The sequence below is a fragment of the Methylobacter sp. BlB1 genome (assembly GCF_015476545.1).
In the GTDB taxonomy this organism is placed as follows: Bacteria; Pseudomonadota; Gammaproteobacteria; order Methylococcales; family Methylomonadaceae; genus Methylobacter.
In genome coordinates this window covers 1-57,671 of record NZ_JADMKV010000017.1, presented here as the reverse complement: position 1 = coordinate 57,671, position 57,671 = coordinate 1, and the positions used below count along the sequence as shown (strand labels likewise).

At 51.8% G+C, this 57,671-nt stretch carries 49 protein-coding genes (1 of these 49 running past the window's edge); 16 read left to right on the top strand and 33 right to left on the bottom strand.

Annotated features, from left to right (window positions below; all coding sequences use genetic code 11):
* The 3 genes in view from galK to IT781_RS08875 are tightly spaced (at most 2 nt apart) and all read right to left on the bottom strand, a layout consistent with a single transcriptional unit that may run on beyond the window.
* Positions 1-993 carry the 5' portion of a galactokinase gene (gene galK, locus IT781_RS08885; protein ID WP_194969797.1) on the bottom strand. 81 nt of this gene lie to the left of the window's left edge, so only the first 993 of its 1,074 coding nucleotides appear in the window; it begins with the start codon at positions 991-993; its stop codon lies off the left edge, out of view.
* Positions 990-2,090 (bottom strand): galactose-1-phosphate uridylyltransferase, encoded by a 1,101-nt coding sequence (gene galT / locus IT781_RS08880; protein ID WP_194969796.1) that lies wholly within the window; start codon positions 2,088-2,090, stop codon positions 990-992. Before galT ends, galK begins: the two co-directional genes overlap by 4 nt.
* 2 nt (positions 2,091-2,092) lie before the next feature.
* Entirely contained in the window at positions 2,093-3,829 is a 1,737-nt protein-coding gene (locus IT781_RS08875; protein WP_194969795.1) for a glycoside hydrolase family 2 protein, read from the bottom strand.
* 512 nt (positions 3,830-4,341) lie between these two features.
* Between IT781_RS08875 and cobO the strand changes: the two genes are divergently transcribed.
* On the top strand, positions 4,342-4,878 hold the full coding sequence (gene cobO / locus IT781_RS08870) for a cob(I)yrinic acid a,c-diamide adenosyltransferase (RefSeq protein ID WP_194969794.1): 537 nt from the start codon (positions 4,342-4,344) through the stop codon (positions 4,876-4,878).
* A 130-nt stretch (positions 4,879-5,008) separates the two neighbouring features.
* A complete protein-coding gene (locus IT781_RS08865) occupies positions 5,009-5,371 on the top strand; it encodes a hypothetical protein (RefSeq protein WP_194969793.1) in 363 nt (120 codons plus the stop codon).
* A gap of 168 nt (positions 5,372-5,539) precedes the next feature.
* Here the strand turns inward: IT781_RS08865 and IT781_RS08860 are convergent, their stop codons facing one another.
* Positions 5,540-8,197, bottom strand: a complete 2,658-nt coding sequence (locus tag IT781_RS08860; RefSeq protein ID WP_228779025.1) for an FAD-dependent oxidoreductase — start codon at positions 8,195-8,197, stop codon at positions 5,540-5,542.
* Between the two features lie 8 nt (positions 8,198-8,205).
* The gene (locus IT781_RS22270; RefSeq protein WP_228779024.1) at positions 8,206-9,420 is read right to left on the bottom strand and encodes a beta-galactosidase; all 1,215 of its coding nucleotides are present in this window, start codon (positions 9,418-9,420) and stop codon (positions 8,206-8,208) included.
* Between the two features lie 421 nt (positions 9,421-9,841).
* Here IT781_RS22270 and IT781_RS08855 point away from each other — a divergent pair, with 421 nt between their 5' ends.
* Complete coding sequence (locus IT781_RS08855; protein WP_194969792.1) at positions 9,842-10,897, top strand: AI-2E family transporter; 1,056 nt, start codon at positions 9,842-9,844, stop codon at positions 10,895-10,897.
* A 160-nt stretch (positions 10,898-11,057) separates the two neighbouring features.
* On the opposite strand, the gene purM is transcribed toward IT781_RS08855, so the two are convergent.
* Positions 11,058-12,101 carry a phosphoribosylformylglycinamidine cyclo-ligase gene (gene purM, locus IT781_RS08850; protein ID WP_194969791.1) on the bottom strand — a complete coding sequence of 348 codons (1,044 nt, stop codon included), beginning with the start codon at positions 12,099-12,101 and terminating at the stop codon, positions 11,058-11,060.
* A 282-nt stretch (positions 12,102-12,383) separates the two neighbouring features.
* On the opposite strand from purM, the gene IT781_RS08845 reads away from it, so the two are divergent.
* Positions 12,384-12,791, top strand: coding sequence for a hypothetical protein (locus IT781_RS08845; protein WP_194969790.1), 408 nt, complete (start codon positions 12,384-12,386; stop codon positions 12,789-12,791).
* A gap of 62 nt (positions 12,792-12,853) precedes the next feature.
* Here the strand turns inward: IT781_RS08845 and IT781_RS08840 are convergent, their stop codons facing one another.
* Genes IT781_RS08840 through IT781_RS08825 form a run of 4 tightly spaced genes read right to left on the bottom strand, consistent with a single transcriptional unit; the run spans position 12,854 to position 15,565 of the window.
* A complete protein-coding gene (locus IT781_RS08840) occupies positions 12,854-13,321 on the bottom strand; it encodes a nucleoside deaminase (RefSeq protein WP_194969789.1) in 468 nt (155 codons plus the stop codon).
* Complete coding sequence (locus IT781_RS08835) at positions 13,322-14,386, bottom strand: homoserine O-succinyltransferase (protein WP_194969788.1); 1,065 nt, start codon at positions 14,384-14,386, stop codon at positions 13,322-13,324. It abuts the gene before it with no gap.
* A 12-nt stretch (positions 14,387-14,398) separates the two neighbouring features.
* A complete protein-coding gene (locus tag IT781_RS08830) occupies positions 14,399-15,250 on the bottom strand; it encodes an ATPase (RefSeq protein WP_194969787.1) in 852 nt (283 codons plus the stop codon).
* A gap of 15 nt (positions 15,251-15,265) precedes the next feature.
* Positions 15,266-15,565: a DUF6763 family protein gene (locus IT781_RS08825; protein WP_194969786.1), complete on the bottom strand. Its 300-nt coding sequence runs from the start codon at positions 15,563-15,565 to the stop codon at positions 15,266-15,268.
* Between IT781_RS08825 and IT781_RS08820 the strand changes: the two genes are divergently transcribed.
* Positions 15,564-16,016 carry a hypothetical protein gene (locus tag IT781_RS08820; protein ID WP_194969785.1) on the top strand — a complete coding sequence of 151 codons (453 nt, stop codon included), beginning with the start codon at positions 15,564-15,566 and terminating at the stop codon, positions 16,014-16,016. The genes IT781_RS08825 and IT781_RS08820 overlap by 2 nt on opposite strands.
* 154 nt (positions 16,017-16,170) lie before the next feature.
* Complete coding sequence (locus tag IT781_RS08815; protein ID WP_194969784.1) at positions 16,171-16,590, top strand: GNAT family acetyltransferase; 420 nt, start codon at positions 16,171-16,173, stop codon at positions 16,588-16,590.
* 35 nt (positions 16,591-16,625) lie between these two features.
* Here the strand turns inward: IT781_RS08815 and IT781_RS08810 are convergent, their stop codons facing one another.
* Positions 16,626-18,680, bottom strand: a complete 2,055-nt coding sequence (locus IT781_RS08810; RefSeq protein WP_194969783.1) for a PAS domain S-box protein — start codon at positions 18,678-18,680, stop codon at positions 16,626-16,628.
* Between the two features lie 31 nt (positions 18,681-18,711).
* A complete protein-coding gene (locus tag IT781_RS22835) occupies positions 18,712-21,708 on the bottom strand; it encodes a chemotaxis protein CheB (RefSeq protein WP_370526976.1) in 2,997 nt (998 codons plus the stop codon).
* 738 nt (positions 21,709-22,446) lie between these two features.
* On the opposite strand from IT781_RS22835, the gene IT781_RS08800 reads away from it, so the two are divergent.
* Positions 22,447-23,448 carry a chemotaxis protein CheB gene (locus tag IT781_RS08800; protein WP_194969782.1) on the top strand — a complete coding sequence of 334 codons (1,002 nt, stop codon included), beginning with the start codon at positions 22,447-22,449 and terminating at the stop codon, positions 23,446-23,448.
* A 269-nt stretch (positions 23,449-23,717) separates the two neighbouring features.
* On the opposite strand, the gene rsmA is transcribed toward IT781_RS08800, so the two are convergent.
* Genes rsmA through IT781_RS08780 form a run of 4 tightly spaced genes read right to left on the bottom strand, consistent with a single transcriptional unit; the run spans position 23,718 to position 28,191 of the window.
* Positions 23,718-24,506: a 16S rRNA (adenine(1518)-N(6)/adenine(1519)-N(6))-dimethyltransferase RsmA gene (gene rsmA, locus IT781_RS08795; RefSeq protein WP_194969781.1), complete on the bottom strand. Its 789-nt coding sequence runs from the start codon at positions 24,504-24,506 to the stop codon at positions 23,718-23,720.
* A gap of 1 nt (position 24,507) precedes the next feature.
* Entirely contained in the window at positions 24,508-25,506 is a 999-nt protein-coding gene (gene pdxA / locus IT781_RS08790) for a 4-hydroxythreonine-4-phosphate dehydrogenase PdxA (protein WP_194969780.1), read from the bottom strand.
* A 51-nt stretch (positions 25,507-25,557) separates the two neighbouring features.
* Entirely contained in the window at positions 25,558-27,171 is a 1,614-nt protein-coding gene (locus tag IT781_RS08785; protein ID WP_370526975.1) for a DHA2 family efflux MFS transporter permease subunit, read from the bottom strand.
* 3 nt (positions 27,172-27,174) lie between these two features.
* The gene (locus IT781_RS08780) at positions 27,175-28,191 is read right to left on the bottom strand and encodes an HlyD family secretion protein (RefSeq protein WP_194969779.1); all 1,017 of its coding nucleotides are present in this window, start codon (positions 28,189-28,191) and stop codon (positions 27,175-27,177) included.
* 75 nt (positions 28,192-28,266) lie between these two features.
* Here IT781_RS08780 and IT781_RS08775 point away from each other — a divergent pair, with 75 nt between their 5' ends.
* Entirely contained in the window at positions 28,267-28,881 is a 615-nt protein-coding gene (locus tag IT781_RS08775; RefSeq protein WP_194969778.1) for a TetR/AcrR family transcriptional regulator, read from the top strand.
* Positions 28,868-30,154 (top strand): TolC family protein, encoded by a 1,287-nt coding sequence (locus tag IT781_RS08770; RefSeq protein WP_194969777.1) that lies wholly within the window; start codon positions 28,868-28,870, stop codon positions 30,152-30,154. The genes IT781_RS08775 and IT781_RS08770 overlap by 14 nt, the downstream gene beginning before the upstream one ends.
* Positions 30,155-30,304: 150 nt before the next feature.
* Here IT781_RS08770 and IT781_RS08765 read toward each other — a convergent pair whose 3' ends face one another.
* The 5 genes from IT781_RS08765 to IT781_RS08745 form a co-directional block, all read right to left on the bottom strand.
* Positions 30,305-31,846, bottom strand: a complete 1,542-nt coding sequence (locus IT781_RS08765) for a cytochrome-c peroxidase (protein WP_194969776.1) — start codon at positions 31,844-31,846, stop codon at positions 30,305-30,307.
* Positions 31,847-32,461: 615 nt separating this feature from the next.
* Positions 32,462-33,883, bottom strand: coding sequence for a nitrogen regulation protein NR(I) (ntrC, locus tag IT781_RS08760; RefSeq protein WP_194969775.1), 1,422 nt, complete (start codon positions 33,881-33,883; stop codon positions 32,462-32,464).
* On the bottom strand, positions 33,876-34,922 hold the full coding sequence (gene glnL / locus IT781_RS08755) for a nitrogen regulation protein NR(II) (RefSeq protein WP_194969774.1): 1,047 nt from the start codon (positions 34,920-34,922) through the stop codon (positions 33,876-33,878). The genes ntrC and glnL overlap by 8 nt, the downstream gene beginning before the upstream one ends.
* Before the next feature lie 238 nt (positions 34,923-35,160).
* On the bottom strand, positions 35,161-36,570 hold the full coding sequence (gene glnA / locus IT781_RS08750; RefSeq protein WP_194969773.1) for a glutamate--ammonia ligase: 1,410 nt from the start codon (positions 36,568-36,570) through the stop codon (positions 35,161-35,163).
* 171 nt (positions 36,571-36,741) lie between these two features.
* Positions 36,742-37,914, bottom strand: a complete 1,173-nt coding sequence (locus tag IT781_RS08745; protein ID WP_194969772.1) for a porin — start codon at positions 37,912-37,914, stop codon at positions 36,742-36,744.
* Between the two features lie 664 nt (positions 37,915-38,578).
* Here IT781_RS08745 and glnK point away from each other — a divergent pair.
* From glnK to IT781_RS08720, 5 genes are all read left to right on the top strand, one after another.
* Complete coding sequence (glnK, locus tag IT781_RS08740; protein WP_194969771.1) at positions 38,579-38,917, top strand: P-II family nitrogen regulator; 339 nt, start codon at positions 38,579-38,581, stop codon at positions 38,915-38,917.
* Positions 38,918-38,930: 13 nt separating this feature from the next.
* Positions 38,931-40,349 carry an ammonium transporter gene (locus tag IT781_RS08735; RefSeq protein ID WP_194969770.1) on the top strand — a complete coding sequence of 473 codons (1,419 nt, stop codon included), beginning with the start codon at positions 38,931-38,933 and terminating at the stop codon, positions 40,347-40,349.
* A 234-nt stretch (positions 40,350-40,583) separates the two neighbouring features.
* Positions 40,584-40,922 carry a P-II family nitrogen regulator gene (locus IT781_RS08730; RefSeq protein ID WP_194969769.1) on the top strand — a complete coding sequence of 113 codons (339 nt, stop codon included), beginning with the start codon at positions 40,584-40,586 and terminating at the stop codon, positions 40,920-40,922.
* Between the two features lie 16 nt (positions 40,923-40,938).
* Positions 40,939-42,228: an ammonium transporter gene (locus IT781_RS08725; protein ID WP_194969768.1), complete on the top strand. Its 1,290-nt coding sequence runs from the start codon at positions 40,939-40,941 to the stop codon at positions 42,226-42,228.
* A gap of 98 nt (positions 42,229-42,326) precedes the next feature.
* Positions 42,327-45,527 carry a DUF748 domain-containing protein gene (locus tag IT781_RS08720; protein WP_194969767.1) on the top strand — a complete coding sequence of 1,067 codons (3,201 nt, stop codon included), beginning with the start codon at positions 42,327-42,329 and terminating at the stop codon, positions 45,525-45,527.
* Positions 45,528-45,716: 189 nt separating this feature from the next.
* Here IT781_RS08720 and nirJ read toward each other — a convergent pair whose 3' ends face one another.
* The 12 genes from nirJ to gltA all read right to left on the bottom strand — a co-directional run bounded on the left by nirJ (position 45,717) and on the right by gltA (position 55,576).
* Entirely contained in the window at positions 45,717-46,868 is a 1,152-nt protein-coding gene (gene nirJ / locus IT781_RS08715; RefSeq protein WP_194969766.1) for a heme d1 biosynthesis radical SAM protein NirJ, read from the bottom strand.
* Position 46,869: 1 nt separating this feature from the next.
* Complete coding sequence (locus IT781_RS08710; RefSeq protein WP_194969765.1) at positions 46,870-47,364, bottom strand: AsnC family transcriptional regulator; 495 nt, start codon at positions 47,362-47,364, stop codon at positions 46,870-46,872.
* Positions 47,365-47,366: 2 nt separating this feature from the next.
* Positions 47,367-47,810: an Lrp/AsnC family transcriptional regulator gene (locus tag IT781_RS08705; RefSeq protein WP_194969764.1), complete on the bottom strand. Its 444-nt coding sequence runs from the start codon at positions 47,808-47,810 to the stop codon at positions 47,367-47,369.
* Entirely contained in the window at positions 47,803-48,312 is a 510-nt protein-coding gene (locus IT781_RS08700) for an AsnC family transcriptional regulator (protein WP_194969763.1), read from the bottom strand. The genes IT781_RS08705 and IT781_RS08700 overlap by 8 nt, the downstream gene beginning before the upstream one ends.
* Positions 48,305-48,763 (bottom strand): Lrp/AsnC family transcriptional regulator, encoded by a 459-nt coding sequence (locus tag IT781_RS08695; RefSeq protein ID WP_194969762.1) that lies wholly within the window; start codon positions 48,761-48,763, stop codon positions 48,305-48,307. Before IT781_RS08695 ends, IT781_RS08700 begins: the two co-directional genes overlap by 8 nt.
* A gap of 4 nt (positions 48,764-48,767) precedes the next feature.
* Positions 48,768-49,931: a cytochrome D1 domain-containing protein gene (locus IT781_RS08690; protein ID WP_194969761.1), complete on the bottom strand. Its 1,164-nt coding sequence runs from the start codon at positions 49,929-49,931 to the stop codon at positions 48,768-48,770.
* A gap of 81 nt (positions 49,932-50,012) precedes the next feature.
* Positions 50,013-50,318 (bottom strand): cytochrome c, encoded by a 306-nt coding sequence (locus tag IT781_RS08685; RefSeq protein ID WP_194969760.1) that lies wholly within the window; start codon positions 50,316-50,318, stop codon positions 50,013-50,015.
* Positions 50,319-50,324: 6 nt separating this feature from the next.
* Entirely contained in the window at positions 50,325-50,636 is a 312-nt protein-coding gene (locus tag IT781_RS08680; protein WP_194969759.1) for a cytochrome c, read from the bottom strand.
* Positions 50,636-52,216, bottom strand: coding sequence for a nitrite reductase (locus tag IT781_RS08675; RefSeq protein ID WP_194969758.1), 1,581 nt, complete (start codon positions 52,214-52,216; stop codon positions 50,636-50,638). The genes IT781_RS08680 and IT781_RS08675 overlap by 1 nt, the downstream gene beginning before the upstream one ends.
* Positions 52,217-52,271: 55 nt before the next feature.
* Positions 52,272-53,189, bottom strand: a complete 918-nt coding sequence (locus IT781_RS08670; protein ID WP_194969757.1) for a sulfite exporter TauE/SafE family protein — start codon at positions 53,187-53,189, stop codon at positions 52,272-52,274.
* A gap of 2 nt (positions 53,190-53,191) precedes the next feature.
* Complete coding sequence (locus tag IT781_RS08665) at positions 53,192-53,905, bottom strand: MBL fold metallo-hydrolase (protein WP_194969756.1); 714 nt, start codon at positions 53,903-53,905, stop codon at positions 53,192-53,194.
* A 372-nt stretch (positions 53,906-54,277) separates the two neighbouring features.
* Positions 54,278-55,576 (bottom strand): citrate synthase, encoded by a 1,299-nt coding sequence (gene gltA, locus IT781_RS08660; protein ID WP_194969755.1) that lies wholly within the window; start codon positions 55,574-55,576, stop codon positions 54,278-54,280.
* Positions 55,577-56,747: 1,171 nt separating this feature from the next.
* Here gltA and IT781_RS08655 point away from each other — a divergent pair.
* Both IT781_RS08655 and IT781_RS08650 read left to right on the top strand, forming a co-directional pair.
* Entirely contained in the window at positions 56,748-56,921 is a 174-nt protein-coding gene (locus IT781_RS08655) for a hypothetical protein (RefSeq protein WP_194969754.1), read from the top strand.
* 143 nt (positions 56,922-57,064) lie between these two features.
* Complete coding sequence (locus IT781_RS08650; protein ID WP_194969753.1) at positions 57,065-57,430, top strand: hypothetical protein; 366 nt, start codon at positions 57,065-57,067, stop codon at positions 57,428-57,430.
* Positions 57,431-57,671: the final 241 nt, after the last annotated feature.

The following is a 57,671-nucleotide window of genomic DNA, read 5'->3' as shown; positions in this document are numbered from 1 at the left end:
CTGCGCAGCGCCTTGCTCGCATAAAGCAACACAGGCGCCGCCGAAGCCGGCACCCGTGAGCCGTGCCCCATATACGCCATCCTGGGACCGCAGAATCGACACCAGCTCGTCGAGCTCGGGTATCGAAACTTCGTAATCGTCGCGCAAGCTTTCATGCGAATCATTCATTAGTTGCCCAAATTTCTCGGCACTGATGTTTTCACGCGCGCGCAGCACGCGGTTGTTCTCGTTGATGACATGGCGGGCCCGTCGGCATAACGGCTCTGGCAAGGGATCGGTCAGGCTCGGGTCCAGTACGTCGCGCAATGCGGGTACACCCAATAACCTTGCCGCCTCTTCGCATTCAGCGCGGCGTTCGTTGTATTTGCTGCCCGCCAACATGCGTATGATGCCTGAATCGAGGACCAGAATTTCCGCGCCAGCCGGTAGCGGCAGCTTTTGGCGCTCCAATGTGCGGATATCGAGGAATAGCATGTAGCCCACGCTGGCCAGGCTGGACGCCATCTGGTCCATCAGACCGCAATTGACGCCCGCATAGTCTATTTCGGCACGTTGAGCGAGTTGGGCAATCTGAACATCGTCCAGTGAAAGTGAAAGCAGCACGCGTAGAGCTCGTAGCATTGCCACCTCGAGAGCTGCACTAGAAGACAGACCCAGGCCGATAGGGACATTGGATGAGATATAAATATCCAATTTCGGTATATCGATCCCGAGCTCTTCGATTTGGCGCAGACAGCCGTAAATGTAATGGCCAAAATGCTCCTCCGGCATCGCAACCATGTTAAATTCTATAAACTGGTTCAAATTAGCCGCATAAACCCTGAAAATATTGCCTTCGTTAGGGCGCAGTAGGACGTGCGTGGATTGAGGGATCGCCGTCGGCAGCACATAACCATCGTTGTAATCAGTATGTTCACCGAGCAAATTGACGCGTCCCGGCGCTTCGGCGCTGGCCGTAGGATGTGTGCCAAATATGGCGGCGAATGTCTTCATGGTTGCATGCACTCAATATCGACGGCGATATTCTGAAGTTCGCGCGCTTTATCTTCAGGCAGGACATCCATGGCAAACAGACCGGCGGCCAATTCGGTACCGGCCAAGTATTTCAATCTATCCGCCGTGCGATAAGGGGGATAAAACTCGGCGTGCAGATGCGCTTCAGGGTGGGCTTGATCATCGGTCGGAGCCTGGTACCAGGCCATCATGTAAGGAAAAGGCCGATGCCATAAGGCGTCATATTTCATCAGTACGGTTTTCAATGCACGCGCGAGATCAGCACCTTGGACATCACTCAGCTTGGCAAAACTGGGCACAGGCTCGATCGGCGCAACCCAGACTTCATATGGGTAACGCGCGCAAACCGGTACGAAAGCGACCGCGTGCTCGCCTTGGTACAGGATGCGTCTCGCTTCATGCAGTTCCTGTTGGATCAACGAGAACAATAGGCTGCGGCCATGCAGCCGGTAGTGGCTGAGCTCTTCATGCAGCATGCGGGCAGGTACGGGAGGTACGATCGGATAGGCATAGATTTGTCCATGTGGATGATGCAGCGTGACCCCGACTTCGGCGCCTTTGTTCTCGAACGGCAGCACGTAAGCAATATCAGGATGTTGCCCCAATTGCTGTGTGCGCTCTGCCCAGACCTGAAACAACAGCTCAATATGCGCGAGCGGCAGCTTAGCCAGTGAGGAATGGGCGTCTTGCGTAAACACGACGACTTCACATTTGCCGGTTGCAGGGCGTGTCGGCACGACTAAGTCAGGCGCTGAATGCGCGTCTAGACTCAGGGATGGAAAGCGATTATCAAAGACGGCGATTTGCCATTTGCCTGGCGGCAGTTCAGTCGGGTTATCGGCCTTTACAGTGACGGCCAGCGGGTTATATTCAGGCGGCGGCAAGAACGTGCGCCCTTGCCGATAGGCGGCATAAGTCACCCATTCGCCGCGCAGCGGGTGCCAGCGCAGATGCGGATTAGCCTGCAGCGATTCCGGGAATGGGCTGGGAGCGCTTGGAGGCGGTTCATCCATCGGATGCTGGCTGTACAGCCAGAGATGCCGGCCATCCGGCTTAGTTAGTTCGTGCATATACATGATCAGACGCCTCCATGAACATGTGTGCTGGACATCCGTGTGATATCAGCAATAGTTTCCAGCGGCAGCTTAGGCGTGCGATCCGCGCACAGCAAACCATTCGCTTCCTGAAAGGTATCGGTAAATTGTGTGTAGCAGAAGCCGCTGAACAATGATGTCTCAGTAATGACTTCGATGAGACCTTTATACATTCGAATAAACTCCTCGTCGCTATGGGCGACCGAGTAGCCCCAGGTCTGCTCCACTCCGGGTTGAGGACATTTGGCATAGGCGACACCACCAAATTCAGTCAACATAATCGGCTGACCGCGATGCGGGTAGCCGTCCAGCGTCAGAATGCGTCCGCCAGGACGCCGACGGTCGAACAGCATTTCGGGGTTTGCTTCGACACCATAGCGCACTCTGAGATGATCCGGACGGAAATCATAATCGTGAATGCCGAGAATATCGGTCGCGCTGCTTTCCCAACCGTCATTACCGATAACCGGCCGGGTTACATCCAAGGTTTTGGTCAGATGATAAAGCGCGACGACGGCACTGCGATGTTCCTGTAGCGTAGTCAGTTCCGGCACGCCCCAGGATTCATTGAACGGGACCCATACGATGACACAGGGGTGGCTGAAGTCGCGTTCGATAACCTCAGTCCATTCCTGCACCAAACGCTTGATGGCCGTGCGCGTGAATTGATAAGCCGAAGGCATTTCTTCCCAGACCAGCAGGCCCAGCCTGTCGGCCCAGTAAAGATAGCGCGGGTCTTCGATCTTCTGGTGTTTGCGCACGCCATTGAAGCCCATTGCTTTGGCCAATTCGATATCGGCCCGTAAGGCATCGTCATTAGGTGCCGTCAGCAAAGTATCGGGCCAGTAGCCTTGGTCCAGCACCAGCCTTAAAAAGTATGGCCGTCCGTTCAACATGAAACGATCGCGCAGGATATTGACCGAGCGCAATGCCGTGTAGGAGGTAAATTCGTCCAGTACCTCGTTGCCACGCTTCAGGCGGATTTCGGCATCGAGCAGGGTTGGTCGCTCCGGACTCCACAGCAGCTCATTACGAAAATCATCAATACCGGGGTCAGACAGGACAATACGCCGATCCGCATCGCCATCTATGACATGATAACTATCCCAAGCCAGTATGCGGTCCTGATGCTGTAACTTGACCTCTACCGACAGGCCAGTCGTATTGCCACCTATGACGCGTGCTTCGAAGCCGATCGAGAATTCTTCCATGTGAGGCGTCCAGCGGATCTTGCTGACATAACTGCGGCCCACGCGCTCTAGCCATACGGTCTGCCAGATGCCGGTCGTGCGTGGATACCAGATGGAATGTGGCTCCAGTTGCCAATCCTGCTTGCCGCGCGGCTTAGCCAGCTCATGCGGGTCATCTTCTACAAAGACGGTCACCGTCTGGTCGCCGGATTCATTTAATGCAAACGTGATGTCGGCAAAAAAAGGCGTATGGCCGCCTTCATGGCTGACGACCAGGCATCCGTTGACCCACACTTTGGAGAAATAGTCGACAGCGCCGAAGTGTAGCAGAACGCGGCCGTCTTCGGTTTTGATATGGAAATCGCGTTGATACCAACAGGCGGGGTGAAAACCGCGATCACCAATACCGCTGGTTTTCGATTCCGGCGGGAACGGTACCAGAATCTCCAGCGGCCATTCGGAGATATCTGATGGTTGCCGGAATTTGCGCTCTTCATCAAATATAAATCGCCAAGGACCATTCAGTGACATCCAATGCTTACGTACCAATTGAGGGCGGGGGTAAGGGCAAGTCACAGCGATCTCCCTATTAAAATTAGAATAGTTGATCAACTTTGCATATACCTTCTAGACCGTCTGAGTAGAACACAGTTCGGCGAAATGTTCTTTATCGATGCCCTAAATGGTCAGTAAGTTCACTTGGAGCCCAGAAGATCAATCATTACAGTTGTCAAGGAATATGACGAACCGAGTCTGAATTACAAATTTCAAGGACAACTCGGTAAGGAGTAAACTATTAACCAGGAAAAATGTATAAAAACAGCAGCATATTGGCTGGAATGCATTCCTGCTGCGAAAAAACTGTAGCCGGAGGGTTCGACGGCATGAGTTTCATTTTCCCAGGCGCGAGCGGGATAATGCTCTTCGGAAATGTTTTGATTGCGCATCGGGTGAGCGGCGCGCCTTATAGAAATGTGCGGCTTCCTGACTTCGTATGTGTATGGTTTTTTTAAAATTAGTGATTAGATTATGGAATGGTTTTTATGAAAGCAAGAGACAGGCGGCACGGGCTGGTCGTGGTCAATACTGGCGAAGGCAAGGGCAAGTCATCCAGTGCGCTGGGCATGGTGTTTCGCGCCGCAGGCTGGGGCATGAAAGTCTGCGTGATCCAGTACATCAAAGGGCAATGGCAAACGGGCGAGCAAAAGGCCGCCGAGCGCTTCGACAACATCGAATGGCACGCCTTGGGAGACGGCTTTACCTGGGACACCAAAAATCCGGAGCAGGACATCAAAACCAGCCGGGAGATCTGGGAATTCAGCAAGCAGAAAATCGCTTCCGGCGAATACGATGTGGTCTTGCTCGATGAGGTCAATTACTGCTGCGGCTACGGCTGGATTTCGGGTCAGGAGATCGCCGACTTCATCCGTCAGCACAAGCCGGCCTGGATGCATTTGATCCTGACCGGCCGCAATGCCTCGCCTGAAGTCATCGCCTGTGCCGACACGGTCACGGAAATGATCAAGATCAAACACGCCTATGAACAAGGCATTAAAGCCGAGCAGGGGATTGAATTTTAAGGCGAAAACAGACCCCTTCAGCGTTTATTCTTTCCATTGCCGAGGAATGGCAATTCGCATAGAATCCGTATGGTAATACCCAGTAACGCCATTAATGGCGCGTCATTATTAAAACAGCAAGAGAACGCAAATGAGTGAAACAACTAAATTAATAGCAGCCGTAGTGGGCTTCTTCGTCATCGGCTTTATCATGGTCGGCGCCAATAAAAACCAGTCTCCGGAGCAAATGGAGGCCGCCTCACAGATCAGAACCTATGCCGCTATGCAGTCGATGGCGAATACCAAGTGCCCGCTGGCGATCAAACAGCATACCGGCGAACAGGTATTTTTCCCTTCCGAAACCGAGAGCGACAAAGACAGCTATATTACGCTGAAGTGGGTCGGCGAAAACAAGGATGGATTTAAAACGGCATCCTGCACATTGAGCCTGAATCTGGGCGGCATCTCAGAACTCATCATTGACGATAAAGTCATCATCAAGAAAAAAATCTAAGCCGCCTGTAGGCGCCATGATTGGCTGGCCAGATGCTCTGCTCAGCTTAAGCAGATTGACAGGCACGAAGAACACGAACAAAAAATAAGAAATTCGTGTTCTTCGTGGTTATACAAAATACTCATCAATTCCTCTTTCCTTAATGTAACACTGCGTACGTGCCAGTCATCATAGGTGCCGCTCACGCATGACTGAATCGCCGGCTTTCGCCCGCTTTTTTAACGCTGCCGAGGCAAGCTGTTTTTTCTGCACCGCTTCTGCCGCACGCTTGCCGGCCAGGAAGGCGTGGTCGGAATTGTAGTATTCCCACTCACTGTACCGTCCCGCCAACAAGATATCGTACGGCGTCAGCCATTCCCGAATAGTCGCCACCGCTTCGGCCCGGGCATGGTCATAGACGACATAGGCATACGGAATATCCACCTGATTGGCGACGATGACCGGGTCATCACGTTGGATCATGTCCACGGCAATGCAGTCTTCGATGCAGCGTTTGATCAGCTCATCGCCATCGCAAGGCAACGGCTTGCTGGGCGAATAGGTGATCTCGCAAGTAAGCCCGAAGCCGCCTTCGGGATTGCAATGCGGGCTGGCGTTGCCCTGGACGAAAATGCGATGGAACACCGTGTCCTCGGGATAATAGATCCAGTGCTTTTCAGTCAGTGCTTCGCGGCCTATCCCTAGGTTGACGCAACGGACCGAGACATGGCGCAGCCGTTTGGCGGCCGCCTTGATAGGGTCGGGCGCTTCATCGCCTATGGCACGGACCAGCGCCGGCAGCGGCATGGTGCTGATGAGCTGATCATAGCCGACGGTACGGCCATTGTTAAAGGTCACGGTCTTGCGCGAAGGCGACACTGCGGCGACCTGCGTATTCAACTGGAGTTTTCCCTTGAGATGCGGCAGAAAACCTTCCATGAGCGCCTGGAAGCCGCCGCGCAACGGATAGCCGAAGCGCGCATTAGGTCCCATGGGCTTGGCGACCGGCTGCAGCGCGCCTTCGATCATCTCTTCCAGATTCGGCAGCGGTACCCGTCCGCCCAGCCACGAGGTTTCCATTTCCTTGAGCGGCACCGCCCAGAGCTTGCGATTGTAGGGAATGGCAAAATGCTTGGCGATACCGGCGCCCCAGGTCTGATAGATAAAGTCCTCGAAATTTTGCGCGGCAGGTTGCGTTGATTTCAATGTAGGCACAAAGGCCAGCGGCGCTGTCGCTTCCTGGATGCCGTCCGCGCAGCAGTCATTCAGTTGCGTCGTCTTGCATGATGAGGCTTGTTTAGGAGGCGTATCGGCCGCGCTGGTATCGAGCTTGCCGAACCGGGCTTCAACGGCACCGATGATGCATTCCTTGATCACGTCGACGGGCAGCCCGTAAAGTGCGCCCTGAAACGGGTAACGGGTATGGACATTTTTGCTGTACACCCAGGCTTCTCGATTTTGCCAGTGCATGTTAGCGCCAAGCAGTTTGTCATAGAGTTCCAGCACCGTGTTGTCATTGGAGAACATGATGTGGCCGGCATGATCGAACGTGAATCCCGCTTCATTGATGGAACGGCAGCCGCCGCCGACATGCGCGTTTTTTTCTACCAGCAGTGTATTCTCTGGCAGATAATACGCGGCTGCGAGCCCGGTCGGCCCGGCGCCGAGAATGACATTGTCGAAGTGTTGGGGCTGGAGCTTGCTGGTCGACGGCGTTAGCATCAGGCGCGCCGTCTCATTCAGGCCCTGCCGACAGGCTGCCTCGAGATGGCGGGCGACCGTATCAGCAGTGCGATCCCAAGATGTCTCACCCAGCACTTTACGGTAGCCGGCCAGTCGTTCCTGCCGCCGATCAGGGCTTTCGTTAAGTGCTGTCTCGCATGCGGCGATGAAGGCTTCAGCGTCAGCAGCGATATGGACCAGATGGCCGTAAGGTTCTTCGACGTCCTTGATCGGCGTGCTGACGATGGGCAGCTCAGCCGCCATGTATTCCAGAGTTTTGGTCGGACTGATATAACGGGTCGCATCGTTCAGCGCGAAAGGCAACAGGCAGACATCCCAGCCGGCCAGGAAATGAGGCAGTTGCTCATAGGCCTGTTGCCCGAAATAATGAATATTAAGCCGCTGCGGCAGCGAACTTTCGGGGATTTTGACCACGGGGCCAACCATGGCAATCTGCCATTCGGGATGACTATCGGCAAGTGCGGCAATCAGGCTCAAATCGAGGCGCTCATCGATCACACCAAAAAAACCCAGGCGTGGACCGCCGAGATGTTGCTGCGCCGGATGGGTAATGTCGCGGTCAATGGCGCGCGAGAAATGCTCTGCATCAACGCTGCTCGGCAGACAGTGAATGGCCGGATGCTTGTCGCGGCGCGCATTGTAGAGGCTGATACCGCCTGTGAACACAACATTGGCCGCTTTAAGCAAGGCATGCTCACGCTGTACCAATTGCCGCGGCGCATTCAGGAAACCGGTCAGCTCATCCATGCAATCGTAGGCTATGGCTTTGGGCTGCAACTGATTAATCAAAGGTAGCGCCATAGGCGTATACAACCAGACAATGTAATCCTCGATTTTCAATTCAGAGATCAGTTCAGGTACCAATGGTGTCAATGCGGCGAGCTGGTCATCGTGAAAACCTGGCGACGATATCGGCGTATGCGGCTGTACGACCAGGATGTTCGGTGCCGCTTCGTAGTGAACACAGTGCGCTTTGCCTTTATGAAAGATAGGTTCTTCCAGAAACACAATCTGATATTTTTTGGCCAGCCTGCTCATGAGCTGCTGCGGGCGCTGAAATACGAAATCCCAGCGTAGATGCGAAAAAACAATAATTGTCGTCATGCTACCTCCTAGAGATTTTGACAGAAGATGTACTGATCATCATGAGGCTGAAACGCTTGATAATAAGGCGTTTTCGCGAGTTTCCATTGGGCTTCGATCAGGCTTTTGGCATAGGGCTTGTCCATAACGCGCACGAGGTTGCCTTTGGCATCGGGATGCACGTCCCACATACCGCTTCGATGCCAGTGATCAAGATTTTCCCAGCCGTGTCTGTCCAGTATCGGATAGAGGCAGATGCCCTGCAGAACTAAGCCTTCATGCGCGGCCTGTATGATTTCCTCGGTAATATCGGTAATCCATTCGCCGCGGCCCGATCCGACGTGGCTGGTTTCGGCTATGACCAGCGGCCGGCCGCGGCCGTAGCGCTCATTGATTTCCAGGAGCATATCCTTGAATCGCCGACGGCGCGGGTCTTTCAAATGCCAGAACAGAGTGTTGAACGTTTCCCACTCCCACTGATTGCTGTGGTAATAGTTGACGCCGATGATGTCGAGGTATTTGGATGCCCCGCCCAGTTCCGGTTCTATCGAGCCGGACAGCATATCCCAAGCCTGATACTGTGAAAGACGCACGGTTTCGGCTATCTCTACCAGGTCGGGGCGGCCCCGGGGCGCAATCACATGAATGAGCGGGTCCACATGCAGAAACCGGGCGCGCGGGTCGACTTTCCAGATGGCCTCCATGCCTGCAATCGCGGCACGTACGAGCTGGCGTTTGAATTCTACGCTGCGCGCGCGCAAGTGAGTCCCGTAAGGATAGATCAGCGTCGTTTCGCAGGTGGCATAAGCTAGGAACGAGATTTCGTTGATCGGCGTGTAAATCGGTTCACCCTTACTGAACGGTGCCAGAAATTCCGCGGCGGCGGCTGCGTAACGGGCATACCGCTCGACAAATTCGGGAGAAAAAATGTCTATATCCTGTGGCCAGCCATAATGGCACAGTGTCCACAAAATCTGTAGATCGAACTCCTGAGCGGCTTCGATCACGGGCTCCAGAAAGCTGAAATCGTAGTGATTGGGGGTCGGCTCAGCCAGGCGCCAGCCGATGCTCTCGCGTATGGTGCGAAGGCCGAAAGGCTGCAGCAGCATATAATCCTCGCGCACGTGCGTTCTGTGTTGATTGCTGGCATTCATATCGAGCGGATGCGCGCAACTGTTGATATGATCCGCGCCTTCATAGCCTCCCTGCCAAAAGCTGTAGAATAGGTTTTCGTTTTTATTCATGGTACTACGGCCTCACTCAAACTATTTTTCAGCATGAGCTTGAAAGACATGATGCGGATAGATGCCGCGCTAATGGCCTTTGAAGTTCTTGATATGGAGCGCGCAATAAGGATTCCTCTGCGAGGAAAAGAAGTCATGCATTCCAGACTATTCTTTATAATATTCATGTTCAGAGTCCTTCTTAAGATGCAAACTTGAGTGTTTATAGATCTCTATTGCCACCTCATATGATTACTGGAGATGCCTAAAAGTTAAGCTTTATATCTAGTAAAGTCTGTGCCCTATCGAACATAGGAAAGCCTGAACATGAGTCTGGTGCGGCGGCTGAAATCCTGTGCTTGCTTATGCTCATCCGTACTCTAAGCACAGCCGGATGACCAGTAATCGCAGCAAGCTGATAATTATATAAATGGAGTTCTTAATGACTGATTCACAAAAATGGCTGATTTTTGCTTTTATCGCGGTTGGCGCCTGGCTGATTTATTTGCTGGCGCCGGTATTGATGCCGTTTGCCTTTGCCGCGATGCTGGCCTATCTTGGCGATCCGTTGGCTGATAGGCTCGAAACCTACCACTTGTCGAGAACCAGCTCGGTCATTGTCGTATTTTCGGTCATGACTCTGATATTGGTTCTGATTTTGCTGCTATTGGTCCCCCAACTGGAATATCAGATCGCACGCTTCATCAGCAACCTGCCGGCTTACGCAGCCTGGCTGAATCAGACCGTTATTCCTTGGGCTCAACAGCAACTTGATCTGGATATCAAGCCAATCGAGATCAACGAGCTGATCGATGTATTCAAAAGCCATTGGCAGAAAGCCGGCGGTATTGCCGCTACGGTCATGAATTCGCTGTCGCGGTCCGGCGCAGTCATCGCGGCGTGGCTCATGAATTTGCTGTTGATTCCGGTTGTGACATTTTATCTGCTGCGCGATTGGGACAAGCTGGTCGCCAATATCTATGATTTGTTGCCACGCCGCATTGCGCCGACGGCAGTTAAACTGGCTACCGAAGTCAATTCAGTGCTGGCTGCGTTTGTGCGCGGCCAGTTTTATGTCATGCTGGCTCTGGGCGGAATCTACAGCATCGGGCTGTGGATAACAGGGCTGGATCTGGCTTTATTGATAGGCATGGTGGCAGGACTGGTCAGTTTTGTGCCCTATCTGGGGGCTATTGTCGGTATCGTCATGGCCTGCCTGGCCGCCTTAGTGCAATTTCAGGATGCGGTGTATCTGATTCCGGTCGCCATTGTGTTCATGGTTGGGCAGGCTCTGGAAGGCATGGTGCTGACGCCGCTGCTGGTCGGCGATAAAATCGGCCTGCATCCGGTGGCTGTTATTTTTGCGGTCTTGGCTGGCGGGCAGTTGTTCGGTTTCCTGGGAATACTGCTGGCCTTGCCCGTGGCCTCAGTGATTATGGTGCTGTTGCGGCATGCGCATGATATCTACAGAGATAGTGTTTTTTACAGCAAACAGTAAGGGGAATTACGGACCTCATTGCTCACGCTGTGCTCTGTAGGCAGCGGCAGGGATGACAGAGGCGATCGTCAGGCAAGTGATAATCGACTGGGCGGGGTTTTGGGCCGGATGAATCCGGCCCTGCAGGAACCATGGTTTTCTTCGGGGATGGTTCCGCGGTTTAGATATAGACGACTTTCGGCTTGCCTTCGGATGCCACCAGTTCCCCGATGGCGAAAACGGTTTCGCCCAGGCTGGTCAGCGTTTCCAGAGCCGCGTCTTCATCCTCCGGTGCGACGCAGACAATCATGCCGATGCCGCAGTTGAAGGTTGTCAGCATATCGGCTTGAGAGACGTTGCCCTGTGTTTGCAGCCATTGGAAGATGGCCGGGAATTGCCAGGCAGACAGGTCAATCCGCGCATCGAGCCCTTCCGGCAGCACGCGCGGCAGATTTTCGGTCAGGCCGCCGCCGGTAATGTGCGCAAGCGCATGGACATCAATCTTTTCCAGCAGCGACAGCAAGGACTTGACATAGATGCGGGTCGGTTCCAGCAGGGCCGTGCCCAGTGGTATGCCTTGGAAATCATCGGCCAATGAAGCCTGGCTGCGGTCGATGATTTTGCGGATCAGTGAGTAGCCGTTGGAATGCGGTCCGGACGAAGCAATGCCGATCAGTTTATCGCCGACTTTAACTTTACTGCCGTCCAGCACTTTGCTTTTCTCGACGATGCCGACGCAAAAACCGGCCAGGTCATATTCGCCGTCGGCATACATGCCGGGCATTTCGGCTGTCTCGCCGCCGACCAGCGCCGCGCCGGCCAGTTCGCAGCCTTTGCCGATGCCGGCGATGACCGCGGCGGCAGTGTCCACGTCGAGCTTGCCGGTTGCGAAATAATCGAGGAAGAACAATGGCTCGGCGCCCTGGACGATGATGTCGTTGACGCACATGGCGACCAGGTCGATGCCGACCGTATCATGGATGCCGGCTTCAATAGCCAGTTTCAGTTTGGTGCCGACGCCATCGGTACCGGAAACCAGGATCGGGTTTTTATAACGGTCCAGCGGCAGTTCGAACATTGAGCCGAAACCGCCCAGTCCCGCCAGCACGCCTGCAGTACGTGTTCGGGCTGCAATAGGCTTGATGCGTTCAACGAGTGCATTCCCGGCTTCGATATCGACGCCGGCACTTTTATAATTCAAGCTGTCTTGATTTTGTTCGCTCAATGTGATGTTCTCTTTAAAGTAATGATTGATGAGCAATATTGTACTAGACATCGCCGGTTTTGTGCGAAGGATATGAGGCGGCACAGCGCGATTATTTGAAATCGCTGACCAGGATCAAATTCGCATCGCGCTGATGATACAGGCGCAAATGGGCTGGAAATCAATTGTTACTGTAACGATAATTAAGCATTTAGCCGGTTGAATTTCAGTAAAAAAATAATTAAAGTGAATTCTGGTAAATATAAGATAATTAAAAATAAAAATTCGTGTTGAGGAAGATATATGAGAACAATAAAAGTATTAAAAGCGGGGTTATTGATAGCCGCGATTCTATCTAATGGTGCGGCATTCGCTTACAGCAGCGAGGGCGAAACCGAAGAAATCTGCAAAAAACCCAAGTTCATGAACTTTAGTCTGCCGGTATATAAGGCGCCTGAAAAGACTGAAGTCGCGCCTGAATCGGAACTCACTTTCATGATATCGCCATGGTCGGACCCAAAGACGCTCAAACTGACCGCCAAGAATCAAAAATTGCCATTCACTGTGGAGACCACTTCCAGTTTTCACCGTATAAAGGCCAAGCTCCCGGCGGCGTTCAATGGCAGCTTTGTCAGAATCAATGCCAGCGTCAAGGCTGTGCTGGGGTGTGATGATCAGATGGGCTGGCTGGTAAAAGTTGCTCAGAAATAGCTAAAGTAAAAGATAAGGGCGTCCGAGCCGGTCGTCCTTTCCAAACCTTTGTCCAAGAGTGCTTAATAAGGCACCTTGAGGTTGTTTTTCATCCAGATGTCAAACGGTTGCCGGGCATTGGGCAGGTCTAAATGCAGCATGGCGATTTTACGCTCGGACGGCGACACGGCAATCTCATCATAAATGAAGCTGTCGTCAAAATTGGCGGCAGCGGCTTCATGCCGCGTGCAGCCGAAATACACTCTTTCCATCCTGGCCCAGTAAATGGCGCCCAGACACATAGGGCAGGGCTCGCAGCTGGTGTACAGAATGCAGCCGCGCAACTGAAAGTCATTCAATTTTTTACAGGCCATGCGGATGGCCATGATCTCGGCATGCGCCGTCGGGTCCATTGTACGGGTAACGCCGTTGGCGCTGGCCGCAATCACCTGGTCGTCTTTTACGACGACCGCGCCGTAGGGACCGCCTGCGCCGGTAATCGCATTGTTGACGGCCAGATCGATGGCTTGCCGCAAAAATTCCTCGTGCATTTAAAGCCCTAAAGGATTTTCAGGATCGATGCCGTCCATAAAGGGTAGGCGCCGATCCTGGTTGGTCAATTGATAAACTTTTCCCAGCCAGTTGTTGAATACGGCTTTGGCCGTGTCGCGCCAGGTGTTGTCGATATGTTCCAGAACCAACGCTTCGGGAAAGACATCCAGCGATCGGCCGGTTTTTCTGGCGGATCTGACATGTTGTTCGTAGTCGGTAAATACCTGCCGGACATAAGTATTGAAATAATTCTCGGGGAAAGGCGGGTATTCATCGATTTCGGCCCGATAAAAACGCATGACTTCCCGTTTGTATTCTTTCAGCAGGCTGATGTCGTCGTATTCAGGATGGCCCTGAAAATAAACGATGCGGAAGCCGTCCGGGCTGACGGCCAAATGTGCGCCGGCTTCCTTGCTGACAACCAGGACCTTGAGCCCATGCTGTTCCATATCGCTCTGGAATATTTCGTTGAAACGGGAATGCGGCACGTCAAAGCGGGTATTGATTTCAGCCACTAACGGGTGCTTGCGATCGGTGACTTTATGCGCAAAGACGCCCCAACGCTTGGCCGGCAGGCGCGTACGCTCTATGCCATAACAGTATTGGATCAAGGCATGCGTGGCGAGGCAGGAGCAGAGCACCGAGGTTACGTTTTCCTTGGCCCAGGAAAACACCTCCGTTAGCGGCTGCCAGAAGTCCTCTTCAGGCAATCTCGGATGAGTCACGTTAGCGCCGCTGATGATCAATGCGTCCAGGCCATCCTGTTTGATTTTTTCAAATGGCTCATAATATTTGTCGATGTGGGCTTGCGCCTCGGGGCCTCTGGGCAGGCCATCGATCGTGAATGGATGAACATGGAATTGCGTGATCTGATTGCAAGCGCCGACTAACCGGAAAAATTGTCTTTCCGTGGCTTCCAGCGCAGCGTCGGGCATCATATTGAGCAGGCCGATATGCATCTCCCGTATGTCTTGATGACTGGCGCGGTCCGGCGCCAGGATTTCTTCGCCTTCTTCTCGAAGACGCTGGAAAGTCGGTAAGTCAGAGTGAGCGACTAATGGCATAGTTTTTCTTCGTTAATTGGATTGCTGCCTGGCAATCGCATCGGCAATCAATCTGATAAAGTCGTCTTCGTCTTTCACTTCGGCGACATCGCGCGCGTCGACGGTATAGCCATACTGTTCGGCGATCGCTTCATAGCGGGGCAGACGGGATTTGAACAATTCAGGGAAAACCCAGGTGACAAATTCATTGGGCGGTATGGCATTAGGATCAGCGTAGCCATGCAGCGACATGAATTCGGCCAGCTTTTCATCAAGAAACGCTTCCCGGTAATAGAGCGGCTTGGGATCGGTTTTGGCGCGCTCGATGATGATCTGCTCCATGGCCGGCGGAATTTTGATATAGATGATCAAGGTATTTTGGGCCAGGGTCTCCAGCACTTCCGGGCTGTCCAGTTCGCAAACGCTGCCGCCGGCGTCATTGATGAAGTGCTTGTAGCCGTAGATGTCTTCAGCCTTGTGAATAAACTCCGGCACATCATTCATGGCTGCGATTTCAGCCTGATGATGCAGTTTTTGCCGGCGCTTGAACTCCTGTAAGGATAAACCGCCCAGTTCGGGATTCCCAAGTTTGCCGAGAAAAGTCGATACAGGCGCGAGGTTGTCCACGGTTATCTTGTTGGCGATATAAATGGAATCGGACAGCAGCAACTCGCGCAGGAACGGCACACGCATGGCCTGGCGCTTGATATTGTCCAGGATCGGCTCTTCCAGGTATTTCGTGCCTATCCGATAGTCGCCGGAATAGTGAAACCATTTGGATTTCGGCAGCTTATTAGCCAGCGTGGTTTTCCCCGCACCGGACATTGCCAGCAGGGTAACTCTTTTCGTTTGCCAGTCCAGGAATTCCCGGGGACTCATTTTCATGTGATAAATTCCTAATTAATCCAGATAATCTTCGATATCCATATCGTCAGGGCTAGGCCGATGGTCGTCAGGGTCCGTATAACCCAGATCGTCGTTTTCGAGATCGTCAAACGGCGCGCTCCAGTCCTCTGGGTCCTCGATATAATCAAAGGTCGAGTTATACCAGCTGTCATGATCGTATTCGCCGATATCGCCGTTATAATATTGGACTTCGATTGAATCGTCGCTTTCTTCAATCGCAACGACTTTAAACATCAGATTGTTCTCTACGTCTTTATACCAGCTTCCAATAATAGGGTCTGCTACTGTTGTCATGGTGTTACCTCAATGCTTGTTGCGACGTTACAAGAAAATAATCGATATTATTAACAATGCCAGAAAAAATACCAAAATATTTTGTCTTGGCAAAAGGGCGCACGCGCCTTGCCGCATGGCAAAAATGCCGTCCAGAAGATCATGCCTGATCAGCGGTTATCAGGATAAACTTATTGGTAGAAAAAACGCAAGTAGGGGCTATGCCTTATTAAGTCAGGATAAACGCATCAGTAGGCGCGGACAGGCGGTTCAAGCTTACGGAGCAAAAACGGCAGGCAAAAAAAATGCGGCCGTTAAAGCCGCATTTGAAGAAGGATATAATTCTAAAGTCTCTATACGAGATCGCATCTCAAGAATTGAGAGTATATTAGCGGCAAATGATAAGTGCTGGAATGTGGCAGATTGTCGCGTGACAGATTGCCGCAGGGCTAAAGCACGTTTTTGTCCATGAATTTAACAGGCGGGTAAGCGTTCTTGGCGAGGCGCGCACTTTTCAGGTCGGCAATTTGTTGATCAAGGCAGGTGAATAATGAAACATTTTATTTTAGCGATAACGGGGCCAACGGGCCGGATGCGCCAGGTTAGCTGTCATCAGGAGTCAGTCTATGCAAATACGGACGTTTGAGGCGAAAGACCAAGATAGTGTTGTCAAGCTATGGCATGAGTGCAATCTGGTTGTGCCGTGGAACGATCCCTACAAGGACATCCAGAGAAAGTTGAAAGTGGACCCGGATCTGTTCATTGTCGGCGAGATAGCAGGCGGTATTATCGCAACGGTCATGGGCGGCTATGAAGGCCACCGGGGCTGGATCAACTATCTGGCTGTTGCGCCGGCGCATCAGCGAAAAGGCTACGGCCGTCAGCTCGTGGCGTTTGTTGAAGGGCTCATCAAGCAGAAAGGCTGCCCCAAAATAAATCTTCAGGTTCGCCAGACTAATACTGACGTGATCAAGTTCTACGAGGCGATAGGCTATAAAAATGATAATGTCGTTAGCCTTGGCAAGCGGCTTGAAAGCGATAACTAGAGGCGGCACAGTGATGCTTAATAACTGCCAAAAATTTAGGTTTGGTTCTTTAAAGTCGCCAACAAAGCAAATAAATTCGAGGGATCTACTGGTTTAAGCAGATGATGGTCGAAGCCGGCGGACTTTGACTGCTCGTGATCTTCAGGCTGTCCATATCCGCTGATGGCGACTAAGCACGCTTGTCGTGTTTCCGGCAACTCGCGCAACCGTCTGGCAACTTCATAACCACTAATATCAGGAAGGCCGATGTCCAGCAGGACAGCTTGAGGCCGGAAAGCCTGTGCTTTTTCTATGCCTTTTAAGCCGCAGTCTGCAGTATCGACCTCGTGCCCTTCTATCTGCAGCAGGAGGGCAAGACTTTCCGCGACATCGGCATTATCATCTATCAGTAAGATACGCAGCCTGTCTTTTAGCAGAGCAGTGTCGGTTTGTGTTGATTCGACAGCCGCAGACGCATCGGATAATGGCAGACGCATAATGAATTCACTACCCTGCTGACTGCCCGCACTGGATGCACTGATCGTTCCTCCATGCATTTCGACCAATCTGCGCGCCAGCGTAAGTCCGATGCCTAGACCGCCTTGGGATCGGGCCAAAGAAGAGTCGGCCTGAGTAAAAAGGTCAAAAATGTGAGGCAGTATCTCCGGCGGAATGCCTGATCCGTTGTCTTGTACTTTAATCACCAAGCCGCCATTTTCCTGCATCACCTTCAGGATGATCCTGCCTTTCTCATCAGTGTACTTGGTGGCGTTGTTCAACAGATTGGACAGCGCCTGAGTCAATCGGACACGATCACCTTCGATCCATATCGGTGTTTCCGGGCGGGAAACGACCAGCTCCTGTTGGCGGGACTGTATCAGCGGCAAGTTGATTTCTACGGCACTGTCTATAATCTCGTTGCAGTCGACAAGGTCAATCTTAAGCGTGATTTTGTCCCGCATGATGCGAGCTACGTCCAGCAAATCGTCGAGCAATAATGCCATATGATTGACCTGCCGGTCGATGATCTTGCCGCACCAGTCCAGCGTGGGGTTCACGGAACCTTGAGTTTTCAACACCTGCACGGCATTGCGGATAGGGGCCAGAGGATTTCTGAGTTCGTGTCCCAGCATGGCCAGAAATTCATTTTTCTGATGATCGGCTTGCCGAAGCGCTATTTCCATCTGCTTGCGTTCGGTGATGTCATGGATAGTGATAATGAAGTCACGGGATTTGCCATTGCCGATTTCACTGATGCCGATATCTACCGGAAACAGCGAACCGTCTTTTCTAAGGCCCTCCAGCTCTTGCCGGATGCCGGCAATCTGATCTTTGCAATCGTCTTTACGGCAAGCCAGTTGAGCTTCATATGCCTTCCAGTCGAGTTTGGGCATTAATCCGCTGATAGGGCTGTCGATCATTTCCGCAGTGGAAAAGCCGAAAATACTCTCGGCAGCGGCATTGGCCGATTCGATGAAGCCGCGCTCATTAACTCTGATAATACCAGCGATGACGCTATCGAAAATGGCGCGCAAATCCGCTTCATTTTCGCTCAGCAGTGCTTCCGTTTCCTTTAATTCATGGATGTCTGTGACTGCCAGCCTGAAATGATGCCCTCGCTGGGCTTTTTGAGACAAGCCAGACAGCTTAACCCATACCGTTTGGCCATCACTTCTGCGCAAACGCAATTCGCAGCTTTGGACGCTTTTATGGTTTAACAAGGCCTGACGATAGAAATATAAGACATCCTGGTCGAGGTCCAGCACAAAATCGGAAAAAGGCTTATTGATAATGGCTTTTTGTTCAATGCCGAACAGGCCGCGTAGCGTCATGTTGGCTTTAAGAATGATGCCTTCACTGTTGAGAGTGAGGTAGCCGACCGGGGAATAATGATAAAAATCGAGATATTCCTGCGTTGTTTCCTGAAGTTGTTGTTGGGTTTTGAGCAGCTCGTCGTTTTGTAATTCCAGTTCGATCCGGTGCGTATCCAATTCCTGCAACAGGTTAAGGAGTTCTTCCATTGAATAGGGAGCTGATGATGGATGATGTGCAGTTAATAGCTCTTTCGCCCGCCGCCTCAATTCATAGAATTTATCCACTTTGTTTAACATAAGCTTAACCCCGATACGTCGATATGTGCTGCTAACGTAAGCGTGGCAACGCGACAATCACGTTGTCGTAATTTAACCGGTCCTCATCCGTGGGGACCGCCCATTCCAGATTTAAAGTTAATGGATTTCCCTGCAGGTCTTCGCAATGGCATTCAAAGCTGAACTTGTCTTTTCTGTCCCAGATGGCCAGCAGCTGCGTTATAAAAGGCTGGATTGAACGCCGGGTAAGTAATCCCTGGATAGTTAATGCCAGCTTTTCCTTGTCGCCGGCTCTGAACAACACCATAGCCGCATTATTGACATGCGAAACCTGCACTTTTTTTAACAGTTCTTTCAGCTCCTGTGGATGTTTATCCAGATAAGCGGCAAGATCAGTTACGCCTTGATCATGAAGCGCGTGTAAAGTCTGTGCAACCTTGGAAAAATCGTTTTCCCACATCGGGACGGGGCAGAAATCAATCATGCGTTTATAGCGTTTCTCGTTATTGATGAGGGCTTGCTCGACTTCTTTCCTAACGGTAATGTCTTCAAAGGTAATGACTACGCCATCAATGACATTATTGGTAGTGCGATAGGGCAGGATGCGTACACAAAAACAGCGGCCTTGATCATCGCAGATTTCAGATTCATGCTTACTGAGCGTTCTCAGCACTTCACTGGCATGGCCCGTCAAATCCGGATTTTGCAGAGAGGAGGAAAAATGGGCAATCGGGCGCCCGACATCGCCGGCCTCCAAGTTGATGAGTTCCTTGACTTTGGGTGTAAAACGGCGGATACAGAATTTGGTGTCCAGAAACAGCGTGGCAACCTGCGTGCTGTCAAACAGGTTCTTCATATCGTCATTGGCGGTCTGCAATTCGTCGATACGGCTTTGCAGCTCCGCATTGACGGTCACGGCCTCTTCATTCAGCGACTGCAATTCTTCTTTTGACGTTTCCAGTTCTTCATTCGTGCTCTGCAATTCCTCATTGGTGGACTGGAGCTCTTCGTTGGTCGATTTGAGTTCTTCATTTGAGGTTTCCAGTTCTTCGATGGTGGTTTGCAGGCTTTCTTTAGTGAAATCCAATTGCTGCTGCAGCTTTGCGACTTCTTCCGCCGTGGTCGGCAAGAGCTTTGCTGTTTCCGTTTTTATCAGATTTTCCATCGACACATCTTCGAAAGTCACCATGATAAGTCCAGGGATGGGCGAGAACTCCATAATGGGGCTGATCGTCATATCTACACTGATCTGGCTGCCATCCTGCTGGATGGCATAGACTTTTTTCTGTACTTTTTTTCGGCTCTGGGAGGCCTGACGAATCCCGGCCGCCAGTTCCGTTTTTAGTCCGAAACGAGCCATGTCGACAATATTGACGCTGATTTTACCCTCCGCAGGTTCCAGATATTTGCCCAGCCTGCCATGCACATAGATGATGTTGCTCTTGGCGTCGATAATCGCGCAGGGCGGCACCGAGCTATGCCTGAGGATAGCTTCAACCAGTTGCATGATACTTAATTCTTCTGCTTTCTGCATAGAGTCGGGCATTTTCATATCGTCGTTGATCATCGAATGAGACGGTGATTCAAGGAGATGCAGGGATCTGGGAATCGTTTCGGCAACAGGGGTTCGACGGAAAACTTTCCATTTTTTGTCCAGTACGGAGAAAAAACGATCGGATTGCCCCGTTGTTTCTGAAGGGCCCAGAAACATGATGCCATCTTCTTTTAAGCTGTAATGGAATGTTTGCAGGACTTTTCTTTGCAATTCCGATCTGAAATAAATCAGCAGATTTCTGCAACTGATAATGTCCAGCTTGGTAAAAGGCGGATCGCTAATGATATTTTGGGGCGCGAAGACCACCATTTCCCGAATGGATTTCTTAATCCGGTAGCTATTGTCTTCCTTGATAAAAAAGCGTTTGAGGCGCTCAGGGCTGATATCGACGTTTTCAATGCCGGACAGGTAAATCCCTCTGCGCGCTTTTTCAATGGCATTTTCATTAATATCGGTGCCGAAAATCTGCACGTTGATGGCATGTTTTATATTATCGAGGCATTCCTGAATAATGATCGCGATGGAATAGGCTTCTTCGCCTGTGCTGCAGCCGGGAACCCAGACACGCAGGGTATAATTGTTGGGCTTTTGGTTGAGGAATGCCGGCAGAATCTTGCTCTGGAGCACATCATAGGCTTCAGTATCCCGGAAAAAACTGGTCACGCCGATGAATAGTTCGTTGGCCAGGATGCCAATCTCCTGCTCGTTTTTCTGCAAGAAAGTGACATAGTCTGCCATATTGCTTATTTGCCGCAATTGCATGCGTCGTTCGATGCGCCGGCAGATCGTGTTTTTTTTATACATCGAGAAATCGTGGCCGGTCTGATTGTGAATCAGAAAAAATATTTTTTGCAGAAAAACGTCGATATTCTGTAATTGGACGATGTGGCGATCATTGATACCCTCCCGGTACTGAGAATATTGGATGAGTTGGGCCGGCATTTTGTCGGGCGACAGTATGAAATCGGCAACGCCTGTATTGATGGCGCTTTTCGGCATACCGGTATATTGAGCGGACGCTTCATCCTGCACGATCACGAGCCCGTTTGCCGCCTTGATTTCCATCAAACCCAGACTGCCATCGGAGCCGGTGCCCGATAGAACAATGCCGATCGCCTTGTCGCCCTGGTCCTGAGCCAGCGAACGGAAGAAAATATCGATGGGCAAATGGCTGAAGCGGGGAGACCCCAGCTCCGCCAGATGCAGTTTTCCGTTGAAAATAGTCAGGCTTTTATTGGGCGGAATAATGTAGATGTTGTTCGGCTTAACCTGCAGGCCGTCAGTAATCTGGGCGATTTTGATTGTCGTGTGTTTTTGCAACAGGTTGGGCAACAGACTGACGTGATTGGGGTCTAAGTGCACAACGATGACAAAAGCGAGTTCTTTATCGGCCGGCATGGCTCCAAAAAACTCTTGCAGGGCTTCCAGGCCGCCTGCCGAGGCGCCTATGCCCACAATAGGGAATGTATGATCAACTGACGAACTTTTTTTCACTGATATATAAACGATTAATTACTGGGTAAAAATAAACAATCGCCCTCGATGTTTTGGGTTTATAAGTTCGGACCGAATCTGATAATTGCCGATTTTTTAGGCGAATTGTGGCTGAATTCAGCCAATTTGGCACAAAGTCAAACCGATCCATCCGCTTTTGTAGTCTACGAATGACATATAGACAGTAGAGAGGATGAGGACGTTCGGGTTTATAAAAATATCTCGAACTATTTGAATATAACCTGCCTGGAATCAGTTTGGCTCGTTAAAGTTGATAACGAACAGGATATGAAAGAAATTTATGAGATGACCTTTTATATTCTAAGTAAACCCTTCCTAATTGTTGCCATTTTCGGCTTATTATTCGGCCAGCGATTATTTACCGAATAAAAAATTCGGTAGCAAGGCTGAAGTATAACCAGCCTTACGATTTATGAATATAAGTGATTTCACTGAGTAAGGCTGCACTTACAACAGAAATTATTAACTGATGTTACGCCGTTGTAGGGTCGAATTCATTCGACCCGAAACGCTTATTCAAATAGGGCATCATCGGGATGTGCGATGTCTGCCAGTTTGGAAGTTGAATCCTTAAATATAATTTTTGTCTTTAGTTATTTGGATGGCGGGACAGTCCGAGTCGGATAATTTTTGCAGGACCGCTTCCGCTACGCATATCATGCAAAAGGCCTGATGTACAGGCGGTCGCATTGACAGGCGTTTTAACCCGGAGGATTTATGGCTCACCGAGATATTATTGTCGTAGGGGCATCGGCTGGCGGCATTCCTGCTCTGGAGAGTCTCGTTGCGGGCTTGCCTGCAACATTGCCGGCCGCAGTCCTGGTGGTGCTCCATCTGTCTCCGCATATTCCAAGCTATCTCGATGCCATACTTGCACGCGCCGGGGCGCTTTCTGTGACACCTGCCATTGACGGTGAACCGATCGTTCCGGGCCGCGTATACGTAGCCCTGACGGACCGCCATCTGATGTTGGAGGAAGGTCGTCTCCGGGTGACGCACGGGCCCAAGGAAAACCGGGTGCGTCCTGCCATCGATGTGCTGTTCCGCTCGGCGGCGTATGCATTTGGGCCGCGCGTGATCGGGGTTGTGCTTAGCGGCTTGCTTGACGACGGAACTGCGGGGGCATGGGCGATCAAGGATCGCGGCGGCGTTGTGCTGGTGCAATCGCCCGAGGAAGCCAAACACGCCTCGATGCCGGAAAGTGTGCTTCGGCATGTGGACGTTGATTACACGCTCCCCGTTGCTCATATGCCGCGAGTCATCGCCCAATTGATCAATAAACCCATCATCGATATTGGAGATGCCGTAATTGCTGACACACCCCGAATTGAAAACCGTGTTACGTTGGAGGCCAGAGTCAGACCGGGGGAAATCATGCAGTTAGGATCGATTTCACCCAACACCTGTCCGGAGTGCAAAGGCGTGTTGACCAAAATCGAGGAAGGGCCAATTACCCGTTACCGCTGTCATACAGGCCATGCCTATTCGCTCCAGACATTGATGGCGGATGTTAACGAAGAGGTTGAAATGGCGTTGTGGAGTGCAGTACGGGTCGCCAACGAGCGCATGCTGCTGCTGGGAGAGATGGAGAAGATGGCACGCGCGCGCGGCGACGAGGCGACAGCACAGCAATGTGCGGAACAGGTACAGACCACAAAATCGCATCTAAAGCACATTCAAGAAGCGGCTCTCGATCATAAGATGTTTGATCACCTCTGATATCTCTCGCACGTCCATAGTTTGGTCAATATTCTATAGAGTGGACCGGTCTTGTCTGGGGCAGCGTCATACACGAGACAAGGCTCTCGTGTGCATGAATAAAACGGAAATGGCAGGTAAAAAAAATGCGGCCACGAAGGCCGCATTACATTAGGAGGATAATTCTAAAGTCTCTAAAAAGAGAGTGCATCTCAAGAATTGAGATTATATTAGCAATAAATAATATTCTTTAGAATGTGGCAGATTGTCGCGTGGCGGATTGTCGCAGCTCAGGCGGCATCGTTTTGCAACAGATTGCTCAGTTTGGCGAAATCGCTCAGCGAAATCATTTCGGCCCGTAGCGTCGGATCTATGTTCAGGGCTTCTATATCTTCCTCGGCAATCAATGTTTTCAGGGAATTGCGTAGCGTCTTGCGCCGTTGCGAAAAGGCTTGCGTGACGACTTTGTTGAGTTTGGCGACATCATGCACTTCGACAGGCGGCTGCTGATGCGGAATCAAGCGCACGATCGCCGACATGACTTGGGGCGGCGGATCGAAGCTTTCGGGCGGGACATCAAATAAAAGTTCGGTTGCGCAGTGATACTGCATCATGACGCTGAGCCTGCCGTATTTCTTGCTGCCGGGCGCGGCGCAAATCCGGTCGACGACTTCCTTCTGCAGCATGAAATGCATGTCCTGTATGCAGGCCGCATTATCCAGCAGATGGAACATCAGCGGCGTGGAGATGTTGTAGGGCAGGTTGCCGACGACGCGCAGTTTCCGGCTGTCGTCGGCCAGCGTCGCGAAATCGAATTTCAGGGCGTCGGCGCTGTGGATGCGCAAGTTGTCGCGCTGCTTGAATTTTTCCCTGAGCAGCGCGACCAGGTCCCTGTCGAGTTCGACCACATCAAGGTGCACGCCCTCTTTCAGCAGCGGTTCGGTCAGTGCGCCCTGGCCCGGGCCGATTTCGACCCAATGGTCGCCGGGCCGGGCCTGCAGGCTGGAAATAATGTCGTAAATAATCCGGTAATCGTGCAGAAAGTTCTGACCGAAGCGTTTGCGTGGTATATGGGCCATGTTATCGGGGTGTGTTGGTTGCCATGAGTAATGCGGTTTCTATGGCGCTGAGCAGGCTGCCGATTTCGGCTTTGCCGGTGCCGGCCAGATCCAGGGCCGTGCCGTGGTCCACGGACGTGCGGATGATCGGCAGGCCCAGTGTGATGTTGACGGCCTGCCCGAAGCCCATGTGCTTGAGCACGGGCAGTCCCTGATCGTGGTACATCGCCAATACGGCATCGGCCGATGCCAGATATTTCGGCGTGAACAGCGTATCGGCCGGCAGCGGGCCTTGCAGATTCAGGCCCTGCTTGCGCAGACTGTCGAGTACCGGCTCGATGACTTCGATTTCCTCGCGGCCGAGGTGGCCGCTCTCGCCGGCGTGAGGATTCAGGCCGCAGACCAGGATGCGGGGATTGTCCAGCTTGAAGCGCGAGCGCAGGTCCTGATCCAGTATGCACAGCACGGCTCTTAACCGCGAATGGGTAATGGCCGCACTGACTTCCGACAAAGGCAGGTGAGTCGTGACCAGCGCCACGCGCAGGCCGGGCGTGGCCAGCATCATGACCGGATGGCCGCCGGTAATATCAGCGATATATTCGGTATGACCGCTGAACGTGAAACCGGCGTCATTGATGATGCCTTTGTGCACGGGACCCGTCACCAACGCATCGAATAAACCCTCCATGCAGCCTTTGGTGGCTTTCGTAATCGTTTTCAACACATAGCGGCTGTTGGCCGGGTTTAAGCGGCCGCATTGGGCCGGTTCCGCCAGTTCAACGGGCAGCACGGTCAGGCTGCCGGCTTGCTGGGGGCTGGGCGGCAGCGTGCTGTCAAAGGTTTTTATCCTGATTTTCAGACCCAATTGCTGGGCACGCTGCTCCAATAAATCCGGGCTGGCGATGGCGACGATTTCACAGGGCAAATCCTGCTGGGCCAACTGAACGCAGAGATCGGGGCCGATGCCGGCGGGTTCGCCCGGCGTCAAGGCGAGACGTTGTAGGGATGAGCTGGCGGTCATGATGCTCCAGGTAAAAATGAATGATTTTTACAGTATAAAGAATTAAGCGGATTATTCCATCTGAATCGAACCGGCTTTTTCTTGGTCCACTTTTTTCAGAAACGGCGCGATGAGCAGCGAGCCCAGAAAAATCAAAGCAATGAGCTGGAACAAATTGTTGAAGGTCATGACTTCCGCTTCACGCATGGCCAATGCGGTAATCTGTTTCAATGCCGCCGAGGAAGGCTCGGATAAATTAAATTGGCCCATCGATTCGGCGAGCCCCTCCCATAGTTGCTGCGCCGGATAGTTGGTGGCTGTCATCGATTCGCGCAAGTCCGCATAATGGCTTTTCGTCAGATAGCTGACCAGCGTATTGGCCACGGCCAGTCCGATCGCGCCGCCCAGGTTTCGCATCAGGTTATAAAGGCCGCTGGCGTTTTTGACTTCTTCGACCGGCAGCAGGCCTAACGCCAGCGTATTGATGGGCAGAAAGCACAGCATCAGCGCGGTGCCGCGAATAGCCTGCGGCCAGAAGAATTCCCAATAGCCCGATTCGGCCGTCAGCCCGGCGTTCAGCCAGCAGCCCAGCGCAAACAGGCCAAAGCCCAGGCACAGCATCCAGCGCAAATCCATTTTCTTCTCCAAGGGGCCTGCGATGAATGCCGACAGCAGCTGGAACAGGCCGACCACCATCAGGTAATAGCCGATTTGCAGGCTGTTGAGGCCTTTGACGCTGCCGAGGTAAATCGGCACCAGATAAATGATCGAAAAAAGCCCGATGCCCAGCACGAAGCTGTACAGGCAGCCGACGGCAAAATTGACATTGCGGAAGGCGCGCAGATCGATGATCGGATGCGGGTTTTTTAATTCCCAGATCAGCATGGCGATGCCGCTGACCGCCGCGACCAGGGTCAGCGTCATGATCAGGCGATCCTCAAACCACTGGTAGCGCACGCCTTCTTCCAGCACATACTGCATGCAGCCCAGGCAAACCGCGATCAGGACGATGCCGATGAAGTCGATTTTCTGCAGCAGATGCCATTCCGGCCGGTCGATATCGACAGTCAGCCAGACCAGTATGCAGACCAAAATGCCGGGCACCACGTTGACCAGAAACAGCGATTGCCAGCTGTAGGTTTCGGTCAGATAGCCGCCCAGAATCGGGCCGGCGGTCGGTGCGATCGTGACGATCAGGCCCAGTACGATGGTCATGGCCGGCTGCAGGCGCGGCGGGAACAGGATGAAGATGACCGTGAAGGTGACCGGAATCATCGCGCCGCCGAGAAAGCCCTGTATCAGGCGGAAGATGACCATGGACGGCAGGTTCCAGGCGAATGCGCAGAACAGGCTGGCCAGCGTGAACCCGCCGGCCGAGATGGCATACAGGTAGCGCGTCGAAAAAACCCGTCCCAGCCAGCCGGACAGGGGAATGATGATGACTTCGGCGATCAGATAGGAGGTCTGCACCCAGGCGATTTCATCCTGCGTGGCGGACAGTCCGGCCTGTATTTCCTTGAGCGAGCTGGCGACGATCTGAATGTCCAGCACCGCCATGAAAACGCCGACCGCCATGCTGAAAAAGCCGATCCACTGCGTCGTGGTCAGTCCGGCTTCTTCAATCCGGCTTTGTGCTTCCTCCGGCTGGTTTGGTAATTCGGGCTGCTCTTGTAATTGCGCTGACATAAGTTACAGCACTTTAACCTTGGCTTCGACGGACAGGCCCGGTTTCAGCAGGCTGATGTCCTGGCCGGCATCGAAGACAATCTTGACCGGTACGCGGCGCACGATTTTCGTGAAATTGCCGGTAGCGTTTTCGGGCGGCAGGATGCTGAATTCGGAGCCGCTGGCCGGCGCAAAACTGTCGACTTTGCCGTGCAGCTCAAGTCCGGGATAGGCATCCACCTTGACCGACACGGCTTGTCCCACGCGCATGTGTTCCAGCTGGGTTTCCTTGAAATTGGCTTCGACCCAGATCTTATGATTTTCTATCAAGTAGGCCAGCGTGACGCCCGGACGGACCAGCTGCCCGCGCTGCACGCCGCGCTTGCCAATGATGCCGTCGGCCGGTGCGCGTACTTTGGTATGCTCGAGTTCTATTTGGGCCAGCGTCAATCGGGCTTGAATATTTTTCAGGCGCGCCTCGGTTTCGGCGATTTCAATATCCAGCGTAGTCAGCTGATTACGTTCCGCCGTCAGTGTCGAATGCGTGGCTTTGAGTTCGGCGCCGGTCTGCTTGGATTCCGACTGGATCTTGTCGAGCGATTGGGCAGGGGCCGAGCCTCGGTTGATCAGGTTGGTAAAGCGGTATAAATCCTTCTGGGTTTGTTCCTGCTTCGCTTGCGATGCGGTTATGTTGGCCCTGACGGCCTCTATGCGGGCATGCTGTGATGTCTTCATGGCCTGCAGGCGGTCGATATGCGCCATTTCGGCCGCAATGTCCGCTTCGGCCTGAGCGACTTTGGCTTGGTAATCGCGGTCGTCTATCGTGACCAGCACATCGCCCTGTTTGACGGCCTGATTGTCATCGATGGCCAGTTCCGTCACATAGCCCTCTACCTTGGGACTGATCAGCACGATATTGGATCTCAAGTAGGCATTGTCGGTGGCTTCATACTGACGGCGGTCAAGCAGCCAATAGCCGACCGCGGCGACGATGACAACAATAAACAGTAAGCCTAATAAAATGGATCGGGAGCGTTGCATAAACTACCTTGATAAACTAAACGGTTTAGTTTAGTCTAGCTCATCCGTTTTATTTATCAAAATAGTTTTCTTTCGATGATTTCAAAATCCATTGATCCCAAGCGGCAAGCCATTATTGAGGCGGCCACACGCATGTTTCTGGCGCATGGCTACCGGAATGTCAGCATGGATAAAATTGCACAGGCCGCGCCTGTTTCCAAAGCCACGCTGTACAATCATTTTGACAGTAAGAATGCGCTGCTGGCCGCTGTCGTTTCAAATCTATGCGCTTCTTTGCTGCAAACCATGAGCGAGGCTGTAATCGACTCGGATGATGTCGAAAAGAATCTGAAAAAAATCGCCGCGTCGTTTATGGATCTGTTTTTTTCGGAAGATGGGATGGCCGGCTACCGGCTTTTCATTACCGAAAGCCGCGATTTTCCCGAACTGGGGCAATTGGTTTATGAAAGCGGCGCATTGCCGGCCTTGACCGGGCTGGAAAATTATCTGCGCCGGCTGAATGACGACGGCCGCTTTAGCATTGCCGATCCGGCGTTTGCGGCGAATGCCTTTTTCAACTTGCTGAAAGGCGACTTGTATTTTCCTTGCTTGCTGGGAATCAGGCCGTTGCCTTCGGGCGACGAAAAAAACCGTGTGATCAATGAAGTCATTCCTTTTTATCTGCAGGGCATTTTGCATGCTGACCAATAATAAACCTCTGTGTGCCAGCCTAATCAGTGTTTTGGTGACCACTGCGCCTGCTGTATCGGCCGAAACGCTGGAAGAGGCATGGAACAGCGCCATTGATAATAACCATCAGATCAAGGCTGCCAAAATCGATACATCGGCAGCCGAAGAGCAGTTGAATTCAGCGAAGGGACAGCGGCTGCCGGAACTTAATGTCAGCAGCGGTTATACTCAGCGCAGTGAAACGCCGGGTGCCGTGACGCAAATAGACGGCAGAACGGCGCAGTTCAATACTCAGCAGCCGGGCAATATGGACGCGCAGGCTATCGCGACGCTGCCCATTTATACCGGCGGCCGCATCAGTCACGACATCAATGCCGCCGAGGCATCCCTTCAGGCCGCGCAGCACAATGAAACCACGGCCCAGCTGGATATAAAAATGCAGGTGGCCGAGGCTTATATCGCGGTATTGCGCGCCGAAAGCTCGCTGCAAGTCGCAAAAAGCCATGTCGACAGCCTGAAAGCGCATGTTGTCGATGTCAATAATCTGTTCGATCAGGGCATGGTGGCCCGCAATGACGTGCTGGCGGCGAACGTGGAACTGGTCAATGCGGAGCAGCAGGTCGTGCAGGCCGGCAACCGGCTCGATATCGCCAAGGCCAGCTACAACCGTTTGCTGGACCGCAATCTTGAAGATGAGGTCAAGCTGGTAAAACAATTTCCGGAAATGCCCAAGGAAGACCTGAAAGCGCTGAATAATGATGCTTTGAAGCAGCGTTCCGAGCTGGCTGTGCTGACGCGGCAAATCGAATCTCTGGAACAACAGGCACAGAGCGTCAAGGCCGGCGTGTTGCCGCAGGTTGCCATCAACGGCGGCTATCAGTATCAGGAAAACCGCTATCAGGCGGCTGAAAGCATGTGGCTGGTCAATGCCGGTGTCAAATGGAAGCTGTTCGACGGCAGCACGCGCCACCAGAGCGATGCCATCAGCCGGCAGGCCATCTCCCTGAAGGAACAGCGCGACGACTTGACCAGCGCTATCGGCCTGCAAGTACGCCAGGCCTGGCTGGACTATCAGGAAGCCCAAAAACGCGTCGCCGTGACCCAACAAGCCATCGAGCAGGCTGAAGAAAACATGAGAGTGACCACCGATAGCTATCAGCAGGGCCTGTCGACCAATACCGATGTATTGAAAGCCGAAGATCTGCGCACCACTTCACATGACAATTTCAACAATGCCAATTACGATGCTGCACAGGCTGCTCTGCGCCTGCGGCGTGCGGTGGGGGTATTGTAAAAGTAATCGGTACTTTGAAATACTCCAGCTACTTCCAGGTTTCATTTGCCGGATAGTGCTGTCCTAAATGAACTCAATATGTCAGCTCACGGCGCCTTATTGCGTGCCGTGAGCGCTCGACTACCTTATCAGGTTCCGGTCAACTAAAGTCTATGGTCTGGTGACTGGATTTTGGTCTGTGAAAGTTCTGACGAACTGCACGACCGCTTCCTCCTCAGCTTGAGTTAGGTGCAGATTTCCTATCACACTAATACTTTGAGTCGTGGCATTCGGGAACTCGGGTTCCGGCCAGCAGTTAGCCGCAATCGCCTCGCTGGCCTTCATGTCGCCCGGGCAACGGGTGATCGGCCCACCTGGCCATGTTGCGGCTGTGCTGTTCGGGTCGGGCGTGGCGTTGGGGTCATCCGTGCAGACTGGCGTCGAGGAGGAAAAGATGCTGATGCTGGCACAGCCCGCTTTGAAGACCAAGGACGTGTTGTAGAAGTGAACGATCTGCTCCAGGCTCTTGAAATAGCCGTTGTGACCATAGGCTTTTATAAACCCGTCCGGGGCGGCTACATTGCGCAACGTTGGGGCTCTGTTAGGTCCCGGCGGGACGGAAATGAGAGCTGATTGACCAATGAGTTCCGGTCTGGCAGTACTGATGTGCGCGGTCAGACCCGTTACAACCCCTTTACCTACCCCGGGGATCTCCGGATTGAAAGGTACGCCTGTATGGTGATAGCGGTTGTCGGTGTAAAGCTGGTCCGCTTCCGTACCATCGGAATCGGCAGCGCCGCTGTTGTGACATTCAGAGCAGCCGGCGTTTTTACCCTCAGGGTTTTGGCCTGAATCGTTGCGGCCATAGAACAGATCGTGTCCCAAATTTTCTGCGTCGGTAAAGCCGTCCAGCGGGAATTTTTTGTCGGCATCGGTTGCGAGCGCTTGGTCGCGCTTGGAACTGAACTGGTTGACTTCGTCCGAAGCCTCCCAGGCTGCGAGCGCCAGTGCAATTCGCTTGAAACTAGTCTCAAGCCCTCCGGCACAGTCTATAGCTTCATCATAAGCGGCATTGTACAAATCTTTGTATGCAGCCGTTCGGATTGCCTCACAAACTCCCTCTTTGCTGATGTTATGCTCAATAATACTCGTAAAGGGATTCAGGGCTTGGTCTGCCAAAGGGCCAAGAAATTTTGCATACTCGGCCTGCTTTGCCGGCGGGATGTCATCCACTGTAACCGTAGCGCTGGCCCCGCCGTCCCCAATAGGGCTGGCCGATGGGGATGTTTTTCCGAAGCCTTCGGCGAAACCGTTCCAGGTACTTCCACCCTGGAAGTTTCTGCCTATCAGCGCTTCCACTTGTGCAGGTTCTGTTATGGCTTCAAAATTATCAAGGCGTTGGAAACTAAAAGGCGGAGAAAATATTGCATAAGCGTTGCTCGGTGGTTTGATGACGCCTAGCGCCTGGGGTGCTGCGCCTGGCGCCACCACTATGGTGTTATTAATGTTAGAATCCGGCAAGACCCAGCCTACTGCCGGATCATGGCATGAGGCGCAGGCCAGCGTGCCGGGATTGGATATCTTGTCGAAAAATACATTCTTGCCCAATTGTTCTAAGGGTGTGAGCGCGACTGCGCTCGTGCTGAAAGAGAGAAGTAGTGGAATGGCCACAGCGGGTGTGGCGATCAAGGTTTGGCTTGCCTTAATAATCATATCGTTACCTCTAATTTTAATGCTGAATTTGAGGACTTCCACATTTTGCCTTTTACCTGTCGGTAGAAGGCAAGAATGAGGCGATCAAAAAAGGAAAAGCTGTATGTTGAAACGTGCAGGGGGCTGAATTTAAAATTTTTAAGCATTTCATCTGAACAATGCCTACTCAGGCAACCCAACCTCCTCGTTATTAAGCTACGCTTAAGGGATTGAAAAAACAACTGTTGAGAATACCTAGGTTCTGCTTGGGGCAGCGGGTAACGGGGCCTCAGCCATTTGAATCGAAATGCACAACCAAGGGAGAATTGACAAGGAACGGTATACGCTTTACGGTTTGCTATGGCTAAGTCAGCGGATCTACAGGGAGCCTGAGGCAAAATGCCGGTGATTTTTCAAAGCGGTACTGCGGGCTTTCCCTAGTGGTGTTTCACTAGGGGGCATTGTCCGCCTCATTAGGCTGATGGCATAGTGTTTGAGCATCTAATCTGCTCTACAATCCTCATTTTTCAAATCCTCGGATAAAACAATGGGCGCCGGTGTACAAAAGAGCGGTGAAATACTGAGATATAACGGCTTTGCACGTCATCATCCCGCTTGTAATTTTCACAACGGATGTTATTCATCCTCTATACCCAGTTCCTTTATTTTCCGCGTCAGGGTATTGCGCCCATAGCCGAGCATAATCGCCGCTTCGTGGCGCTTGCCGTGCGTATAGTCTAATGCGGCTTTAATCAGCAGCGTTTCAACGGCCGGAATAATATGTTTGGCGATTTCAGGCTTTTTGGCCAGCAGCTGTTGATCTATCGAAGTTCTTAGCAACGACTGCCAATCGCTGCTTGTGGTGTCTTTCTCCGACTGGATATGCAGCAGTTCGGGCGGCAGGTCATGGATATGGATTTCGCGGCCCGATGCCATGACCGTCATCCAGCGGCAGCAGTTTTCCAGTTGCCGGACGTTGCCGGGCCATTCCAGCGAGCTCAGGAAAGCCTCGGCTTCAGGTTTTAACGTTTTGATTTCAGTATTCAGCTCAAGCGCAGCCTGGCTCAGAAAATGGCGCAGCAGCAATGGGATGTCCTGCTTCCTGTCGCGCAATGGCGGAATATGGATGCGGATGACATTTAGCCTATGGAACAAATCTTCGCGGAAGCGGCCTTCATTGACCAGCACTTCCAGATTCTGGTGCGTGGCGGCAATGATGCGTACATCGACTCTTACAGATGAGTGAGAGCCGACCGGATAGAACTCGCCATCGGCCAGTACGCGCAGCAGGCGCGTTTGCAGTTCGGCCGGCATGTCGCCTATCTCGTCCAGAAACAGCGTGCCGCCGTTGGCCTGTTCGAAGCGTCCGGCCCGCCGGGCTTGTGCGCCGGTAAATGAGCCTTTTTCATGACCGAACAGTTCCGATTCCATCAGGTCTTTCGGGATAGCGGCCATATTCAGGGCGATAAACGGTTTCTGGGCTCTGGGGCTGTGCCGGTGCAGGGCTTTGGCGACCAGTTCCTTGCCAGTGCCCGATTCGCCATTGATCAGCACGGTGATATGGGAGCGGGCCAGCCGGCCAATGGCGCGGAAGACTTCCTGCATGGCCGGCGCCTCGCCGATGATTTCTGGCGGAGTTTCGATCAGGGCGGTTTCTTCATGGCCGCGTGCCCGTTCCCGCTGCTGGCGGCTATGTACGCAGGCGCGATGCGCGAGATCGACAACTTCCTTGATATCGAAGGGCTTGGGCAGATACTCGAAGGCGCCGCCGTGAAATGCCGAGACCGCGCTTTCAAGATCGGAGTGCGCGGTCATGACGATAACCGGCAGGTCAGGATGGCTGTGCTGGATTTTATCGAGCAATTTCAAGCCATCCATGCCGGGCATGCGGACGTCGGTCAATAAGGCATCAGGCGATTCATGCTGCAAGGTCTCCAGCAATTCTTGCGCGCTGGAAAAGCTGCGCGTCATGATGGCGGCTTTTTCAAACGCTTTTTCAAGAACCCAGCGTATGGATTTGTCGTCATCGACGATCCAGACGGTGTCAAGATTATTCATGGCCGGGCTCCACGGGTAAAAAGATCGAAAACACAGTATGGCCCGGTTCGCTGCTGCATTCGATCAGGCCGTTATGCTGATTGATCAGGGATTGCGCTATCGATAAACCCAGCCCGGTGCCTTCCGCGCGTCCCGTAATCATCGGATAAAAGATCTGGTTCAGCAGGTCGGCGTCTATGCCGGGGCCGTAGTCGATAATGTCGATTTTGACGGCCAGTTTGTAGCGCTTCCGGCCTATGGTCATCTGCCGGTGTATGCGCGTTTTGATCATGATTTCACCTTTGCCTTCCATAGCCTGTGCGGCGTTCCGGGCGATATTCAGGATGGCCTGGATAAGTTGGTCCCTGTCGGCCTGAATCTCGGGGATGCTGGGGTCATAGTCATGCTTGACCTTGAGGCCGGCGGACTCGGCTTGCACGAGCTGCCTGACGCGCTCCAGTACTTCATGAATGTTCAAGGCTTTTTTATCAGGCAACTTGTTGGGGCCCAGCATTTTATCCATGAGTCCCTGCAGCCGGTCCGATTCGGCGATGATGATATGCGTGTATTCCTTGAGCTCCGGCTCGTGCAGCTCCAGGTCCAGCAGTTGCGCCGCGCCGCGCAGGCCGCCCAACGGGTTCTTGATTTCATGGGCCAGCCCTCTGACCAGTAGTCGGGCTGTGTTTTGCTGATGCAGTTGCTGTTCTTCTTTCGATATGCGCAGGTGGGTGTCGACCTGTTGCAGTTCTACCAGGATTTCCTCCAGTTGCTGCTCCTTGATGAGCGGCGTGGCGCTGAAGTTGATCGTAACAGTTTGCGCCATGCGGTCCAGGGTTAGCTCGCGATCGAACAGCGGTTCCTCCATCGTCAGACATTGCTGCAGGTTCAGGAGCAGAGCCGGATCGGAAGACCTGAACAAATCCTGAGCAGTAAGGCCTATCAAATGACGCGCACTGTCGGCTAACAATATTTCGCCTGCTGTATTGATGTAGGTGAGCTTCAACTCATGATCAAACAGCAAAATGGCTTCGTTAAGATGTTCAAGTATGCGTTTATACACGGTTCCTCTAGGGGCTGTATTGATGCTGTGCTTTAATCCAAGCAATTATCAGACCATGTCGCTTGGGTTGTGTTTAAACAGTTTTTGGAGAAGCAGTTTCAGTGAACAGGCGGGGCTGCATTGTCGCTATAATAAAACGCCGGAACGGCAATGCAAATCGCTGAAACGAAAAACGCCCCAAAATGGGGCGTTTTTGTGTAGGCTTTATAAAGCGGATCAGTTGATCGCTTCGCTGGGCTTACAAACTGTAGTACAAATCAAATTCTACAGGGTGCGTGCTCATACGCAGACGAGTGACTTCTTCCATTTTCAGTTTGATGTAGCCGTCAATCACATCGTTAGTAAATACGCCGCCGCGGGTCAGGAATTCACGGTCTTTGTCCAGAGCATCCAAAGCTTGGTCAAAGGCGTGACAGACTTGTGGAATTTCTTTCTCTTCTTCCGGCGGCAGGTCGTACAGGTCTTTATCCATGGCATCGCCAGGATGGATCTTGTTCTGAATGCCGTCCAGACCAGCCATCATCATTGCTGAGAATGCCAAGTATGGGTTTGCGGTTGAGTCAGGGAAGCGTACTTCGATACGACGACCTTTAGGGTTTTGTACGTAAGGAATACGGATGGAAGCAGAACGGTTACGTGCGGAATAAGCCAGCATAACAGGCGCTTCAAAGCCTGGAACCAGGCGTTTGTAGCTGTTGGTTGACGCGTTTGTGAAGGCGTTCAGGGCTTTTGCGTGTTTAATGATACCGCCGATGTAGTACAGGGCTGTTTCAGACAGACCGCCGTATAAGTCGCCTGAGAACAGGTTTACGCCGCCTTTAGACAAGGATTGGTGTACATGCATGCCGCTGCCGTTGTCGCCAACCAGGGGTTTAGGCATGAAAGTGACCGTTTTGCCATAAGCATGCGCGATGTTCGAGATAACATATTTCAGTTGCAGTACTTCGTCGGCTTTTTTAACCAGCGTATTGAATTTTACGCCGATTTCGCATTGGCCCGCTGTTGCCACTTCGTGGTGGTGAACTTCAGTCTGCATGCCCATTTCTTCCAGCGTCAGGCACATTGCAGAACGCATGTCCTGGAATGAATCAACCGGTGGCACAGGGAAGTAACCGCCTTTAACGCCTGGACGGTGACCGATGTTGCCGTCTTCATAGACTTTTTCCGAGTTCCAGCCGGCTTCCTGTGAATCGATTTTAAAGAAAGAGCCGCTCATGTCGGCGTTCCAGCGGACGTCATCGAAAATGAAAAATTCGTTTTCAGGACCAAAGAAAGCGGTATCGGCGATGCCGGTTGATTGCAGGTAGGCTTCCGCGCGTTTGGCGATAGAGCGAGGGTCGCGCTCGTAACCTTGCATGTTGCTTGGCTCGATGATGTCGCAACGCAGGATCAGCGTGTTGTCATCAAAGAACGGATCCATGACCGCAGTAGTTGGATCGGGCATCAGGATCATGTCGGATTCATTGATACCTTTCCAGCCGGCAACTGACGAACCGTCGAACATGTTCCCTTCTTCAAAGGTATCTTCATCAATGGTATGAGCAGGGAATGTGACATGCTGCTCTTTGCCGCGTGTGTCACAAAAACGAAAATCGACGAATTTCACGTCGTTTTCTTTGATCATTTTAAGTACTTTTTCTACAGACATTTACTTTGTCTCCTGGATGGTCTTGAACGGATTATTATAAAAGGCAAACGGTATAACATACCTTTTTTTTTATAGCTTAGCCACTAAAAAAGGGCGCAACAAGCCCGGTGTTAGTGCGTCGCCTGAAACATGAAACACGTCCTTGTGTTGCATAAAATTAAGAGTCGGGGGTTAAAAGCGAACGATTGCATCGGCTGAAATCAGGACTTGGTTATAGCTTAAGCCATCATTATATGCCGCATTTCCATTTGAATGATCGTATCTGACTTCAGGGCGTAACGTCAGCCAGGACATGGGTTTGTAGTTCATGCCTACAGTGGCCGCCAGATAATGGCCTTTGTTGCCGTTGACCCTGATGCCGTCTTCGTCGCGGAACCATTCAAAGCGTGCGCCAACGCCAACTTTGTCGGACACATCATAAGTCAGGTACTGGTTGATGCCATACCATTTTGCTGGGTCAGCGCTTTGCGATTTTTCTTCTATACCCATATCGTGTTGCAGTTTGTAATGCAGCTTGTCGGTGATGTCATGGCTTAGCAATATGGTATACAGCGTACGGTTGTGTTCGTCATTTTTGTTGACATCGCCGGTAATCAAGGTAAATGTCAATGATGTTTTTTCATCGTCGGTCGTGTAAGTAGCCCCGCCTAGGAAATTAGCCGGTTCCTGAAAGAATGAATCCCATCCCGATACAACACCGGCGGAAATACTGATGTTTTCGTTAACAGGATAAGACGACAGGATGCCGGTATGCGTAAATGGTTCGCCATATTGCATCGTGTAGGCATGAGAGAAGAAAAAGTTATCAGGCGCGGTGACAACCTCGAAGCCGTGGGGCGTATAGAAATGGCCAATTTTGGTCGTGATACCGTTGCCGACAGGCGCGAAAACCGTCGCATAGACTTGCGGGAACGCGAGTTTGTAGAGGCGCGAGGAGCCATCCGTGATCAGGTTGTCGTCAAAGTTGGCTTGCGTGGTGTAGAAGGCGTCTATGCCATAGGCGATATCGGCCCGAAACCCCACATCCCATTGGCTGCCTTCGGCGTCAACGGCTCTTTCGATAAAGCCGTACAATTGATGGGCATTGAATTCGTTGGCGCGATTGTTGAATGTGACAGGGCCGTTTGTTCTGCTTTCAGGATCATCAGGATTGCCCGCGATACCGGCCGAGACCCAGCCGCCGACATTGATGCCCAGGTTTTTCATGGGCGCTGTTTCATTAATATTGAAACCGGTCAGGCTTTCAACCGCCCCTTTGTCGTCGGCCTGTGTCAGCGATGAGCAAAGCAGGGCGCTGCATAAGGTAAGCGGCCAGCCGTTATATTTTTTGTGATGAGTCAGCATAAATATTGCCTTTTGTCAGGTTCTTATCAAGCATCCCAGGAAAATCATAAACTTGGGATGCCAAGTTAATCTAAATTTTAAGTCCATTGGTAAAACTAATTTCAAATATAGTTGTTTGTATCCCAAAATGTGGTTTTATTAATACACTTAACATCATAAATGCAAGATGCGGGCCAAATATGCTTAAGCAGGATTGCCTTGATAAATATAAAGAATCAGGCAGAATTAATATTATCGGCTTGAGTCAAAATGGTGCAAAGAAAAATTATTTGATCCATTTTGGTGCATAAGGTGTTACTGGCTGACTCTGTATTTCAGTCACAAGGAGTGCGCAGAACATAAGTTATGCCAATGAATTTTTTGTTTCACTGCAGACATTAAGTTGAATCATTATCGGCGTTAGCTATGCTTCAAAGCAAATCAATTGGCCGGAAGAGCTTTGCAATGATTTCAGGCATACATGGTTCAGGGCGAATATAAAGTTCGGATGATTTAATACGGTATTTAAGCTTCAAAATGGTGCTTATAAATCCCTATTTGCACTGGAGTTGTGCGGCCTTTTTTCAAAAAACCTCAGCTTTATCAGCATTTATCGGGATTTTTTTTCTTGGCACAGTCTGTGCATTGGATATTCCAACAGTTAACGTAAGCAATGAGGTGTTGTATGAAACTGATAACCGCTATTATCAAACCCTTCAAGCTGGACGACGTCCGCGAAGCCCTTTCCGATATAGGCGTTTCCGGTGTCACAGTGACCGAAGTCAAAGGATTTGGCCGCCAAAAAGGACATACCGAACTTTACCGAGGAGCTGAGTATGTGGTTGATTTTCTGCCTAAAGCCAAAGTGGAAGTCGCGGTAGGCGATCAGTTGCTCGATCAGGCCGTAGAGGTGATCACCAAAGCGGCTAGCACAGGCAAAATCGGAGACGGCAAGATTTTCGTCACCAATCTGGAGCAGGTGGTCCGGATCCGCACCGGCGAAACCGGCGATGAAGCATTGTAATTTAGGGGGAAATATGAAAAGACTCTTACACACCTTTGTACTGTTTATGTTGCTGAGTTTTGCGGGGCTTTCAGTCGCGGAAACGGAAGCGGTGTTAGTGGAAACCGCGCCAGCAGTAGCTACGCCGATCGAAAAGGGCGATACCGCCTGGATGATTGTGGCGACTGTGCTGGTCGTTCTGATGGTTGTGCCCGGCCTGGCGTTATTCTATGGCGGCATGGTGAGGGCCAAGAATATGCTGTCTATGCTGATGCAGGTGTTCGTGATTTTTTCGATGATGGCGCTGCTGTGGGCGATTTACGGTTACAGCATCGCATTTACAGAAGGCAACGCTTTCTTCGGCGGGTTCAGCAAGATGTTTCTTAAAGGCATAACACCGGACTCGGCAGTCGGGACGTTCAGCAAGGGCGTCTATGTGCCTGAATATATTTATGTTGCCTTTCAGCTTACCTTTGCCGGCATCACGCCCGCGTTGATTGTTGGCGCCTTCGCCGAGCGTGTCAAGTTTTCAGCCGTACTGCTGTTCATGCTGATCTGGTTTACTTTCGCCTATTTGCCTATGGCTCATATGGTCTGGTACTGGGCGGGCCCTGACGCCTATACCGATGCAAATGCTGCTGAAGCCGCCGGTGCTACGGCAGGGTTCCTGTTCCAGAAAGGTGCGCTGGATTTTGCCGGAGGTACGGTTGTACATATCAATGCCGGCATAGCCGGCCTGATTGGCAGCCTGATGATCGGCAAGCGTATCGGCTATAAAAAAGAATCCCTGGCGCCGCATAGCGTCACGATGACCATGGTCGGTGCGGCCTTGCTTTGGGTCGGCTGGTTTGGCTTCAATGTGGGTTCCAATCTGGAAGCCAACGGCTTGGCCGCCCTGGTTTTTGTCAATACGCTGCTGGCCAGCGCGGCCGCAGCCTGGGCATGGATGACGGCCGAATGGGCGGCTCGGGGCAAGCCCAGCATGCTGGGCGCGGCTTCGGGCGCTATTGCTGGGCTCGTCGCCATTACGCCCGCCTGCGGTTGGTCCGGCCCTATGGGCGCTATTGCCCTTGGACTGGTTTCTGGCGCTATCTGTTTCTGGTCGGTAACCAGCCTGAAAAGCCGGCTCGACTATGATGACTCGCTGGATGCATTTGGCGTGCATGGCATCGGCGGCATTATTGGCGCCCTGGGCACAGGCATTGTTGCCAGCCCGGCATTAGGCGGCACCGGCGTTTGGGACTATGTCACCAACAGCGTGGCCGAATACAGTATGGCCAGCCAACTCGCAAGCCAGGCATGGGGCGTTGGCGTGGCGATCATCTGGTCCGGCCTGGTGTCTTTCATTGCCTATAAGATCGTGGATATGCTGATCGGATTGCGAGTCAGCGAAGAAGTTGAGCGGGCTGGTCTCGATGTCTCGGAGCACGGCGAATCGGCTTATAACCTTTAATTTTTGGGAGCTTTAGGATATCTGGGTAAACCGGGTGTTTGAAGCATTATGAAACGGTGAATAAAAGTCATAGACATCGGATAGAAGATGGGCGCGTCATGCGCCCGTTTTCGTTTGGATTGATACGGGCTTCCCGGCATGCCCTGGCGGCCGGGCAATTGTATGTTGACTGATAATTCACTATGATGGCTGTTGATGTTATCCCTAATTTTCTTTTAATAATCGAGAGAAATCATGAAATTAATCACAGCAATCATTAAACCGTTCAAAATGGATGACGTAAGAGAGGCGTTATCTGAAATCGGCGTCTCCGGCGTGACGGCCACCGAAGTTAAAGGCTTCGGCCGTCAAAAAGGTCATACCGAGCTCTATCGGGGGGCAGAGTATGTGGTGGATTTTCTGCCTAAAGTTAAGCTGGAAATCGCGGTGCCGGACAGTATTTTGGATAAAGCGGTAGAAACAATCGTAAAAGCGGCCAGTACCGGCAAAATCGGTGATGGGAAAATCTTTGTCTCCAATTTGGAACAGGTGATTCGAATCAGAACGGGCGAAACCGGGGAGGACGCTATCTAATTATGTCAGGAATAGAATGTCATTTAAATCGGGTGAACTGTCTTTAGTTTTATTATTAGTGCCGGAACTGGCTGTAGCCGGCGAGTTGAACCAGGCCAATACGGCCTGGGTATTAACATCCACGACGCTGGTATTGTTTATGACGATACCGGGATTGTCGCTGTTTTATGGCGGCCTGGTCAGAAGCAAGAACGTGCTGTCGGTTTTGATGCAGTGCTTTACAATTACCTGCCTGGTTTCCATACTCTGGCTGGCCGGCGTCTATAGCCTGATTTTTGCCGATGGCGGCGATCTGCAAAAGCTGATAGGCGGCACATCCAAGTTGTTTTTACCGGGTATCGGCACCGAGTCACTGACAGGCGATATCCCTGAAACAGTTTATTTCATGTTTCAAATGACATTCGCGATTATTTCGCCGGCATTGATCGTCGGCGGTTTTGCCGAACGCATGAAGTTTTCGGCGATGCTCTGGTTCAGCGGTTTATGGTTAATTCTCTGTTATCTGCCGGTCTGCCATTGGCTCTGGGGCGGCGGCTGGCTGGCCGACCTGGGCGCAATGGATTTTGCCGGCGGCATTGTGATCCATGTCAATGCCGGCGTTGCGGCCCTGGTGGCGGCGCTGGTGCTGGGGAACCGGCGCGGTTTTCCAACCACGGCCATGCCGCCGCATAATATGACCATGGTGGTGACCGGCGCCGGCATGTTGTGGGTCGGCTGGTTCGGTTTCAACGCCGGCAGCGCCTTGACGGCCAACGGCAATGCCGGCATGGCGATGCTGGTCACGCATATCGGCGCGGCGTCCGGTTCTTTGACCTGGATGTTTATCGAATGGCAACATTTTGGCAAACCCAGTGTCTTAGGCATTGTGACCGGCATGGTGGCCGGGCTGGGTACTATTACGCCGGCTTCCGGTTTCATAGGCCCCGCCGGCGCTCTGGTTATCGGTATTACTGCTGGCATTGTGTGTTTTTATGCCACGCACTACGTGAAGCGCACGCTGAAAATCGACGATTCATTGGACGTGTTTCCCGTACATGGCGTGGGCGGCGTTACGGGCTCATTGTTGACCGGCGTGTTTGCGGCAAGCGGCCTGGGCGGCCTGGGACTGGCTGACGGCGTATCGATTATGGATCAGGTTGGTGTTCAGGCTTTGGCGATTGCCGTAACGGCAGCCTGGAGCATTGTTTTCAGTTATCTGATATTGAAAGTGCTGGATAAACTGATAGGCCTGCGGGTAACTGCCGATGAGGAGGTGCAGGGGCTGGACATTGTGTTGCACGAAGAGACCGGCTATCAGGATCTATAAGTTAAATCTCAGTGTTTTGTCACAAAAAAGGCGGCGCTAGAGGTCGCCTTTTTTGTTTAGAATGGTTGCAGATGAAGCTGATCTGAGCGCAGGGGCTTATGATAAAGACACGGAAAACAGTATCCATCATTGCAAAGGTTTTATTGGCAATCGCTATCGTGCTGGCTGTCTATGCCGTGGCCGGTTTTTATGTTGTGCCGGCGGTATTGAAGTCGAAGCTGCCTGACGTCATTGAGCAGCAAACCGGCAGGAAAGCATCCATCGAAAAGATTCAGTTTAACCCGTTTTTACTGTTTGCAAGTTTGGAAGGCATCGAGGTTCAGGAGAAAAATGGCCAGCCTTTTGCCGCTTTCGATCGTTTTCATTTCAATGTCAACGCGCTTGAATCCATCAAGCAATCCGTATTGGTTATTGATGACGTGCGGCTGGAAAAGCCTTTTGTCCATATCGCCAGACGAAAAAGCGGAGACTTCAACTTTACAGATTTAATCAAGGAAAAAGCTGAAGCCCAACAGGAAGAAGACGAAATATTTCCTGTAACGATTAGAGTACTGTCCGTGACGGAAGGAAGACTGGCTTATGAAGATGCATCGGGCAGCCGGCCGATAAAAGAACAGATTTTCCCGATCAATCTCCAGATAGACAATTTCTCGACAGTGGTCGATAAGCTGTTCAACTTAAGTTTGTCGCTCGTGCTGTCTCCGGGCGGTCAGTTTGACTGGCAGGGCACGGCTGGCGTTAATCCGGCTGTTTCGGAAGGCAGTATCAAGCTCGACAAGATCAAATTGCAAAAAATCCTGGCGTTGGGCAGACAGAAAAACGCTCCGATTGAATTAAAAGGCGATGAACTGCTGACAGTCACTTACAAGATCCATTCGTTAAAGGAAAAGGGACGCTTCGGCATAGACTTGTCGTTAGTGTTGAATACAGGCGAGCATCTGGAATGGCGGGGGACACTAAATACCGAGCCTTTGTCCTCGGAAGGCCATATCAAGCTGGAAAAGGTGACGCTTGAAAGAGTCCAGCAGCTGATGGTGCAGGATACTGTGCCCTTTAATTTAAAAGGCGAGGAACTGCTCGAAGTCGATTACAAAGCCAGTTATACGAACGACAAACTCAAGCTGGTGGTCAGCCAAGGGCGGTTTGGCATCCGAGATTTCCAGTTCTTGGAACAAAAGCAGGACAAAGCCTTGATTAAAGTGCCGAGCTTTTCGGTGCGCGGAATCGATCTGGACCTAAACCGGCAACAGGTCGGAATTGATTCTGTTTCAGCCGATGGCGCCGATGTGCAGGCCTGGCTGAACGCCGATGGCATGGTCAATTACCAAGCTTTGTTTGCGCCTAATAAAGGCAATGATCAAGCTCCCAATTCCGCACCTCAACCGGCAGCTGCTGAAAAAGCGCCCTGGAAGCTTAAAATCAACAGCATTGCACTCAATAACTCAGCGCTGGCTTTTGAAGATAGAACGCTGAAAAACCCTGTTGCAGTGAAACTGTCCGGCGTCAATTTCAAGCTGAACAATTTCAGCACTGAAGACGGAAGCAGCCTGCCTTTTCAGCTCAACACCGATGTTAATAAGAATGGATCGATAGCGCTCAAAGGTGATATGGTCATGAAGCCTTTTTCTGCCCGTACATCCGTCGATGTCAAGAATATCGGTCTGGAGCCCTTTCAGTCTTATTGGGAAAAGTTTGCGCGGCTCGATCTCATGGACGGCAAGTTCTATATGGATGGCAAGCTGTCGGTCGCGCTACAGGAACAAAAGCCGCCTGACATCAAGTTTGAAGGCGAAACCGGAATTGCCGATCTATTGACGCGCGATCAGCTGGTCAATAAAGATTTTATCAAATGGAAAAATCTGGCCTTGAAAGATGTCAAGGCGGACATGCTGGCGGAGCGTTATACGGCCGGCACACTGGCTATCGATAAACCTTACGCAAGGGTAATCATTGAGAAGGACAAGTCGATCAATTTTAACGACGTTATCGTTGACGACAAAAAATCCGAAACGGCGCCGCCGGCTGCCAAAAAAGCATTGAAGGCTAAAGAAGCATCGCCGGCTAAAACAAAGGGATCGGCCGATCATAAAAAACTTTATTTTAAAATCGACCGGATTCGGGTGACAGACGGCTCGTCTGACTTCGCCGACTTATCGTTGATATTGCCTTTTGCGGCAAAAATTACCGACCTCAATGGCGGCGCCGGCGGATTCTCCTCGGAAGAAAAGTCTCGTATCAATGTCGCTTTGAAAGGCAGGGCCTACGATCTGGCACCTGTCGACATCAAAGGGGAAGTCAGTCCGTATCAAGGCGATTTCGATTTGCAAATGAATTTTCGCGGCATGCCGATGCCGCTGATTTCGCCTTATATGGTGGAATTTGCCGGCTATAAGGTTGAGAAAGGCAAGATGACGCTGGGGCTGAAATACACCGTCGAGGACGGCAAGCTGACTGCCTCGAACAGCATTCTGATAGACCAGTTAACGTTAGGTGAGAAAGTGGAAAATCCCGATGCCGTGTCCTTGCCGCTTGAATTGGCCGTAGCGCTGCTGAAAGATTCCGAAGGCAAAATAAAGATCGATGTGCCCATTACCGGCAGCCTCGAAGACCCCAAATTCAGCATCGGCGCGATCATTAAGGATGCCTTGGTGAATATCATCACCAAAATCATCAAGTCGCCGTTCAATGCGCTGGCTTCCTTGGCTAATGGCAAGGAGGATCTGAGCGCGATTAATTTTGCCGCCGGCAAGGTTGAACTGGATGAACAGCAGCAGGAAAAATTGAAAAAAGTCGCCAAAGCGCTTCAGGAGCGCCCGGCGCTGGAGGTTGAAGTGAAAGGTGCTGCTTTTCAGGAGCAGGACTGGCCGGCCCTGACCGATGACGCCCTGCTGGATCAGCTTAAGCAGAGGCGGGCGGCCGAGATAGATAAGGAGGGCAGCAGAAAGATACGCGCAGAATATATCGAACTGTCCGACGAACAATACAAGCGCTTGCTGGCGGATATGTTTATCGAGAAGTTTCCGTTGCTGGCGGACAGATCGTTTTTCGGCGCGCCGCGCTTAAAGGATTCGAAAGCCGGCGATTTTTATGAAGTTGCCAAGCAGAAGCTGACCGCCGCTATCCAGCCGGAAGAACGGCGGCTTAAAGAACTGGCCGCGGACAGGGCTCAGGCGATTGCACGGTATCTCGTTCAGCAAGGCGGCATAGAGAATGACCGCGTGTTTATTCTCGATACCGCGGTCGATCCTAAACGCGAAAACAGTGATATCGTCAGCACATTGTCCTTGAAAGCCCGGTGATGCCTTAAGGAGTGTCGGTTAAAAATAACTTTCCGATTCGTCGATGAAGCCAGCGCTTATGCAGGGGCGAATTTACTTGCGCCCTTTGGGTATTCGCCCTGGGCGACTGCCAACAGTAGGCGCTCCAGGCGAAGTCGCTCCCCACACTGTTGTTTGTCAAAATTCAGGAAAGTTACTTCCCGCCTTATCCTAAGCTAATGCAGAAAGCCCGATTTCTTCATCAGTCAGATAGCAACCCGGATCTTCAGCCCAGGCATTGCCCGATGTCTGCTGGGCCCTGACCCGGGTGTTGCCGTTGCAGATGCGCTGGAAATGACAAGTTGCGCAGCGGCCTTCCAGCGGTCTCGGGTTCTGCTTAAGCCCGGCCATCAGCGGATCGGAGACATCCATCCAGATTTCAGAAAAAGGGCGCTGCCTGACATTGCCCAGATCGTAATGCCACCAGAATGTGTCCGGGTGTACATTGCCGAGATTGTCAATGTTGGCCACATTGACGCCGGAGGCATTGCCGCCCCATTGCTCCAGCTTGGCCTTGATATGGTCGACTTTGTCGGGGAATTTCCGGGCGACCCAATGCAGGAAGTAGACGGCATCGGCATCATTATTGCCGGTGACGAATTCGCGGTCCTTGCCGGCCTTGAGCCATTCATAGCTGGTCTCGAACAGCAGATCCATGGCGGTCCGGGTCATCTGGAAATGCGCGTCATCCTTACGGTTCCGGTTGCCGCGGCCGCCGTAGTTCAAGTGCGACAGGTAGAACTTGTCGATATTATGGTCATCCATCAGTTGCAGCAAGGCCGGAAAGTCCTGGTAGTTGTCCTGCGTCAGCGTGAAGCGGATACCGACCTTGATGCCTTTTTCCAGGCACAGCTGCACGCCGCGCAACGCCTCGTCAAACGAGCCCGGCATGCGGCGGAATTGGTCGTGCGTGTCCTTGATGCCGTCCAGGCTGACGCCGATATATTGATAATCGATCGCGGCGATTTCATTAATATTGTCGGTCGTAATCTTCGTGCCGTTGCTCGATAGTGCGACATAAAAGCCCATGTCCTTGGCGCGGCGCGAAATATCGAAGATGTCGGGGCGCAGCAACGGTTCGCCGCCCGACAGGATCAGCACCGGCACTCTGAACGCCTTCAGATCGTCCATGACCGTATAGATTTCCTGCGTGCTCAGCTCGCCGGGAAAATCGATATCGGCCGAAGTCGTGTAGCAATGCTTGCAGGCCAGGTTGCAGCGGCGGATCAGGTTCCAGATGACGACCGGGGCGGCCGGCTTGCGGGCCGGTTTTATCGGCGTCGGGGTAATCAGTTCCCGCATATAGTGGCTGAGTCTGAACATGTTATGAGCCTGTGGAATCGGAAGGGCGGCTGCGAAAACCGGTCTTTTTCAGGATTTTCGTGCTGTACAGCACATCGCAGCCGCGGTTACAGTCGCCGAGCAGATCGGCAATTTGCTTGATTTGCCGGTCAACGTCGGCTTGGGTTTTGCCATGCACCATCGCAAACAGGTTGTAAGGCCAGTCGGGCAGATGCCGCGGGCGATGGTAGCAATGGCTGACGAACTCCAGTTGCCCGACTTGCCGGCCCAATTCGTCGATTTTGTCATCGGGTATGTCCCAGACGGTCATGCCGTTGTAGTGGTAGCCCAGTTTATAGTGATTGGGCACGGCGCCGATGCGGCGGATGACGCCGCTGTCCTGCATGGCCGACAGGCGTGCCATGACCTCATCGGCAGTCAGATTCAGTTTTTCGGCAATCGTCTGGTAAGGCTCCGGCGTCAAAGGCAGGCCGGCCTGTGTGGCCTCGATAAGTTTGCGGTCTGTGGCATCGAGCATAATCAGGCTTCCAGCTTCAGGTTGACGAAATACTCTTTTATTTTCGGCATATTGTAGACGGTCAGCCCGGTTTGGCGCTCTATCGCTTCAATGGTCTGCTGGACCTGTTCGGGCGTTTCCGTAGCAATCACGAACCACATATTCAGAGTGTGGCGGCGCGCGTAGTTGTGAGCCACTTCAGGAAAGGCATTGATGATATCGGCGATTTCATCAAACCGGTCTTCAGGCGCTTTAACGGCGGCCAGAGTAAGCGCTCCGCCCATCTGTTCGGCGTTATAAAGCGGTCCGAAGCGCGTCAATATACCGTTGGCGCGCAGGTTTTGAAGCCGGGTCAGCAGTTCGGCTTCCGTGATATTGAGCGCCAAAGCGACTTGCCGGTAGGGCGCATCGCAAGTTGGAAAACCGCCTTGCAACGCATTGATGATTTTTTTGTCCAGATTATCCATGGGCTGCTTCCGCGTCAGCTACAGTTACGATGTTTTTGTAGACAGCGCCGCGCTGCTTGAAGCAGCGGCGGCTGAACAAAACTTCATGGTCAAAGCCCGCCAGACTGCAAGCGTCGGCAAGCTGTTCGAGTTGTTGCAACACCGTGGCTCTGTCCTTGCCGTGGATCATGCAAAACAGATTATAAGGCCAGCTCGACCGTCTCGGGCGCTGATAGCAGAGCGTCACGAACGGAAAACTGCTCATGCGGGCGCCCAATTGCTTGACCTGATCGTCGGGTATATTCCAGACAACCATGGCATTGGCGCGGTAACCCAGCTTCCGGTGTTTGACGATGACGCCCATGCGCTTGATGAAGCCCTGCTGTTTCAACCGGGCCAGGCGCTCGATCACTTCCGATTCGGGCATGCCGCAACAGCGGCCGATTTCGGCATAAGGCCGGGGGCAGACGGGCAGGCCCGTCTGTATGCGCCCCAGCAGTTTAAGATCGCGGCTGTCAATCATTATTCAGGTCCAGCTTAAAGCCTAAATCGATAAAAAAATCATCCAGCAAGGGCAGTTGCATGACTTTGTAAGCGGTTTCCTGTTCGATGGAGGCAATCACATCCTGCAGGTGGGCGGCATCGGAGGCGATGATGACGAACCAGAGGTTGAACCGGTGCTCGCGCTCGTAATTGTGGTTGACTTCCGCATAGGCGCTGATTTTGTCGGCGACTTCCTGCAGCCGCTCTTCAGGCACGGCCATCGCGGCCAAGGTACTGACACCGATGTGGTTGGGCGGAATGACAGGTCCTATGCGGCTGATAAAGTGGCTGTCATGCAGATCGTTCAAGGCTGAAATCACATCATCCTCGGTAACGCCCAGCGTATCGGCAATGGCCTGATAGGGGCGTTCCGTGAGCGGGAAGTCATGCTGGAAATCGTTCAGCAATCGCTTGTGCAAAGACGTCAGCATGGCATTACAGCCCTATCTGGTGCGCTCGCGAGCTGAAGAAAATGCCGCTGGGCGTTTTTGCCGGCAGACGGGCGATTTCGGCAAGTGTTTCGGTATCGTAAACGACCAGCTGGTTGTCGTCCCGTACGGCTACCCAGACCTGTTCGCCGCGCGGCGTGAATTCCATATGCAGGACCGCTTTGCCCGGCGTCAGGGTTTTACTGATGCTCAGGTCCTTGGTGTCAATGACCTGCACCAGGCTGTTATCGGGGAAAGCAAAATTAACCCAGATTTGCCGGGCATCGGGCCTGGCTCTGACGAAAACCGGCTGTCCGGCCACCGGAATGGCTTTCACCAATTGCCATTGGCGCTTGTCGATCACCAGCACTTCGTGTTTGCCGATGGCGGGTACGAGCAGATAATCGCCGGCTATGGCCCAACCTTCAAGATGCGGCATTTTATAGACCGGCAGTTTTTCATCGGTTTTGCCGTATTCCGGCAGTATGTGTTTGGCGCCTTTCGAGATGTCCCACAAGTCCAGCAAGGCCAGGCCGGGCTCGCCGAACAGGCCGGCAATGTAGTAACGGCCGTCCGGCGAGATCAGTGCGTCATACGGCTGCTTGCCGATATTCTTGAATTTTTGCACATCGGGCTGTTTCGGATTTTTAAGGTCCAGTACCCAGATTTCGCCGGCATCGAACAGACTGAAGACGAAGCGCTGTCCGGGCGCGTCGACGATGCCCACCACTTTGGACAGTTTGCCGTCGTCATATTCGGCCGGGATATCGGCGATCAGTTCCAGTGTGTCGGAAGAAAAAACCTTGACGCCGCCGGGCGTGTAATTGGATACGGCGATAAAGCGGCCATCCTGAGAGATAGCGCCGCCGATGCTGTTGCCGGCCTGGACGATGCGTTTGGCGATGGCATCATTGAGCAGGTCGACTTTGGTCAATCCTCCGTCGCGGCCGAAAACATAGGCATAGCGCTCGTCGCGCGAGAAGACGACCGAGGCATGCGATAAATCCCCCAGCCCTTCGATTTCAGCCAGCTGTTTGTGCTCAGTACTGTTGATGATCAGCGCCTTGCCGTTTTCGCGTTGAATAACGATGCCTAAATCGCCGGTAGCGCGCGGTTCAGCAACGGTGTTGAGGGAAAATGCGAGGCCTAGAATGGGGATTAGCTTTTTCATATGAATAAAATAGTGCGCTTGCGCACTTTAAAGTTTTGGACAAGGCAGGATGCGCGGACGCATCCTGTTGCTTAGTATGGATTAATGCTCGGGATTGCGTAAAACTTTAACCAGCCAGAGCGCTTCATCGCGGTTGATAAATTGTTGCCAGGGCGGCATGGCTGTGCCTTGGCGGCCGTTAAGAATGGTATCGGCCAGAAAATCATCCGATTTCCCGGCCAATGCCTCAGGCAACAGGGCAGGGCCCAGGCCGCCTTTTAACGTCAAACCATGACACGCTCCGCAATCATGCTTGAGCATGTTGCGCAGCGCGTTTTGCCTGTCTGTTGACGGTTCGCCGGCAAGTGCTGTACCGGAAACCCATATTAACAGCAGCAGTTTTCTCATGCGTACTTACGGTTTCAGCTTTGAATAATAGGCGGCTACATTGTCGATATCATTATCGCTTAATGAACCGGCAATATTATTCATGATGTCCGATACGCGCGTCTTGTCGCGGTATTGCTTCAGTGCCGATTTCAGATACTCGGCATCGCGTCCGGCCAGCGGCGGAAAAGGCGCGCCGGAGGACGGGGTGGTAACGCCGTGGCACTGTGCGCAGGTGGAAGCCGCAATCGCGTGGCCCGCATAGATGCTAGCCGCACTAGCGCTTTGGGCGACGGCCAGACTTGCGATCAACACGCTGGAGAGAGCAAATATTCTCATTATTTCGCCCCTTCCATTTCATCCGGAGAAAGACCGCGAGTCATGTATTTAACACGGCCGTGCGAGAAAATACCGGCCGGGCTTTCCATCCGGACAGAAGCGACTTTTTTCAGCGAGTTGGAATCGTAGACCACGACTTCATCGCCGCTGTAACCGGCGCTGACATACAGGAATTTGCCGTCCGCGCTGTATTCAGGGAAATACGCATGACCGCCGACATCCAGCGTTTTCACGACTTCCAGTGTTTTCTTGTCGATCAGCTGAACTGTGCGCGCGCGCCTGTCTTTGCTGATGATGTCCACGGCTACGTAAGGCGCGTTAGCGTGTGCGGCCGGTGATTCGGTGCCGCCGGACACAGGAATCTGCTTGACCACTTCCATGGTATCCAGATCCCAGACGCTGACGACCGTTTTGTCGCAATCGCCGAAGTTGGTGCCGAAGCCCAGCGTGCGGCCGTCAACCTTTACGGCCGAACCGCCGCCTACGTGCGGCACGCAGCCCGCTTCCAGTTTCTTGATGATTTTGCGGTCTTTCAGGTCAATTGCGGCGACAATGCTGTCATCGTAAGAAGCGATCATCAGTTTGCGGCCGTTATGGGTCAGGAACGCATCATGCAGATGGCGGCCGACATCGGTGATTTTAGTGACAGGGAAATCCTGATCTTTTTTCAAGTCCACCACCCAGACCTGGCCGGCATTTTCCAGCGCAATGGCGAAGATATCGTCATAAGGCGTGCCGATCACCATGCCGGAATCGGAGGTAACCATTTTGCCGTCCGGATCGACGCCTTCCAGTTCAAAGGTCTTCAAAGGTTCCAGCGTGTCGGCGTCCAGAATGACGGCGTTGTGCGGCACAAATGAGCCGGCCATGATGTATTTGCCGTCGCGCGATACGCCCATGCCCGGGCCGTTAAAGCCGGTTTTGACGCTGCGTACGGCCTTCATGGAATACAGGTCGATTTTGTAAATTTCCGCCGTGTCGGTTTTTACGTAAGCCCAGCGTGGATTGGCAGGATTGTAATCGATGATATGCGCCGCTGTGACGGTTGGGACTTCGCCGATTTGTTTATGCGTCGTGCTGTTGATGAAGACGGCCTTGGAGCCTTCACCGCGCCCGTATTTGCCGCGCGCCGCCACACCGATGACGTCATCCATGCTGTTGATCTCATAAGTCGGCTTGTCAGGCAATGTGCTTTCGTCTTTGACGTAGACTTTCAATGACGATTTTATATCGTCAATTGTCCAGGCCGGGTTATCCAGCTTGGGGGTTTTTTGCAGATGGCTGACCAGGCCTCGGATCTGGTCGTCCGTTAAGCGGCCGTAAAACGGAGGCATCAGCGTATCGAAGCTTCCGGTCATGATCAAAGAGCGCAAAGCGGTAGGGCTGCGGCCTTTCAGTGTGTCGGCATTCAGCGCCGGGGCCAGGTAACCGCCATGATCGGCGCCGTGACAGCTCGCGCAGTTGTCTTGATACAACTGGTGCATGTTGTCATCGGATTTCGCCTGTACGGCTAAAGGTAAAACGAGAGCCGTTAAACCGGCAATGACTGATTGGGACAGAAGCTTTTTTGTGTTTTTCATTCTCTAAGGACTCCAGGTAGTATTGAATCAATATTATCCAATAAGTATAAAAAGCTCAAGTTTGATTACGATCATTGTTTTTTTGCAATGAGTGAGTCCAGAGCCATAGCCGGTAAGACAGCATAATGGCCAGAATGGTCGAAGCGCCAAGAATGAAGTCCTGATGACGGATGACGAGGTCTTTTATTTGAGCCATCATTGGCGGGTTGATTTCACGATAGAGCAGAAAACAGCCTAGGATAAAAACGAGTATGCCAAAGCCGCGTTTTAAATGCTGGCCGGGGATCTTGCCGGACAAACTGCTGCCGATAAAACTGCCGATAATGGCGAAAGCTGAAAACAGTGCCGTTATGAATATGTCGATGGTCATGTGGCTGGCGTGCCCTGCCAGGGCCGCCGAGGATTGAATCACCATAATGAACAGCGATGTGCCTATGGCGGCGTGTATGGGTAAGCCCACCAGATTATTGAGCGCCGGAACCATCAGGAAACCGCCGCCTACTCCGATCAAGCCTGTCACCGAGCCTACCAGAAAGCCGTCAAGCATCAGCGCTATGAGCGGCAAATGCTTAGGACAGGGCTTCTGTAAGGGTAGTCGGTTGGGCTGTAAAGGCTTAGGTGTTTTTTTACTGCGCAGCATCGACAGTGAAGCGGCCAGCATAATGACTGCAAACAGTACCAATAGCAGCGAGTCCGGAACATAGGCCGCCAGTCGGCCGCCGAGAAAGGCGCCGATCATGCCGGTCAGACCGAAGGCCAGCCCGGCCGTCCAGCATACCTTGCCGCGGCGGGCATGGTTGACTACGGCTATCAAACTGGTCAGACAGACGACGATTAATGAGGTGATGATCGCGTTTTTAGCCGATAGGCCTGCCAGATAAACCAGAACCGGCACGGTCAGTATTGAGCCGCCGCCGCCCAAAAGGCCCAGCAGAACACCGATCAATAGGGAAAGCGCAATTAACACCAGCATCGTTAGCCTTGTATGACTTGGCTTTGTTTATCCAGCTGTCCGCAAGCCTGATTGGCAGGCAGCGCTTCATCAATATATTTAGGGTAGGCCAGATTCAGATTCGCCATGATTTTGATAAATTCATCGCGCGTCTTGCCGCCGCCCAAGCGGGCATTGGTCGCTATTTCCTGTTTAATCGTGGACACGGTCTTGCCGTTGTAATCATGGCCGGGATAAAGCAGCGTGTCAGGCGGCAGCGTGAAAAGTTTTTGCGTGATGTTGTCATACAGCATGCCGGCATCGCCCTGTTGGAAGTCCGTGCGCCCGCAGCCATTGATAAGTAAGGCATCGCCGGTAAAAACACGGTCTCCGATCACGTAACTGACGCAGCCCGCAGTATGGCCCGGCGTATGGAGAACAAGTATTTCAACCTCGCCGACCTGAAGCGGCACGCCGTCGGTGACCAGCAAATCGGCGCACATGGCGCCGGCATCGCGGTGCACAACGCTTTTACTGCCCAGCGTGTCTCTCAATTGACCGGCGCCGGTGATATGATCGGCATGGACATGCGTTTCCATCGTGTAGATCAGCGTTAATTCCAGTTCATTCAAAAGCGCCACATAGCTATCCACTTCGCTTGCGACAGGATCAATCAGAACGGCTTTTTGAGTGAATTCGCAGCCGATGAGATAGCTGTAGGTGCAGGTGTCGGGTTCAAAAAGTTGCCTGAAGATCATAGGGTTAACCTCTATATTTAAGTAAATAATAAAAAACTAATATATTATAAAGCAATACCTGCCAACATTCGATAATGCTTTAAAAATTGGACTATGTCTGTAGGCTTTTATTTCATTCGAGTGATCTGATGCTGAATGGTTTGGAAATTGACCTCAGCTTGCAGCCAATGAAAGGCAGGCGTCATATAGTCCAGGTGCAGGAATCCGATGCTTTGCGATGACTTAGCCGAATTTCAGTTTTTCTATGGAGTTGGTCATAGCCGCCTGACAGCCGTATGAACTATCAGAAGCGATGAAATATAGCGGCTGATAAGATCTGGAGTTTTATCAGCCGATACCCTTGCAAAGACATTTATGCGGTATATTTAATGTTTAACGAGCAGCCATAGGCGGAACGTCACGACTCGTTTGTCCGATATAAAGCTGTCTGGGGCGGCCGATTTTCTGTTCCGGATCAGATATCATTTCATCCCAGTGCGAAATCCAGCCGACGCTGCGTCCCATGGCAAACAAGGCCGTAAACATATTGCTGGGGATACCCAGGGCGCGGAGCACGATGCCTGAATAAAAATCGACGTTCGGGTACAGTTTTTTCTCGATGAAGTATTCGTCTTCCAGAGCGATGCGTTCCAGTTCCAATGCCAGCTTGAATAACCTGTCGTCATGCAGTCCCAGTTCGCTAAGCACTTCATGGCAGGTCGCCCGCATTAGTTTGGCGCGCGGGTCGTAATTCTTGTAAACGCGGTGGCCGAAACCCATGAGTCTGAACGGATCGTTTTTATCTTTGGCTCGCTTGATGTAAGAATCGATATTCGAAACATCGCCTATTTTTTCCAGCATATTCAACACTGCTTCATTGGCGCCGCCATGCGCGGCGCCCCACAGACAGGCAATTCCCGAAGTGATGCAGGCATAGGGATTGGCGCCGCTGGAACCGGCGAGGCGTACCGTCGACGTGGAGGCATTTTGTTCATGATCGGCATGCAGAATCAGGATTCTGTCCAATGCCTTCACCAGAATCGGGTTGGGCTCGAAGTCTTCACAAGGCGTGGCCAGCATCATGCGCATGAAGTTTTCTACATAAGTCAGCTTGTTTTGCGGATACATGAACGGCAGGCCGATGCTGTACTTATGGCTCATGGCCACGATAGTGGGTATTTTCGCGATCAGGCGGATGGCGCAAAGGTCGCGATCATTCTTATTGGTAATATCCAGGGCATCATGATAGAAGGCTGACAAGGCGCCAACTACGCCGACGATGATGGCCATCGGGTGGGCATCACGGCGAAAGCCTTTAAAGAAATTGGTCAGCTGGTCATGCACCATCGTATGCTTGGTAATAGCATTTTCAAACTGCTTCAATTGATCACTGTTTGGCAGTTCGCCGTTCAACAGCAAATAGCAAACTTCCAGAAAAGTGCATTGTTCCGCCAATTGTTCGATGGGATAACCACGATACAACAATATGCCGGCTTCACCATCAATATACGTTATCTTGGAAGAACAGCTGGCCGTCGAAGTGTAGCCAGGATCATAGGTGAACATACCGGTCTGTTTATATAGTTCTTGGACATCGATGACATCGGGCCCCGTAGTGCCTGATAAAACAGGCAGCTCACATAGGGGCTGAGTCTCCTCATTAACTAGGGTAACTCTGCGCTGGTTAGTCATGGTACTGATCTCCATTATAAAAATGTTACTTCATGACGGTATCACAAAGCTCAATAATGTTTAAACAGAAATTACATGCCCAGCAGTTTGACCTGTTTAAAGAATGATAATTCGAAATGCGGAAGGATAATGCTCAGATGAAATGTCGTTTACTGAGGAAAAAATAATAGGAGACTATCTTGTCTTCTCACTGCCCGATGCTGAAATTAGGGGATAAAAAACTGTTTTAGTGAAGGCTGTGAAGTATGGCTAAATTTCAAATAGGTAATTGAGTCTTTTTTGTATGGCGAGATTGCCGTAATTCCAAGTAAACCGTAACATAAAACCGATAAATAAAATGATTGAAGCCATAAGCATACTCAAAATAAAGCTGATAAACACGATAACAGCCAGTAAACTAAACAAAGCGTTTTTGCAGAAGTCATACATTGGAAAGCCTCACCAAATTAGTCAAAGTTTACTATTTGTGCCGGTCTAACAGTGCGGATCAATTTGCACCTACACCGCAGCTGCACCACAATAAAACTAAAACAGCACAGAGATCGATTCGTGCGTGACATCAGATGCTTAAGGTAATTCTCCAAACTGAAGTTCCAGCGCCATTTAAAAAAGAAACCGGTTTCCAAACTTAAAGAGTAATTAACAGCTGTTTTAGTTTCATTCTCTTCATGGATATAAACTGCGCCAAATACATATTTTTTTAAAAAATCACGCCAAGCTGTGATTGAACAAAGCATGAGGGGCCGAGATTTTGGTAAGGAGAAGATAACTCTATCTGTCTCCCCCAATTGCAAAAGTCAAAGATTAGCCCAAATAGATCATTGCTCTGAAGGTGGGGTTAACCAAGATCGAGTTCATGTAGTATTGATTCGATATTTATTTGACAGTAGGCTTGGGCTTTCCTATAGTATCGATTCACTACCAAGTGAGAGGGTATTTATGAGGGCGGTAATTTCCATCATGTCTTACTGGTTTAGAGCAAAGCAGAGTGTGACTAATGCCAATGATCGTGCAATATCAGTATGAAAACGTTCTCTTTGCGGAAATTACTGAAATATAAATAAAAAGATGCTTCAAGAATGATATTTGGTTCCGGTACAGGTTAAATTTCGGGGCTTTTTCATTAACTGTGACGCATCCACAGACAACTGCTAAATATAAAGGTGCAAAAATGAACGATGAATCACAAACAAAAGATAAATTCTGGCTGTATGTTGGCGGCATAACATTTGCTTTATTGACGGTTTTGATCCTGGTTAAGAAAAGCGAGGATGATAAGTTTGCTCCGATCAAAGAGCAAATACAAGAAGAAGCCGCCCTTATGAATATTCGCGTTTTAAACTAAATTCTTGGTGCGCAGGATGTTTTAGTGATCCCCGTCTGCTGTTTTCTGCAGTAAGGCGGTATGTCATGGTCTGAAGGCAACACAATATAGAAGATATAGCGTATCAACGATCGCTTAAAATAATAAATAATGAGGAGAGAATTATGAAACTTAACTTGATAGGCCTAGTGGCGGCATTATCGCTTTTTTCAGGCGGCGCATCGGCGACGGAGTATGTTTACAGGGATCTTATGGCCAATACGCTGCCTTCTGCAAAGTGCGAAGCAAAATCTGCGGCGATTGAGACTGCATCGAAGCAATATAATGTAAACAGATACAGCAAGAAGTTCTGCCAAACACAAGGTTATGGCTGGCATGTCGAAGAAGTGAAAAATCTTGGCACGCCCGTCTGTGAAGAATGCACGGATGGCGCCAACAAAGGCTTGGCTCAATGTCATTTGGAAGATATGGTCGTTACCTGTAAACGCATTAAGCCTGGTTCGGTAGGCATGTTACCCGGAAAAGGCTAACAATACAGACGAATGGCAAGAGATCCGGATGGGCCTCTTGCCCATTCTGACGGTATAAATCGGGCGCTGCTTCAGCACTCGTTTTTCAGATATCGTTTGAAAGCTTTATCGTTTTGAAAAGGACATGGCTTTTCTGCAAACAAATAAGCGGCGTTGCGCTCAGAGTGGGCCCAATCTTGCCAAAATGGTATTGTTAATTAATTATAGTATCCAATTCACCGTTCCATTTAAGCATCAAAAG

Bases quoted from the DNA above. Each gene is read 5' to 3' on its own strand.
- IT781_RS08695 (WP_194969762.1), bottom strand. From the start codon at position 48,763: ATGCTGACGTCTTTGCACAAGCGATTGCTGAACGATTTCCAGCATGAC.
- IT781_RS08745 (WP_194969772.1), bottom strand. From the start codon at position 37,914: ATGCTGACTCATCACAAAAAATATAACGGCTGGCCGCTTACCTTATGC.
- IT781_RS08845 (WP_194969790.1), top strand. From the start codon at position 12,384: ATGAGAACAATAAAAGTATTAAAAGCGGGGTTATTGATAGCCGCGATT.
- IT781_RS22270 (WP_228779024.1), bottom strand. From the start codon at position 9,420: ATGAATAAAAACGAAAACCTATTCTACAGCTTTTGGCAGGGAGGCTAT.
- IT781_RS08835 (WP_194969788.1), bottom strand. From the start codon at position 14,386: ATGCCATTAGTCGCTCACTCTGACTTACCGACTTTCCAGCGTCTTCGA.
- IT781_RS08860 (WP_228779025.1), bottom strand. From the start codon at position 8,197: ATGACGACAATTATTGTTTTTTCGCATCTACGCTGGGATTTCGTATTT.
- IT781_RS08865 (WP_194969793.1), top strand. From the start codon at position 5,009: ATGAGTGAAACAACTAAATTAATAGCAGCCGTAGTGGGCTTCTTCGTC.
- glnK (WP_194969771.1), top strand. From the start codon at position 38,579: ATGAAACTGATAACCGCTATTATCAAACCCTTCAAGCTGGACGACGTC.
- IT781_RS08825 (WP_194969786.1), bottom strand. From the start codon at position 15,565: ATGACAACAGTAGCAGACCCTATTATTGGAAGCTGGTATAAAGACGTA.
- IT781_RS08670 (WP_194969757.1), bottom strand. From the start codon at position 53,189: ATGCTGGTGTTAATTGCGCTTTCCCTATTGATCGGTGTTCTGCTGGGC.
- IT781_RS08810 (WP_194969783.1), bottom strand. From the start codon at position 18,680: ATGTTAAACAAAGTGGATAAATTCTATGAATTGAGGCGGCGGGCGAAA.
- IT781_RS08830 (WP_194969787.1), bottom strand. From the start codon at position 15,250: ATGAAAATGAGTCCCCGGGAATTCCTGGACTGGCAAACGAAAAGAGTT.
- IT781_RS08675 (WP_194969758.1), bottom strand. From the start codon at position 52,216: ATGAAAAACACAAAAAAGCTTCTGTCCCAATCAGTCATTGCCGGTTTA.
- IT781_RS08700 (WP_194969763.1), bottom strand. From the start codon at position 48,312: ATGATTGACAGCCGCGATCTTAAACTGCTGGGGCGCATACAGACGGGC.
- IT781_RS08655 (WP_194969754.1), top strand. From the start codon at position 56,748: ATGAACGATGAATCACAAACAAAAGATAAATTCTGGCTGTATGTTGGC.
- IT781_RS08765 (WP_194969776.1), bottom strand. From the start codon at position 31,846: ATGATTATTAAGGCAAGCCAAACCTTGATCGCCACACCCGCTGTGGCC.
- IT781_RS08725 (WP_194969768.1), top strand. From the start codon at position 40,939: ATGTCATTTAAATCGGGTGAACTGTCTTTAGTTTTATTATTAGTGCCG.
- IT781_RS08730 (WP_194969769.1), top strand. From the start codon at position 40,584: ATGAAATTAATCACAGCAATCATTAAACCGTTCAAAATGGATGACGTA.
- nirJ (WP_194969766.1), bottom strand. From the start codon at position 46,868: ATGTTCAGACTCAGCCACTATATGCGGGAACTGATTACCCCGACGCCG.
- IT781_RS08735 (WP_194969770.1), top strand. From the start codon at position 38,931: ATGAAAAGACTCTTACACACCTTTGTACTGTTTATGTTGCTGAGTTTT.
- IT781_RS08855 (WP_194969792.1), top strand. From the start codon at position 9,842: ATGACTGATTCACAAAAATGGCTGATTTTTGCTTTTATCGCGGTTGGC.
- glnA (WP_194969773.1), bottom strand. From the start codon at position 36,570: ATGTCTGTAGAAAAAGTACTTAAAATGATCAAAGAAAACGACGTGAAA.
- IT781_RS08800 (WP_194969782.1), top strand. From the start codon at position 22,447: ATGGCTCACCGAGATATTATTGTCGTAGGGGCATCGGCTGGCGGCATT.
- IT781_RS08785 (WP_370526975.1), bottom strand. From the start codon at position 27,171: ATGTCAGCGCAATTACAAGAGCAGCCCGAATTACCAAACCAGCCGGAG.
- IT781_RS08780 (WP_194969779.1), bottom strand. From the start codon at position 28,191: ATGCAACGCTCCCGATCCATTTTATTAGGCTTACTGTTTATTGTTGTC.
- galT (WP_194969796.1), bottom strand. From the start codon at position 2,090: ATGTATATGCACGAACTAACTAAGCCGGATGGCCGGCATCTCTGGCTG.
- IT781_RS08770 (WP_194969777.1), top strand. From the start codon at position 28,868: ATGCTGACCAATAATAAACCTCTGTGTGCCAGCCTAATCAGTGTTTTG.
- IT781_RS08705 (WP_194969764.1), bottom strand. From the start codon at position 47,810: ATGGATAATCTGGACAAAAAAATCATCAATGCGTTGCAAGGCGGTTTT.
- IT781_RS08875 (WP_194969795.1), bottom strand. From the start codon at position 3,829: ATGTCACTGAATGGTCCTTGGCGATTTATATTTGATGAAGAGCGCAAA.
- IT781_RS08840 (WP_194969789.1), bottom strand. From the start codon at position 13,321: ATGCACGAGGAATTTTTGCGGCAAGCCATCGATCTGGCCGTCAACAAT.
- IT781_RS08680 (WP_194969759.1), bottom strand. From the start codon at position 50,636: ATGAGAATATTTGCTCTCTCCAGCGTGTTGATCGCAAGTCTGGCCGTC.
- cobO (WP_194969794.1), top strand. From the start codon at position 4,342: ATGAAAGCAAGAGACAGGCGGCACGGGCTGGTCGTGGTCAATACTGGC.
- IT781_RS08685 (WP_194969760.1), bottom strand. From the start codon at position 50,318: ATGAGAAAACTGCTGCTGTTAATATGGGTTTCCGGTACAGCACTTGCC.
- ntrC (WP_194969775.1), bottom strand. From the start codon at position 33,883: ATGAATAATCTTGACACCGTCTGGATCGTCGATGACGACAAATCCATA.
- IT781_RS08665 (WP_194969756.1), bottom strand. From the start codon at position 53,905: ATGATCTTCAGGCAACTTTTTGAACCCGACACCTGCACCTACAGCTAT.
- IT781_RS08815 (WP_194969784.1), top strand. From the start codon at position 16,171: ATGCAAATACGGACGTTTGAGGCGAAAGACCAAGATAGTGTTGTCAAG.
- IT781_RS08775 (WP_194969778.1), top strand. From the start codon at position 28,267: ATGATTTCAAAATCCATTGATCCCAAGCGGCAAGCCATTATTGAGGCG.
- IT781_RS08710 (WP_194969765.1), bottom strand. From the start codon at position 47,364: ATGCTCGATGCCACAGACCGCAAACTTATCGAGGCCACACAGGCCGGC.
- IT781_RS08720 (WP_194969767.1), top strand. From the start codon at position 42,327: ATGATAAAGACACGGAAAACAGTATCCATCATTGCAAAGGTTTTATTG.
- IT781_RS08650 (WP_194969753.1), top strand. From the start codon at position 57,065: ATGAAACTTAACTTGATAGGCCTAGTGGCGGCATTATCGCTTTTTTCA.
- IT781_RS08820 (WP_194969785.1), top strand. From the start codon at position 15,564: ATGGTGTTACCTCAATGCTTGTTGCGACGTTACAAGAAAATAATCGAT.
- pdxA (WP_194969780.1), bottom strand. From the start codon at position 25,506: ATGACCGCCAGCTCATCCCTACAACGTCTCGCCTTGACGCCGGGCGAA.
- rsmA (WP_194969781.1), bottom strand. From the start codon at position 24,506: ATGGCCCATATACCACGCAAACGCTTCGGTCAGAACTTTCTGCACGAT.
- gltA (WP_194969755.1), bottom strand. From the start codon at position 55,576: ATGACTAACCAGCGCAGAGTTACCCTAGTTAATGAGGAGACTCAGCCC.
- IT781_RS08690 (WP_194969761.1), bottom strand. From the start codon at position 49,931: ATGAAAAAGCTAATCCCCATTCTAGGCCTCGCATTTTCCCTCAACACC.